At 56.6% G+C, this 45,856-nt stretch carries 49 protein-coding genes and 1 other annotated feature; of the genes, 32 read left to right on the top strand and 17 right to left on the bottom strand.

Annotated features, from left to right (window positions below; translation table 11 throughout):
- The first annotated feature begins 1,072 nt into the window (after positions 1 to 1,072).
- The 14 genes from ACESLM_RS18105 to ACESLM_RS18170 all read left to right on the top strand — a co-directional run bounded on the left by ACESLM_RS18105 (position 1,073) and on the right by ACESLM_RS18170 (position 11,398).
- A complete protein-coding gene (locus ACESLM_RS18105; RefSeq protein WP_372632974.1) occupies positions 1,073 to 1,636 on the top strand; it encodes a hypothetical protein in 564 nt (187 codons plus the stop codon).
- A 33-nt stretch (positions 1,637 to 1,669) separates the two neighbouring features.
- Complete coding sequence (locus tag ACESLM_RS18110) at positions 1,670 to 2,287, top strand: LysM peptidoglycan-binding domain-containing protein (protein WP_372632975.1); 618 nt, start codon at positions 1,670 to 1,672, stop codon at positions 2,285 to 2,287.
- Positions 2,284 to 3,249: an XkdQ/YqbQ family protein gene (locus ACESLM_RS18115; RefSeq protein WP_372632976.1), complete on the top strand. Its 966-nt coding sequence runs from the start codon at positions 2,284 to 2,286 to the stop codon at positions 3,247 to 3,249. Before ACESLM_RS18110 ends, ACESLM_RS18115 begins: the two co-directional genes overlap by 4 nt.
- The gene (locus tag ACESLM_RS18120) at positions 3,242 to 3,661 is read left to right on the top strand and encodes a hypothetical protein (protein WP_372632977.1); all 420 of its coding nucleotides are present in this window, start codon (positions 3,242 to 3,244) and stop codon (positions 3,659 to 3,661) included. Before ACESLM_RS18115 ends, ACESLM_RS18120 begins: the two co-directional genes overlap by 8 nt.
- The gene (locus ACESLM_RS18125) at positions 3,654 to 4,103 is read left to right on the top strand and encodes a DUF2634 domain-containing protein (protein WP_372632978.1); all 450 of its coding nucleotides are present in this window, start codon (positions 3,654 to 3,656) and stop codon (positions 4,101 to 4,103) included. Before ACESLM_RS18120 ends, ACESLM_RS18125 begins: the two co-directional genes overlap by 8 nt.
- Positions 4,103 to 5,215 carry a baseplate J/gp47 family protein gene (locus ACESLM_RS18130; protein ID WP_372632979.1) on the top strand — a complete coding sequence of 371 codons (1,113 nt, stop codon included), beginning with the start codon at positions 4,103 to 4,105 and terminating at the stop codon, positions 5,213 to 5,215. The genes ACESLM_RS18125 and ACESLM_RS18130 overlap by 1 nt, the downstream gene beginning before the upstream one ends.
- Positions 5,208 to 5,777 (top strand): YmfQ family protein, encoded by a 570-nt coding sequence (locus ACESLM_RS18135; protein ID WP_372632980.1) that lies wholly within the window; start codon positions 5,208 to 5,210, stop codon positions 5,775 to 5,777. The genes ACESLM_RS18130 and ACESLM_RS18135 overlap by 8 nt, the downstream gene beginning before the upstream one ends.
- Positions 5,777 to 8,395 (top strand): hypothetical protein, encoded by a 2,619-nt coding sequence (locus tag ACESLM_RS18140; RefSeq protein ID WP_372632981.1) that lies wholly within the window; start codon positions 5,777 to 5,779, stop codon positions 8,393 to 8,395. The genes ACESLM_RS18135 and ACESLM_RS18140 overlap by 1 nt, the downstream gene beginning before the upstream one ends.
- 13 nt (positions 8,396 to 8,408) lie before the next feature.
- Complete coding sequence (locus tag ACESLM_RS18145) at positions 8,409 to 8,828, top strand: hypothetical protein (protein WP_372632982.1); 420 nt, start codon at positions 8,409 to 8,411, stop codon at positions 8,826 to 8,828.
- Between the two features lie 60 nt (positions 8,829 to 8,888).
- Entirely contained in the window at positions 8,889 to 9,005 is a 117-nt protein-coding gene (locus tag ACESLM_RS18150; protein WP_372632983.1) for a CD1375 family protein, read from the top strand.
- A gap of 38 nt (positions 9,006 to 9,043) precedes the next feature.
- Entirely contained in the window at positions 9,044 to 9,304 is a 261-nt protein-coding gene (locus ACESLM_RS18155) for a hemolysin XhlA family protein (RefSeq protein WP_372632984.1), read from the top strand.
- A 7-nt stretch (positions 9,305 to 9,311) separates the two neighbouring features.
- Positions 9,312 to 9,617 (top strand): hypothetical protein, encoded by a 306-nt coding sequence (locus tag ACESLM_RS18160; protein WP_372632985.1) that lies wholly within the window; start codon positions 9,312 to 9,314, stop codon positions 9,615 to 9,617.
- Positions 9,556 to 10,338, top strand: a complete 783-nt coding sequence (locus tag ACESLM_RS18165) for a glucosaminidase domain-containing protein (RefSeq protein WP_372632986.1) — start codon at positions 9,556 to 9,558, stop codon at positions 10,336 to 10,338. The genes ACESLM_RS18160 and ACESLM_RS18165 overlap by 62 nt, the downstream gene beginning before the upstream one ends.
- 202 nt (positions 10,339 to 10,540) lie before the next feature.
- Positions 10,541 to 11,398: a hypothetical protein gene (locus ACESLM_RS18170; protein ID WP_372632987.1), complete on the top strand. Its 858-nt coding sequence runs from the start codon at positions 10,541 to 10,543 to the stop codon at positions 11,396 to 11,398.
- A gap of 35 nt (positions 11,399 to 11,433) precedes the next feature.
- Here ACESLM_RS18170 and ACESLM_RS18175 read toward each other — a convergent pair whose 3' ends face one another.
- Both ACESLM_RS18175 and mscL read right to left on the bottom strand, forming a co-directional pair.
- On the bottom strand, positions 11,434 to 12,078 hold the full coding sequence (locus ACESLM_RS18175) for an NUDIX hydrolase (protein WP_372632988.1): 645 nt from the start codon (positions 12,076 to 12,078) through the stop codon (positions 11,434 to 11,436).
- A 6-nt stretch (positions 12,079 to 12,084) separates the two neighbouring features.
- Positions 12,085 to 12,573 carry a large conductance mechanosensitive channel protein MscL gene (mscL, locus tag ACESLM_RS18180; RefSeq protein WP_372632989.1) on the bottom strand — a complete coding sequence of 163 codons (489 nt, stop codon included), beginning with the start codon at positions 12,571 to 12,573 and terminating at the stop codon, positions 12,085 to 12,087.
- Positions 12,574 to 12,678: 105 nt separating this feature from the next.
- Here mscL and ACESLM_RS18185 point away from each other — a divergent pair, with 105 nt between their 5' ends.
- Complete coding sequence (locus ACESLM_RS18185; RefSeq protein ID WP_372632990.1) at positions 12,679 to 14,442, top strand: ATP-binding protein; 1,764 nt, start codon at positions 12,679 to 12,681, stop codon at positions 14,440 to 14,442.
- Here ACESLM_RS18185 and ACESLM_RS18190 read toward each other — a convergent pair.
- Positions 14,409 to 15,362 carry a diacylglycerol/lipid kinase family protein gene (locus ACESLM_RS18190; RefSeq protein WP_372632991.1) on the bottom strand — a complete coding sequence of 318 codons (954 nt, stop codon included), beginning with the start codon at positions 15,360 to 15,362 and terminating at the stop codon, positions 14,409 to 14,411. The two genes, ACESLM_RS18185 and ACESLM_RS18190, sit on opposite strands and share 34 nt — an antisense overlap.
- Before the next feature lie 109 nt (positions 15,363 to 15,471).
- Between ACESLM_RS18190 and ACESLM_RS18195 the strand changes: the two genes are divergently transcribed.
- Together ACESLM_RS18195 and ACESLM_RS18200 are read left to right on the top strand one after the other, a co-directional pair.
- Entirely contained in the window at positions 15,472 to 16,587 is a 1,116-nt protein-coding gene (locus tag ACESLM_RS18195; protein WP_372632992.1) for a DNA alkylation repair protein, read from the top strand.
- Positions 16,584 to 17,663, top strand: a complete 1,080-nt coding sequence (locus ACESLM_RS18200) for an FUSC family protein (protein WP_372632993.1) — start codon at positions 16,584 to 16,586, stop codon at positions 17,661 to 17,663. Before ACESLM_RS18195 ends, ACESLM_RS18200 begins: the two co-directional genes overlap by 4 nt.
- Before the next feature lie 51 nt (positions 17,664 to 17,714).
- On the opposite strand, the gene ACESLM_RS18205 is transcribed toward ACESLM_RS18200, so the two are convergent.
- From ACESLM_RS18205 to ilvA, 6 genes are all read right to left on the bottom strand, one after another.
- On the bottom strand, positions 17,715 to 17,993 hold the full coding sequence (locus ACESLM_RS18205) for a calponin homology domain-containing protein (RefSeq protein ID WP_372632994.1): 279 nt from the start codon (positions 17,991 to 17,993) through the stop codon (positions 17,715 to 17,717).
- A 13-nt stretch (positions 17,994 to 18,006) separates the two neighbouring features.
- Positions 18,007 to 18,150 (bottom strand): hypothetical protein, encoded by a 144-nt coding sequence (locus ACESLM_RS18210; protein ID WP_372632995.1) that lies wholly within the window; start codon positions 18,148 to 18,150, stop codon positions 18,007 to 18,009.
- A gap of 74 nt (positions 18,151 to 18,224) precedes the next feature.
- Positions 18,225 to 18,800, bottom strand: coding sequence for a TVP38/TMEM64 family protein (locus ACESLM_RS18215; protein WP_372632996.1), 576 nt, complete (start codon positions 18,798 to 18,800; stop codon positions 18,225 to 18,227).
- 37 nt (positions 18,801 to 18,837) lie between these two features.
- Positions 18,838 to 20,043, bottom strand: a complete 1,206-nt coding sequence (locus tag ACESLM_RS18220) for an MFS transporter (protein ID WP_372632997.1) — start codon at positions 20,041 to 20,043, stop codon at positions 18,838 to 18,840.
- On the bottom strand, positions 20,024 to 21,238 hold the full coding sequence (locus tag ACESLM_RS18225; protein ID WP_372632998.1) for an MGDG synthase family glycosyltransferase: 1,215 nt from the start codon (positions 21,236 to 21,238) through the stop codon (positions 20,024 to 20,026). The genes ACESLM_RS18220 and ACESLM_RS18225 overlap by 20 nt, the downstream gene beginning before the upstream one ends.
- A 410-nt stretch (positions 21,239 to 21,648) precedes the next feature.
- Positions 21,649 to 22,917, bottom strand: coding sequence for a threonine ammonia-lyase IlvA (ilvA, locus tag ACESLM_RS18230; protein WP_372632999.1), 1,269 nt, complete (start codon positions 22,915 to 22,917; stop codon positions 21,649 to 21,651).
- Positions 22,918 to 23,024: 107 nt separating this feature from the next.
- Positions 23,025 to 23,286 (bottom strand) — a binding site (T-box leader).
- A gap of 51 nt (positions 23,287 to 23,337) precedes the next feature.
- On the opposite strand from ilvA, the gene ACESLM_RS18235 reads away from it, so the two are divergent.
- The 9 genes from ACESLM_RS18235 to map all read left to right on the top strand — a co-directional run bounded on the left by ACESLM_RS18235 (position 23,338) and on the right by map (position 35,506).
- Entirely contained in the window at positions 23,338 to 23,904 is a 567-nt protein-coding gene (locus tag ACESLM_RS18235) for a hypothetical protein (protein WP_372633000.1), read from the top strand.
- Positions 23,905 to 24,050: 146 nt separating this feature from the next.
- On the top strand, positions 24,051 to 25,241 hold the full coding sequence (locus ACESLM_RS18240; RefSeq protein ID WP_372633001.1) for a stalk domain-containing protein: 1,191 nt from the start codon (positions 24,051 to 24,053) through the stop codon (positions 25,239 to 25,241).
- 767 nt (positions 25,242 to 26,008) lie between these two features.
- Positions 26,009 to 28,342 (top strand): 3-hydroxyacyl-CoA dehydrogenase/enoyl-CoA hydratase family protein, encoded by a 2,334-nt coding sequence (locus ACESLM_RS18245; RefSeq protein WP_372633016.1) that lies wholly within the window; start codon positions 26,009 to 26,011, stop codon positions 28,340 to 28,342.
- Positions 28,343 to 28,428: 86 nt separating this feature from the next.
- Positions 28,429 to 29,616 (top strand): thiolase family protein, encoded by a 1,188-nt coding sequence (locus ACESLM_RS18250; protein WP_372633017.1) that lies wholly within the window; start codon positions 28,429 to 28,431, stop codon positions 29,614 to 29,616.
- 45 nt (positions 29,617 to 29,661) lie between these two features.
- The gene (locus ACESLM_RS18255) at positions 29,662 to 31,449 is read left to right on the top strand and encodes an acyl-CoA dehydrogenase family protein (protein WP_372633002.1); all 1,788 of its coding nucleotides are present in this window, start codon (positions 29,662 to 29,664) and stop codon (positions 31,447 to 31,449) included.
- Between the two features lie 21 nt (positions 31,450 to 31,470).
- Positions 31,471 to 33,180, top strand: coding sequence for a long-chain-fatty-acid--CoA ligase (locus ACESLM_RS18260; RefSeq protein WP_372633003.1), 1,710 nt, complete (start codon positions 31,471 to 31,473; stop codon positions 33,178 to 33,180).
- 200 nt (positions 33,181 to 33,380) lie between these two features.
- Positions 33,381 to 34,094 (top strand): FHA domain-containing protein, encoded by a 714-nt coding sequence (locus ACESLM_RS18265; RefSeq protein ID WP_372633004.1) that lies wholly within the window; start codon positions 33,381 to 33,383, stop codon positions 34,092 to 34,094.
- A 329-nt stretch (positions 34,095 to 34,423) separates the two neighbouring features.
- Complete coding sequence (locus ACESLM_RS18270) at positions 34,424 to 34,612, top strand: hypothetical protein (RefSeq protein WP_094050045.1); 189 nt, start codon at positions 34,424 to 34,426, stop codon at positions 34,610 to 34,612.
- A gap of 129 nt (positions 34,613 to 34,741) precedes the next feature.
- Positions 34,742 to 35,506, top strand: a complete 765-nt coding sequence (map, locus tag ACESLM_RS18275) for a type I methionyl aminopeptidase (protein ID WP_372633005.1) — start codon at positions 34,742 to 34,744, stop codon at positions 35,504 to 35,506.
- Positions 35,507 to 35,594: 88 nt separating this feature from the next.
- Here map and ACESLM_RS18280 read toward each other — a convergent pair whose 3' ends face one another.
- Positions 35,595 to 36,314, bottom strand: coding sequence for a YhcN/YlaJ family sporulation lipoprotein (locus ACESLM_RS18280; protein ID WP_372633006.1), 720 nt, complete (start codon positions 36,312 to 36,314; stop codon positions 35,595 to 35,597).
- Between the two features lie 461 nt (positions 36,315 to 36,775).
- Here ACESLM_RS18280 and coxB point away from each other — a divergent pair, with 461 nt between their 5' ends.
- The 6 genes from coxB (at position 36,776) to ACESLM_RS18310 (ending at position 42,216) form a co-directional block, all read left to right on the top strand.
- Positions 36,776 to 37,807 (top strand): cytochrome c oxidase subunit II, encoded by a 1,032-nt coding sequence (gene coxB, locus ACESLM_RS18285; RefSeq protein WP_372633007.1) that lies wholly within the window; start codon positions 36,776 to 36,778, stop codon positions 37,805 to 37,807.
- A gap of 80 nt (positions 37,808 to 37,887) precedes the next feature.
- Positions 37,888 to 39,693, top strand: coding sequence for a cytochrome c oxidase subunit I (gene ctaD / locus ACESLM_RS18290; protein WP_372633018.1), 1,806 nt, complete (start codon positions 37,888 to 37,890; stop codon positions 39,691 to 39,693).
- Positions 39,690 to 40,310: a cytochrome c oxidase subunit 3 gene (locus ACESLM_RS18295; protein ID WP_372633008.1), complete on the top strand. Its 621-nt coding sequence runs from the start codon at positions 39,690 to 39,692 to the stop codon at positions 40,308 to 40,310. The genes ctaD and ACESLM_RS18295 overlap by 4 nt, the downstream gene beginning before the upstream one ends.
- 1 nt (position 40,311) lies before the next feature.
- On the top strand, positions 40,312 to 40,635 hold the full coding sequence (locus ACESLM_RS18300; protein ID WP_372633009.1) for a cytochrome C oxidase subunit IV family protein: 324 nt from the start codon (positions 40,312 to 40,314) through the stop codon (positions 40,633 to 40,635).
- Between the two features lie 107 nt (positions 40,636 to 40,742).
- Positions 40,743 to 41,642: a cytochrome c oxidase assembly factor CtaG gene (gene ctaG / locus ACESLM_RS18305; protein ID WP_372633010.1), complete on the top strand. Its 900-nt coding sequence runs from the start codon at positions 40,743 to 40,745 to the stop codon at positions 41,640 to 41,642.
- 112 nt (positions 41,643 to 41,754) lie between these two features.
- Complete coding sequence (locus ACESLM_RS18310) at positions 41,755 to 42,216, top strand: DUF420 domain-containing protein (RefSeq protein ID WP_372633011.1); 462 nt, start codon at positions 41,755 to 41,757, stop codon at positions 42,214 to 42,216.
- 82 nt (positions 42,217 to 42,298) lie between these two features.
- Here the strand turns inward: ACESLM_RS18310 and ACESLM_RS18315 are convergent, their stop codons facing one another.
- From ACESLM_RS18315 to ACESLM_RS18345, 7 genes are all read right to left on the bottom strand, one after another.
- A complete protein-coding gene (locus ACESLM_RS18315) occupies positions 42,299 to 42,670 on the bottom strand; it encodes a LytTR family transcriptional regulator DNA-binding domain-containing protein (RefSeq protein WP_372633012.1) in 372 nt (123 codons plus the stop codon).
- Positions 42,671 to 42,679: 9 nt separating this feature from the next.
- The gene (locus tag ACESLM_RS18320) at positions 42,680 to 42,808 is read right to left on the bottom strand and encodes a cyclic lactone autoinducer peptide (protein ID WP_372633013.1); all 129 of its coding nucleotides are present in this window, start codon (positions 42,806 to 42,808) and stop codon (positions 42,680 to 42,682) included.
- The gene (locus tag ACESLM_RS18325; protein WP_372633014.1) at positions 42,795 to 43,340 is read right to left on the bottom strand and encodes an accessory gene regulator ArgB-like protein; all 546 of its coding nucleotides are present in this window, start codon (positions 43,338 to 43,340) and stop codon (positions 42,795 to 42,797) included. Before ACESLM_RS18325 ends, ACESLM_RS18320 begins: the two co-directional genes overlap by 14 nt.
- Complete coding sequence (locus ACESLM_RS18330; RefSeq protein WP_372633015.1) at positions 43,337 to 43,972, bottom strand: hypothetical protein; 636 nt, start codon at positions 43,970 to 43,972, stop codon at positions 43,337 to 43,339. Before ACESLM_RS18330 ends, ACESLM_RS18325 begins: the two co-directional genes overlap by 4 nt.
- A gap of 507 nt (positions 43,973 to 44,479) precedes the next feature.
- On the bottom strand, positions 44,480 to 44,566 hold the full coding sequence (locus tag ACESLM_RS18335; protein WP_372633019.1) for a putative holin-like toxin: 87 nt from the start codon (positions 44,564 to 44,566) through the stop codon (positions 44,480 to 44,482).
- Positions 44,567 to 44,825: 259 nt separating this feature from the next.
- Complete coding sequence (locus tag ACESLM_RS18340; RefSeq protein ID WP_372633019.1) at positions 44,826 to 44,912, bottom strand: putative holin-like toxin; 87 nt, start codon at positions 44,910 to 44,912, stop codon at positions 44,826 to 44,828.
- A 263-nt stretch (positions 44,913 to 45,175) separates the two neighbouring features.
- On the bottom strand, positions 45,176 to 45,259 hold the full coding sequence (locus tag ACESLM_RS18345; RefSeq protein ID WP_372633020.1) for a putative holin-like toxin: 84 nt from the start codon (positions 45,257 to 45,259) through the stop codon (positions 45,176 to 45,178).
- Between the last annotated feature and the right edge of the window lie 597 nt (positions 45,260 to 45,856).

The raw sequence follows: 45,856 nt of genomic DNA on the forward strand, positions 1-45,856 counted from the left end.
GCTCTGTGGGTACGTCACCACCTGCGCCCCGGACAGTTCTGGAACCTTCCCCGCGGCGAGCAGCTGTTCCTGATGGCCAGCATGGAGCTCGAGTGGGAAGCGGAGAGAGCGAGGTCGGCGAAGGAAGGAGGGTGATGGGATGGCAGGCGAACAGATTGAGATTATTATCAATGCCAATGGCGTCGCCAGAACGGAACAGGTATTCAAGTCTGTAGACAAGTACCTGGAGAGGATCCATAGACGAGTAGACAAGCTTGGCCGCATGCGGGTGCATCCGATGGCTCGCTTGAACGATCGTGTAACTCCCCAGATCGAGAAAATTAACCGGCTGCTGAACCGGCTAACCGGGCAAATTCGTCGGGTCACGATCGTTCCTGTTATGAAGCTGGAGGCAGCAGCGAAACTATCCGCCGAATTGGAGGCCGCCTTCAAACCGGTATTGGAGATCAAGGTCAAGGCGGATATCAGTGCGGCATTGAAGGCCGTCGCGACTCTGAAGGCCAAGCTGTCGGCAAGTCTCAGACTCATGGCTATTTTGCGGTTAAGGGCATCGCTTACGGTGTTCGTGAAACGCATCGTTAAAGGAAAAAGCGATACGGGCAAAAATTGCCCTCCTTGCAAGGACAAAGGCTCCGGAAAGGGAAAAAATAAATGCCCTCCCGGAAAGGACCAACGCTGTCATCCGAACTTGGGGAAAAGCAATTGCCCTCCAGGGAAAGACAAAGGAAAAGCATCAGGTCCTGGAAAGGGCAAGTGTCCGCCGGGCAAGGACAAGCCGCGCTCTTCAGGAGGAGGGCGAGGAGGAAAAGGAGGGAAACTCAATCTCCCTTGTCCTCCTTGTCCGGATAAAAGAGGGGGCCGTCAACGCCCGGTCAAAGATACGCGCAAAAATATGCCGCTTCCGGACCGGGATCGGCCAGGAGGCGGATCGCGGACAGGGAAGCCTGCCGGAGGCAAGCTCCCCACTGCGTCCAGCCCGTCTAAACCTAAAGGACTTCTCGGTAAAATGACCGAGGGAGCCCGTGGATTTTTCGGAGGGAAGGCCGGAGCCAGCCTCGGCAAGGCAACAAAGTTGGCAGGAAAGGCGATTAAGCCGCTCGGCTTCATTACCGATGCGGTGGACATCCTTAGCGCAAAGCCGGGCGAAGAACGGAATAAAGCGGTCCGAAGCGCGGCCGGAGGCTGGGCCGGCGCAGCTGCAGGCGCGGCTGCGGGCGCAGCCATCGGGTCCGTTATTCCCGGAGTCGGCACCGCAATCGGAGGGCTGGTCGGCGGAGCGATCGGAGGACTTGGCGGCAGCGCGCTCGCCGAAAACATCGGAAACGTCGGCAAGTCGGTTGGAGAGTTCGGCAAAAAAATATCCGGTTTGTTCTCATGGGGCAAAAAGAAGAAGAAGGAAGAAGATCCGGTGGCATTGCCTGCTCCGGAGCAGGCGGCCAAGCCGCATCTGATGCCTGTTCCTCCGTCTATCGGAGGCCCGTCTTCCGCTTCTCCTGGTCCTCTTAACGTGAACCTGCCGGTCGGAGCCGTTCAACTTACGGTTCAGGGCATGGATTTGAATTATGAAGAGCTGTCTGCCATTATCGGCAGCAAAGTCGCGGACGCCATAAGGCGCGCGATGGAGAACAGAACCTGAGCAGCAGAACGAAACGAGAGAAGGTGATCCCGGTTGGACTTTATCATTAGGGACCCCGCTACGAAGAAAAATTTTCATTTTCCGGTCAATCCCGAAGAAGTTCTTATCCGGCGGGAGAAGCAGTACGAGACTGCATCGATTTTGTCGCTTGGCGAAATCGATCTCATTCAAGGGGAGAGGGTCAAGGAGATCGCCTTCTCCTCTTTTTTTCCTAAAGTGTACGATCCGAGGTACTGCCGCGTCGCGGATATTCCCGAGCCCCAAACCGCGATGAACCAATTGACCGCTTTTCTGATGAAAAGGCAGCCGATCCGGTTGCTTATTACGGGGACGATTATCAATACGCTTGCCTATGTGTCTGCTCATGACTCGACCTTAAAGGGTGGGGAAAGCGACGACATCTATTTCGACATTACCTTCCGCACTTATCGGGGAATTAAAGTCGGCAAGGCGCATAAGGCAACGGATAGACCCGATACGAAGCCTGTACCCAAAGTCTACACGGTCAAGCCGGGCGATACGCTGACGGCGATCGCCAAGAGGGAACTGGGAAGCAGCTCGAAGTGGCCTGACATCTACAAGGCCAATTCGAAAGTGATCGGGCGCGACCCGAATCTGATCAGACCCGGACAAAAGCTGGTGATGCCATGAGCTACGAGGTTATATACGCCAATCAGTACGATCTGACCCAGTTGATCGAGGAGTTGTCCCTGGAGGAATCGCTCGATGAGATCGCCTACTGCGCCAATATGAAGTTGGTCGTGACTCCGGACATGCCTATTATTTCTCCAGGTCAAGAAATTCGCGTCTCCGGCATTCCCTTCGGAAGCACGAAAAAGGTAGTTTTGCTGAATCCAGGCGTCGTATGGGAGTGTCACAGCTCGAACCTGGGCCGCAAGCATCTCAGCGTCACGGCTTACGAGAAGACGATCTATCTCGCCAAGTCTGACGATGAACGGCTGATGCCAGCAGGGCAGACCGCGACTGAACGGATTAAGCAGTATGCCAAGGAATGGGGCATTCCGGTGGGCAACATTGCCGATACCCGCATCAAACTCGCCAAAAACATCAAGCGCACGCAGACGATTCTATCGATGATTGTGGAGGATTTGAAGGAGACGGTAGACAAAGGCGGCGCGATGTACCGGACGAGGATGACCGAGCGTGGGCTTGAACTGGTCGAAATCGGCAGCAATCCGATCGTCTGGGAGCTGACTGCGATCGAGGAGATGACCCAAAACCGGACGCTAGAAGGTGCGATTACGCAGGTTAAGGTGATCGGTCCGCAGGAAAGCGAGAATTGGGTGTCCAAGACCCTCGTTCTGGAGAAAAAGGATACCGAGAAGTATGGCACGCTGCAAAAGCTGATCATGGACAACAAGGTTGAAACGGTGGAACAGGCGAAGAAAGTGGCGGCCAAGACGCTGCTTGGTATGCAGGAAACCGTGTCGCTCACGGCGCTGGACATCAATACGATTCGGGCTGGGGACCGGGTGCGCCTGGACGAATGGGAGCTGCTTGTTACGAAGGTGCGTCATCAGCTCGGTTCTCCGGGACGTATGGAGCTTGAGTTGGCCGCGGAAGGCAAAGTCAGGAGGGATTTCGGTGGCTGATCCGTTCAAAAGCTTGGTCGCGACACTGGAGAGCCGATTTTCCGGCATTGCGGCCAAGTCGTTATCTGGAGTGCCTTCGGAGCTGGGTACGATTACGGGATCGGGCGTTAAGCTGGATTCCTTCAAATACGAGATTCCGGACTATTACGTTGCCGACTGGGTGGCGGAGCTGGAACTGCCCGCTTTCTCCCTGATCGGCACGATGACCGCTCCGGTAGATGAAGAAGGTAACGCGACGGGGGGCGGCGCTTCTTCTCAGCGGACGTGTTTTGATTTTGACGAGACGAAAATAGGCGAGGTGCGGCTGAATTGGTCTGCCGGGATCAAGCCTGGAGACCGCGTGCTGGCCGTTCCGGTGAACGGCGGCAAGGATGCCGTCATCGTCTGCAAGGTGGTGAACTCGAATGGCTAATTTGTTTCCGACGGAACTGCCGGCGGAGGAGCCGGAGGAATTGGCGGAACCCGGCGTGTTCTTCGGACGGAGCTGGCGCTTCGACTTCGAAGCGGGTGAATTTGTAACGACGCCGACCGGCAAGGTCGCCGTCAGCGAAGGCAAGGATGCATGGATCGAATGGTGCAAGAAAGCGCTCCTGACCGAGCGGTATCGGCATCTCGTCTACTCTCGTGACTACGGCCAGGAGTTCGAAGATTTGATTCGTTCCGGGCTGCCTCGTTCCGCGATCGAGATGGAGATCCAAAGAATCGCGACCGAGACGCTGATGAGCGATCCCCGTACCGCGAGCGTTGACGATTTTACTTACGAGTGGTCCGGAGAGAGCTGCCGTTTCAGCTGCGTGGTCTCCAACGTCCACGATGAAATGGCGGAAATTCAAGGAATGGCGGTGAATGTGTAATGGCGGCGATACCGGAATTTTTGCAGGATCAGACGGAAGAGACCATTATGTCGAGGATGCTCGAGCGTGTGCCGGCTGACCTCGATAAGTCGGAAGGTTCGTATATTTGGGACTCTCTGTCCCCTGCGGCTTATCAGTTGTACCGGGCCTCCGAATGGGCGCGCGAAGTGCTGGATCGGGGCTTTGCGAGGACGACGTTCGGTCCGTATTTGAGAATGCGGTGCGAGGAGCACGGCGTGTTGCCGAGACCGGCCGTTGAGGCCGCCGGGGCCGTTGTCATGACGGGGAACGCGGGAGCGGCCGTTCCGCTCGGGTCCAGGGTGGCGACTCCGGCCGATGAGATGACGGTGACTTCGTCGATCGAGTACGAAACGACGGAGGCGGCCGTTTTGGACAGCCAAGGCAAGGCGGTCATTCCGATCCGGGCGGTCGAACCGGGCAGTCGCGGCAACGTTCCGATTGGCGCGGTCAGCTTGCTCGTCCAGCCGATCGCGGGCGTAACGGGAATTACGAATACGGCTGCGATTACCGGGGGAGCGGACGAAGAGTCCGATGAATCTCTGCTCGCGCGGTATCTTTTGAAGGTACGTCAGCCGGGCACGAGCGGCAACCGGGCGGACTACCAGCAATGGGCATTGGAGACGCCGGGAGTAAGCCGGGTTCAGGTCGAACCACTATGGGAAGGGCCGGGAACGGTCAGAATCTATGTGCTGGACGATAATAAGAGAGCCCCCGGCCAGACGATCGTGGACGCAGTGCAGCAGCATATTTCCCCCGTTGCCGGCCAGGGAGAAGGCAAAGCTCCGATCGGAGCTGCAGTAACGGTCGAGGCGGCGGTCGAAGTGCCGCTTAACATTGAAGCCAAGTTGACGTTGGCCAGCGGATCGACTTTGGAGCAGGCTCGGGAAGATTTCGAAGCGGGCCTGGCCGACTATTTGGAGCAGCTCGCTTTTGTCGATTCGCTCGTTCGTTACAACCGAATTTCGGCGATCCTGCTGGATATTCCGCGAATCGTCGATTACGAAAATCTGAAAGTGAACGGCGGCGTGGACAATATCGATTTATCGCTTGGCGAGGTCGCGGTAATCGGGGCGGTGAGCTTGAATGAATAGCTATGCGATGACAAGCGTCCGGGGGAAGGAGATGATGTCCTTTCTCCCGGACTATTACGCGACTTCGAGAGTCATGAGCGCCAATATGGAGGCTCAGGGTAAAGAGTTGGACGCGCTATGGCAGGCGCTCGATGGCACGCTTGAACAATATTTTGTCTCGACGGCGACTTGGGGGTTGGAGCATTGGGAAAACGAGCTGGGCATTACAGTCGACACCACGAAGCCCATCGGGCAAAGACGGAGCGTCATTCTGTCCAAGATGCGTGGCATCGGTACGGTCACGGTCAACCTGATTAAGTCGGTGGCCGAGGCCTATGACGGCGGAACGGTCGATGTGACTCTTCAGCCGGAAGCCTATACGTTCACGGTGAAGTTTGTAGATACGCGGGGCATTCCTCCCAACCTGGACGACCTTAAAGCTGTCATCGAAGAAATCAAACCGGCGCACCTCGCTGTCGAATATTCTTTCACCTACACGCAATGGAGCGAACTGAAGCAGAAGACGTGGGGAGAACTTAATACCTTCACCTGGGGTGAAGTGATGACAAGGAGCTGGAGCTAATGGCGGAACTGACTTCCAATATCGGTTTGAAGAAACCGCTAGAGAGCGAATTTGTCAGTATTAACACTTTGAACGAAAATATGGACATCATTGATCAGGCGCTTGGACCTATGGGTGAATTGCCTACGGAGGAAAAGAATGCAGTTGGCGCAATCTCGGAACTATACGATCATTTGGCGGCCAAGCCTTCCAATCAGTTGACGCTAAAGCAGGGTGCCCAGATCGTCCAGGGTGGCGAAGTTCCGGCGATTCTACATCCGACAATGCAAGGACAGACGCTTGTTAATTTGTTGGGGAAACTCGGCAACATGGAGAGCCTTGGCGTACTTTACCAATCCGCAAATGCGACGTCTACACTGGATGTTGTGAACTATCTTGTCGGCAGTAATAGCGTTAAATACACGTCGAATGCAAATGGTGCTATGTCTGCGTATCTTTCCACCGAATCCGGTAAATTCGCGTTACCGAATCCGACCAAATACTACCTAGCCGTCGCATGTTTTAAGAACGGAACAGTGGCAAACGGAGCGTACCTAGTTGCGCAAGCGGTGGGAGCTTCTTTGAACAAGACGGGAAATAGAATTAAAAGCACAACGCAGTTCCTAGAATCCTATGCGACTATCTTACCTTCTGACTTGACAGGCATGACAGCTTTCCGTATGTACGCATACGCGGATAGCACCACTCTAGCAGGGCAGTACGCATATGTGGACGCGATGCGCCTTTACGAGATCACAGCCGCCGAAAAGACGTACATCGACGGACTGACGACCGCCGAGGCTCAAGTGTACATTGCAGCCAAATACCCCTACGTAGATGACATGAAGCACGTAAATGCCGTCTATATCGAGAATAAGGGGATGAATCTGCTTCCGCCGTTTTCGGAGTGGACGCTTCATGCGAATGCGGTTGTTACGGATGCGTATAGTTTTACATTATCAGGTGCGACAAGTTCTTCTGAACTAAATAGTTTATACGATATTCCGGCTGTAAGTGGTCAGTCTTACACATTTTCCGCTGGGTCAGGAAATGGTTATTATCGCATTGGTTATTTGGACGCGAATAAAACTGCCGTTCAGACAGCGACAGATGTAAATGCAGGAGGAACCGTTACTATTACAGCTCCCACAGGGGTTGTATATTTACGTTTTAATGCAAATAACACTTACCCGAACGGTACATTCAATGCAGGAACCTTCACCTTCACCAACCCAATGCTCAACATCGGCTCCGAAGCTCTCCCGTTCGAGCCGCAGAAACCATCCTTTCTCTATCTACCAGACTGCAACCTACGCTCCAATGTAGACGGCAGCGTAGGAGATCGGCTGTATACGGATGGACAAGGCAAACCGAGGGTGACGAGGCGGTTCAGGGAGATGGTGTTGGATGGAACGATGTCTTGGGGAGCTTGGACGGATTACACCGGTTATAAACGTGTTAGAGTCCCTGTAACGTCAGCGATTCCCAATACTGGCGTGTCAGTAAAGTATGACGGGAAGATAATTGCATATGTTGCCGATGGACAACCTGCACCTTCCGCTGATACACAAGCAATTTCTTCAGACGGCTATGCCTATATTTCCATCGCCGACACAGACAGCGGCTGGGGAGAAACCTACACACCTACTGTAGATGAGATTAAGGCTTATTTTAATGGGTGGAAGATGTATGCTTGGGATACAGGGAGCGCTTCTAATCCCTATACAGGTTCAGGTACTAAGGGTTGGATTCCAATAATGGGAGGCACTACCGTAAAGGACAATGTTCCGACTTACTATGCCCAAGGAAATGCAACGTTTTTGCCCTACCGCCTCATGTACCAACTCGCCCAAAGCGTGGACAAGCCAGTCTCCTACGAAGGCTCCTTGATGTTGCATGAGGGCGACAACCAGGTCGAGGTCGAGACGGGGATTGTAGTGCGGGAAGCAGCCAGAGCGTCGTACAATGCGGTTTCAAAAGTATACTGGATAAACGGAAGTTCGAATTTCCCGATTAAATTTAGACCGACTAGAATGCTTAGTGTCTACAGAAATCAAGTAATTGATCGCTGGAAATTCCTTACCCAATCAAGTGCTGTATTGGGACCGGCTTACGCTGAAACACCTGAGTCGTTATACGACCCATCCGCCACCTATTCCGTCACCTACCGGGCCCTCGACACTTATGCGCTCGGCATCGCCCCGCAGACGATCAGCGCCGAGTATGCTCCTAACATCCGGGAGTCGGTGGACAGTTTGGCGCGTGGATTGACGGAAACTAAAACGCAATTGTCGGTGATGCAGAATGTTAAGGCACAGAAACAGCAGCCGCAATGGATTGCGCCGACGTTAATGAGTGGTTGGGTGAATGCAGTTGATGAAGAACCTGCCGGATACTACAAAGACGATAGCGGCGTTGTTCGGATTAGGGGTACTATCGCCGGAGGGGTTACGAACGCATCAACTCAGCTTTTTGTTCTCCCCAATGGATATCGGCCAGCGTATTCACTCTACTATTCTTCTTCGTACAACGGCGTGTCGATATCGCTGAGGATCAGCGCGGTTTCCGGTACGGTGTTTTTTATGTCGGGTGTTACGGCTGTCATACCACTATCCTTTTCATTCCGCGCTGAACAATAAGGAGAGAATCCAAATGAAAGAAGCCATAAAAGTAGACCTGGAAGGCTACTATGTCGAACCGGTCATCGTCCCACTCTCGCAGATGGGCATAACGGAAATCCGCGAGCTGCTGCCCGCAGAAGTCGAAGAAGAACCAAAAGAAATCATAACCGGATATATCATCGCCGAGAAAGTCCCGGAAGGGTTGTTCATACCCCGATGGGACTTTTCTAACTCCGAATGGATCGAAGGCATGTCACAGGAAGAGATCGACGAGATCAGAAATGCCCCTGTGCCATTGTCGCCTGAGCAGAGAATTGCTCAGCTAGAGGTGGAGAGCGTAGAGGTGATGTTGGGATTGACGGAAATTTACGAGTCGCTGGTGGAGACGAACTCGGGGGCGATGCCTGGGTTGCAGAGATTGATGAGCGTGTTTTCGGGCGGAAAGCGATAGGATTGTCGATTTACGAGGTTTAGGGCGTAAGACCTGTCCCCCCAATAAGGAGATGAAACCATGGCACAAATCTACGCCAACCTGATTCGCAAAGGAATCAAAACGATAGAAGACGTACCGGAGTCCAAGCGTGCGGAAGTAGAGGTTATTCTGAATGAGGCTCTGGAGTTCGAATGAGCGGGTAGTAGAAGTTAAATCCCAGGAGGTGTCGCCACATGTCCAGCGAAGAAGCGCGCGTGCTCTCGGAGATTCGGGAGCGCGTCGTCAGGTTGGAAACGAAGATCGATGCGTTGACCGATGTCCGCGAGACGGCGGAGGCGGCGAGAGATACGGCGCATGAAGCGCTACAGTTGACGAAGTCGGCGCATCTGCGGATAGACGAGATTGCCGACAACCAGCGTTGGCTGTGGCGTACGCTGGTCGGGGCAATCGTCGCCACCGTGATTGCGGCCGTGACCAACCTGCAAGGAGGTTGAATACACTATGGACAAACTGATTTCGATGACCGATGAGGTGGCGCTTCTTGCTCCTATAGTCGCCGCATATGTAGGCGTCGCGAAGGAGTTTCGCGTGCCGAGCCGCTACTACCACCTCGTCAGCCTGCTCATCGCGACCGTCTTTATACTCGTACCGCAGCAAGTTCAGCAGACGCTCACGACGATCTCCGTAATCGGATTGACGGCGTCGGGCGTCTATCATTTTACGAAAAAGAGGGAGGAGAGATCCGATGGTCAAGCTCAGCAGGGCGGAGTTTATCGCCACATTGGCTCCGATAGCGATTCGGGTTAGAAGAGAGGGCTCCCCTCTGTTCCCTTCTGTCAGGTTGGCCCAAAATCTGTTGGAAACAGGGGGAGTGCTGCATCCTTGGAACAATCTCGGAGGGATTAAGGTCGGCAGCGGCCAAACGAACGCTTACTGGAAAGGCCAGTACGTGCGCAAGGGAACGTGGGAGGTCGAGAACGGGGCGAGGGTGGATACGACGGCGCTGTTCCGCGCGTACGACAGCATCTACGATTTCTATAAGGATCAGGATCTGCTGCTTCAGCTTCCCCGCTACGAACGCGTCAGGAAGGCGCCTACTCCCGAGATTCAGGCGGAAGCCCTGCGTCTGAGCGGTTACGCGACCGATCCGCAATACGGCTCGAAAATCATCGCTCTTATCCAGAGCAATCGTCTGACTCCGTACGACGAACAGGCAGCTCGTCCAGAACCGGCGAATCCTCCGCAACGGGAGCCGCTGACGATTCCCGTCCGGCTTAACGGTAAACCGCTTGCCGAGGGAAGCCTAATCTCCGGCCAGACTTGGGTACCCGCAAGAACGGTGGGCGAAGCACTCCAGCTCAAAATCGGCTTCACGAATAAAACTGTCACGGCAAACGGTAAGCCGCTCCCGACTCTATTAGTCGGCAACGTCGGATATGTGCCGGTGAGAGATTTGATCGCAGTCCACGATACGGCGAAAGTGACCTGGAGCGGCGCGGATAACTCGGTCGACATTAAGACGGGGTAAACGTGATATTCGCACGGATGTGGAGTCGCTGATAAATCCCGTCGAGTTCCGCATAGCTATGCGGTCGGAGGACAATCCGTCCCTGTCCCGCACATCGCCAATTAGGCACCAGTACCCACCCGAGCTCCCTCTGCATATGCTATAGGCAATTATACTGCCCGCAGACCGCGCAGGCGGCATATCTTTGGAGGGGGCTGACCCGATGTCGCGCATTCCGAATTTTCCGCAGAGCCTGCTCGACGAGCACAAGAATTGGCATCATGCCCGGCACAACGTCAACATCAACAACCCGCCGCCCGGCTACGGGCTGGAGTTTTTGCAGTTTCACCGCGATTTCATCGACCGCGCGCAGGCTTGGTATCGCCAGAACGGATTCGATCCGAATCTGATCGAGGCCTGGGTTTCCGTTCCCGAAGCGATCCGAAGGACACCCTGCTACAATCAGGCGGCCGAGGCGAGAATTCTATTCCGGCCGGAGTCGTTCGCGAGCGCCGACGAGTTTGGGCGATTCATCGAATCGTCGAACCTTCACGCCTGTATCCATCAGGAGTCGGCCAGGCTGCTCGGAGAGCCGGAGCTGAATGACTTCGATTACGCGCCGAGGCACACGGAATTTTATAACATCCACAATATGATCGACCGTTGGTACCGCAACTGGGAGGGGCTTGGCCGCTTCCGCCCGGACGGAGGGTATTGGTATGGCTCGTTCGAAGGAGACGGAGACGAGATTCTGCTGTACAATTCGTTGTTCGGAGATTGGTGGTTGGGCAAGCTGAGCGAACAAAGCGCCGTCGGAAACGATCCTTCCCACGAGATGAGGGTGGAATGGACAGCGATCGGGGACAGCCGCAAGTTCGGGCCGATGAACGACGGACGTCTGTTTCGCATCTGGGATGCGGACGGCGACGGCAAGCTCGAAGTGCTGTTCCGGCACCCGACTCAGGGAGATTGGATGGAAGGGAAAATAAAGAACGGGCGGATCGGCTGGCAGCCGATTCGGCTTAAGCCGTTCGGTCAGCCAGACGATTCCACCCGAGGCTCCAGACTGCATTTAGTTTAGTTCCGCTCCCGACGACAGTAACCTTCTCATCCGCTTCATCGCCCCACGAGCCCTTGCAGAAACTTAAATACGGAGACGTAGTAGCTCAAGTCCCGCTCTACGAAAGAGCTGCAGGCGACCTCGACTTCCGCGGCCTGCAGCTTGCCCTCGCGAAGGGCCGCACCCCTTGCGCGGACAAGCTCCCGCCGCCCTTCAATCAGCTCGATCAGCTCGTCCGCGTCCGCCTCGTAGAGGCCGGCGACTTCTTCCTCTTGCAGCCGGAAGTCCGTCACCTGCATCGACACTTCCAGGCCGTAGACCCGGCTGACTTCATTGTCGACGTAAGCCTCGCCTCCGACCACTCCTTCACCTTGCTCGCGAACGATCCCGTACTCGCGCAGCGCCTCGAAGCTCACCTCGACGCCAAGCTCCTCCCGCAACTCGCGAACGATCGCTTCCGGCGTTTCGCCGGCTGCCAGATGTCCGGCCGCCGTAATGTCGAAGCAGCCGGCTCCCGTATCTTTATTCGCGGAACGCTGCTGGAACAGCACTATGGCGACCGTACGGCCCTCCCGTTCTTCCCGGCGAACGAGCCAGCAATGGACCGTATGGTGCCAGAAGCCTAGCCGGTGCGCTTCTTTGCGCTCGGCCGTGCCGATCCAGACGTCGTTGTCATCGTAGATGTCGAAGAGCTCGGTCAACGGCGGTTACCCGTTGGCCGGGGAAGCTTGTCCGACCGGCGTTACTTCGGATGTGCAGTGGGAGCAGCGGGAAGCGGCCTTCGGAATGTCGGACAGGCAATACGGACACTCGCGCGTCGTCGGTTCGACCGGTACCGGGGCTTCCTCCTCTTTTTTACGGCTGAGTCTGTTGATTACCTTTACGAGCAGGAACACGCACAAGGCGACCAGCATGAAGTCGATCAGGATGTTGATGAATTGCCCGTAAGCGATGACGGGAACCCCGGCAGCCTGAGCTTCCTCCAGGGATTTCGCGGTCGTATCGGCCAACGGAACGTACAAATCCTTAAAGTTCACGTTGCCCAGAAGCTTGCCGATCGGGGGCATCACGACGTCGTTGACGAGCGAGGTGACGATTTTGCCGAAGGCCGCCCCGATTATGACTCCGATTGCGAGATCCACGACATTGCCCCGCATGGCGAAAGTCTTAAATTCGCTGAAAAATGACTTAAACATACCGAAACCTCCAATTTTAGACTTTATCAGAAAAGGAATTTGCTGGCACTTGTCGAATGCTATAAAACAAAAGCAACTGAAGTCAGATTATGCGAGGGATAAGAGATGAACGGTACCGTAGCCTCATGGCCCCCTTTTTTTCTGCTGCTGGCACTGTTAATTAGCATACTCGCATCTTATACCATGTTCAACTTCATTAGCAATCTCAAACGTTCAAACGGCACATTCCGCCAGTTCTGGCTGGCCGGAGGAGCATTCGTATTCGGATTGGGATTGTGGGCGAAACACTTCGTGGCTCTGCTGGGCAATCATGAGCCGATCATATTCACATGGGTGATGCCGGTTGCGCTGATGTTCATTATTTTCTTCTCGTTGATGGCTTTCGTGATGCTGACCTTCCAGGGTGTACTGAGGTATCGCTTGGTATACGGCAGCTCGATACTCGCCTTCGGCGTCGCCATCATGAACTACTTCAGCGTGTTCGGCCCGAAGATCGAGCGTCTGGAAGTCCAGCCGGGCAAGCTGTTCCTGTCTTTGCTGATGCTGTTTTTCGGTACGCTGCTGGCGTTCATGCTGGCGGAATCGACGTTCAAGTTCCGGAAGTTCATGGCGAGCGTATTGCTCGGGACGCTGGTCGTCTGGCTGCAACTGTTAGGCACGCAGGCGCTCAGAGTCGAATATTCGGCGGGCATCTACAGCACGTCGGACAAGCTTACTCAGGACATCAATCTGCTGGCGCTGATTCTCGGGTTGGGCGCGTTGCTCATTCTCGTCTCCACTCTCATTACCTGGTACATAGACAAGCGGTTGAACCAGATGGACGAGCGTTACAGGCTGCTGGTAGAGAACTCCCTCGATACGATCGCGATTCTGAAGGGCAGCCGCTGGGGCTTCGTCAACGCCGCCGGCTTGAGGATGTTCGAGGCGGAGAGCGAGAGCGACCTTCTGGGCAAGTCGATCTACTCTTTCCTGCCCGCCAAGGACCACAACACGATCAAGGAGAGACTTCACAACCTGGTATTCGTGGGCAGCAGCAAGCCGATCGAGCAGGAATGGTTTACGTTAAAAGGGAAAGTGCTGCATACCGAGATCGTGGAGACGATGACGACGCTGGACAACGAGCCGGCCATTCAGATTATCATTCGCGACATTTCCGAGCGGAAGAAGAACGAGGAACTGCTGATCAACTCGGAGAAGCTGTACGTGGCGGGCCAATTGGCGGCGGGCATCGCTCATGAAATCCGCAACCCGCTCACCTCGCTTAAGGGCTTCCTGCAGCTGATCGTCTCCGGAAGAAGAAACAATAACAGCTACTACGACATTATGAATGCCGAGCTCGACCGCATCGAAGACATCGTCAGCGAGCTGCTGATGCTCTCGAAGCCGCAGGTGTACGAGCTGACCTACCAGGACTTGCGCGTAATGATGCGCGATACGGTGACGCTGCTGGAGACGCAGGCGATCCTTCACAATATCGCGATCGAAGCGGAATACGGCACGGAGCCGCTCTGGATCTACGGGGTGGAAAATCAGGTCAAGCAGGTGTTCATCAACGTTATCAAGAACGCGATCGAAGCGATGAGCGACGGGGGGGCGATCGGAATCAAGCTGTCGCGCGAGCATGACGGGGTGTTCGTTCGCATTCGCGACGAGGGGCCGGGCATCGGGGAAGATCAACTGGCGAAAATGGGACAGCCTTTCTATACGACGAAGGAGAAGGGGACGGGACTCGGACTGATGGTCAGCTACAAGATCGTAGACAACCATCAGGGCAAGATCGACGTCAAGAGCGAGCTCGGCAAGGGCACGCTGTTCGAGATCATGCTGCCCTTTCGCTACCCGGAAGCCGAGATCAAGAAGTCCAGCTGACCGGGGCGAATCTCTGCCCGGAGCGGAGTGTGTCCGGCAGGCTCTCCGTCTCCGAAGGCGAGCATCGCGATCTCGGTTTCTATCTCCGCAGCGCTTCCCGATAGCAAAGTTACATAACGAGTCCAACGAACGTGCTTGCCGAAGAGAACGGTCGGGAAAATCGTGAGGAAACGAACAACGCTGCACCCGTGCACGACGCATACGTGAAGGAGCCCGTCGTCCGGTTGGGCGGACGGGCTTATTCGCAATCCGCCTCCGTAAGTAGGAACGTTGGTGACGGCGGACAGCCAGCATCTATCAAAACGGCGAGCCTTCCCGTCGATCGTGACCTTCACGGTTCGGGGCTTGAACTTGCCGAGGATGCGCAGCAGGCCGATTACATAAGCGATAGAGCCGACGCCGATTCGATTGCACCATTTCTTGTACGAAGAGCCGTTGACGTCCGCCGCTACCGCAGCGTCGAGACCGATGGCGACGGCGGTCAGCGTATGCTGGGGTTGCCCGTTCTCCTCGAAAGTCTCCAATAAATCTATCTTTCGCGTATGTCCCGCCACAATGAGCTCGAGGGCGCGAAGAGGGTTCCCGGGAATGCCGAGAGCGCGGGCCGTATCGTTGCCCGATCCGGACGGGATGAGGCCAAGCGGAAGGCCGGAACCTGCAAGCAAGGGGAGCAGACCGTGCAGGGTGCCGTCGCCGCCGACTACGGCAACCGCTTTCAAATCGCCGCGATCGATGCGTTCGCGAACGAGAATGCGGGCCTGCTCGGCAGATGAAGTCGAGATGCGGTCGTAGGCGGCACCGAGCCGGACAAGTTCGGCTTCTAACCGTCTCCATACGGAGAGACTGCGGCCGTTGCCGGAAGTTTCGTTGACGACGAACAGAATCAAGTTGCCCAATCCTCTCTGAAGTTGGCTGATCATTCCTCCATTATAAGGGGACGCCGGGGGATCGGGAAGCCTGTCCGTGAGGTGGAATTTATTCGCCGGGCGGACATGCTATAATGGATTTATTTAGCTGGAGGAGTTCATTATGCCGGAGCCGCTTAAGGCCATGTATAACGCCCAGTTCTTGAAGGCGTTCGGAGATACAGTGAAGCAAGCGTACGCAAAATTCGAAGTCGACCGCTTCCTCAATCTCGTACTCGGAGAGGGATGGGAGGAGCTGGAGCTTAAGCAGAGAATGCGCAGAATTACGGAGAGTCTGCGTCAGACGCTTCCCGCCGATTACGGCCAGGCGCTGGACATGCTGGAGGCGATCTCGGACGAGTGCCGCGGCTTTCCGTATTTGTTCTTCCCCGACTTCGTCGAGAAGTACGGGCTGGGCGATTGGGAGCGGTCGGTGCGGGCTTTGGAGAAATTCACCTCCGGCTCCAGCTCCGAGTTCGCCGTGCGTCCGTTCATCAAGCTCGATCAGGATCGAATGATGGCGCAGATGCTGGAGTGGAGCGGGAGTTCCGACGAGCACGTGCGCAGATTGGCCAGCGAAGGCTGCCGCCCCCGCCTGCCCTGGGGAGAGGCGCTCGGCGCGCTGAAGCGCGACCCTTCGCCGATTATGCCGATTCTGGAGCGGCTGAAGGCGGACCCGTCGGAATACGTCAGACGCAGCGTGGCGAACAACCTGAACGACATCTCCAAGGACCACCCGCAACTGGTGCTCGATATTGCGAAAGCTTGGCAGGGCGGCTCGGGGGAAGGAACGGATTGGATCGTTCGCCATGCCTGCCGCGGCCTGCTGAGAGCCGCCCATCCCGAGGCGATGGCGCTGTTCGGCCTTGCTCCGCAGGAAGGCATCGAGGTGCTGGAATGGGAAGTGCATCCGGCCAAGCTTTCGATCGGAGAATCGGTGGAGTTCCGCTACGGGCTGCGAACCTCCGCCGGGGAGGAAGCGAAGCTGAGGATCGAGCTGGCCGTCTATTTTCCGCGCTCGAACGGCAAGCTGTATCGCAAGCTGTTTAAGCTCAGCGAGAAGAGCGTTCCGGGAGAGACGCGGGTTCAGGGAGGAAGAGGCTTCTCGTTCGCGGACCTGTCCACCCGTCGGCACTATCCGGGCGCGCACCGGATGGCGCTCGTCGTGAACGGCCGCGAGGTCGCGGAAACCGACATCGAACTGCTCGCAGCCGCTGAGCAAGGAGGCGCGCAAGCATGACGATCGGAGCCCGCGTGCTGAAGACCGGCCTTGCGGTCGCCATCGCGCTGTGGATCGGCCAACTGATCGGTCTCGAATCCCCGCTTATCGCGGCTATCGCTTCGATCTTCACGATTCAGCCTTCGATTTACCGCTCGTGGACGCAGATGCTGGACCAGGTGCAGAGCAACGTGCTCGGCGCGATCATCGCGATCGGCGCCGTCTGGCTGATCGGCAATACGCCGATTCTCGTCGGACTCGTCTGCATCGGCGTTATCCTGATCTGCATTCGCTTGAAGGCCGAGGACACGATCGCGCTGACGCTCGTCACCGTCGTCGTCATTATGGAAGCGCACGGTCAAGGCTGGATGATCGCATGGGATCGGCTGGCGGCCATTCTGACCGGGATGGTCTCCGCCTTCGCGGTGAACGTTGCCGTCGCACCGCCCCGTCACCGGACGCGGTTGGTGAAGCAGGTCGAGGATGCGCAGGCTTTGCTGTCCCGACTGCTGCGCACGGTCATCTCCAACGAGCTGAAGGAGAGCGTGTACCGGAAGGAGCAGAGCGAGCTGCGGATGAAAATCCGCAAGCTGGAAGATTACTACGACATGTTCGCGGAAGAGCGGGTATGGAGGAAGCAGCCGCGGCTGAAGCGAGCCCGCCTGCTCGTCGTGTACAAAGGAATGCTCTTCGCCCTGGAGCGGGGCTATGCGCTGATTGAGGCGGTGGAGGAGCAGTACTGGACCGTGTCCACGCCGAAGTCGTGGAACCGGCTCATCGATCGGGAGATCGAAGCGCTGTGCGCCTATCACGAGCAGCTGCTGTGGAAGTGGGACGGGAAAATGAAACCCGGGGCTTCTTCGGCCGCGCCGCCGCCCGAAGCCTCGATTCTGCTGAGCGAGCTGATCGACGAGCAGATAGAGCAGGATCAGGCAGCCCGTTCCCGGATGCTCGTCATTATGGGGGCGGTGTACAACTACGAAGAACGGCTGCGGAGACTCGATAAGCTGATGGAGCAGTGGCTTCAGCGCGAGTCCGGAACCGATGTGGAAGCCGAGGAACGAGAGAGCTCGCTGTTCTCCCGTTTGAACGAATAGCTAGGCGAAACGCCAGACCGGATTGAGCCTCAAGCCGGTCTGGCGTTCGGTTTACTTCTTCCCCGAAGCCATCTGCCGGCGGGGGTGATCGATCTTGCCGAGCTTGTCGGTATCGTTCTCCTTGGGGACGAGACGAGGGTCCGTCCGGCCTTCGTGATGGTTATCGAAGGCGAATTCGGTCAGCGTCCATTCCGTCTCCCCGAGAATGACATCGGCGGGAAAGACGTCTCCCCGTTTCAGCTTCTGGGCTTGTCCGGCCTCGTTCTCGTACACGCCGTCCACTTCGACTTTTTCTCCGGACATCGGTTCCATTCTTTTGGATTCGCTCATCTCGCGCTCCCCCTCACAATCCGTGTTTCGGAACGGCGGCTCTGTCGGCTTCGGATTGCAGCCGCTCGGCCGCTTCCTTGCCCGTTCCGGTCCGATCCGCTACCGACTGGGCCTTGCTGGCCGCTTTCTGCTTGTCGGAAGGCTGTTTGCCGGACATGACCATTCCCTCCTTTGGCGTTCGAATGCCCGCTTAGGATTCCACGAGAGGGAGGGGCTTATGCTTCAGCGCTCCTACTGATATCGGCCCTCGAGCTTGCGCCCTCCGAGCCACATCAGCCCGATGATGGAGATAGCCAGCACGATGCGCCACGGATCGTCCGCCATCGCCTGCAAGTCGTGTCCGAGGAAGCTCAGGATGAAGATCATAACGGCTTTGCCCAAGCCGATGGCGGTCATGAACGTGTGGAACGGAATCCGCGACATGCCGGAAGCGATATTCACGAGGGCGGACGGCGAGAAAGGGAAGCAGGCCAGAATGAAAATCGGAGTAAAGCCCTTGCGCTCGATGTACGCGAAGAACTTCTCCGACTTCGGGAATCTCGCGCGAATCCGGGCTCCGTAGCGATTGCCGAATCGCCGCGCAAGAGAGAAGACGAGCAAGGCTCCGAGGGTCACCCCGATCCAGGAGTACAGAAAGCCGAGCCACATGCCGTAAGCGGCCGCGTTGGCGACGACGAAGACGACCAGCGGCAGGACGGGAAGAAGCGCTTCGAGAAAAGGCAGTAAAATGCCGGGCAGCGGACCGAATTGCGAATAACGGTGCAGCAGCTCCTTGATCTCTTCGAGATTGAAATCCCCACTAAACATTGAAATTGCTCCATTCGACCCGTCCGGCGGACTTCGATTATTTCTCTCCCTTCGCCAAGGCAGGCGAGGTTTCGCCCCTGAACAGCCTGAAGGGGAAGAAGACGTAGAACACGCTGATCGCGATAAACAGCAATCCGGCAATGCCGATGACCGAAGCTTCGGTATACCGGGTCGCGATCAGCCCGCCGATGACCGGTCCGATCATTCCCCCGATGCCTTCCACCGTGGAAAATACGCCCCATCCGAGTCCTTGCTGGCCTTGAGGAACGTAGGCGGCCAGCAGGGCGTTCCAGGCCGGCAGCACGGCGGCATAAGAAATGCCGAGCACGAACGCCCAGAACAGGGCCAGTCCGAGCGGAGGATGCAGAGTGAGGGCGAACAGCACCAGGCCGAACGCCAGGAACCCTACGATAAGAAACCATTTTTTGCCGAAGGCGTCGGACAGCTTGCCCATCGGAATAAGGCCGATGACCGTACAGCCTCCGCCGATCATCAGCAGAATGGAATAGTGAGTCGCGGTCATGTCGAGCGCGTTGACCGCGAAGCTCGGCAGAATAGGGAGAAGCATACCCGCGCCGAGCGTCTGCAGCACCATGCCGGGAAGCAGCAGCTTCATCTCGCGCAGCCGGCTGCCGAGTATGGAAAGCTGCTTGCGGAACGGCATGACGTCGATGTGCATGCTTTTCCCTCCTTTGATCATGAGGGAAAGAAGCCATGCCGCCAGCGAAACGCCGACCATAACCCAATAGCTGAGCTGGAGATCGTAATCCAGCAGCAGGTTGATGACGACCGGTCCGCTGCCGAGGCCGACCAGCCAGACCGTATACAGGAACCCCATCTGGGTGGCGCGTTGATCTTCCTTGATCTTGGTCAGGCAGACGATCCAGATCGGCGAGATGCCGATTCCGTACAGAGCCGCGGCCGCAATGAACACCCAGGGAATATCCGCGAACTGCAGCGCCGCGATGCCGAACAGGGAACACAAGGCGCCGACGCCGACGACCATGCGGACGGACAGGCGGTCCAGCAAATAACCGATCGCCAGCTTAAGTCCGGTATCCGTAAAATAATGAGCGGTAATGGCAGCCCCGATCACATCGAGATTGAGACCGAGAGCTTTATCTCCGTAGATCGGCAGGAAGCTGATCAGCGCCGCTCCCCTGACGAATTCGATCAAATACAGAATGGTCAGGTACAGGAGCATATCCGTACGGAGCAGGGATTTAAGGGATGACTTGCTCACATGCAGCTCTCCTTTGCAACTCCGGTGAACCCGAAACCCGGGACAGGTCGTCCCGATACCGGAGTTTTCCGCCGTCGATGTCGGGAACCACTTCCATTATATTCAATTGACGGGCAATATCCAAGGCGATCGTATCCGAGGCGTCAGGCTTGCGCAGCGAATAGATCGCCTGAAGCATCTGCTCGCGAAGCCGGGGCTTCTCGAGTCGTTCCGCTATAGCTTGCGCTAGCTGGCCGATCGTTCTGCATATGACGGCGGCCCCTCTGCTTTCCAGATATCGGGCGTTGTTATATTCCTGCCCCGGTACGGGGCGATAGAGGAAGATCGGCAATCCGGCGGCGATCGCTTCCGACAGAGTCAGTCCGCCGGGCTTCGTGACGATGCCGGAGGCGACGGCCATCCAATCCTGTATTCGCTCCACGTAGCCGAGAATCGTAACGTTGGGATTACTCTCGAGCTGGGTCTCGAGCGCTTGGCGAAGCGCCCGGTTGCGGCCGCATACGACGACGACGCGAGCGGCGCATCGCTCGGCCAGGCTGCGGCATAGGCTTGCCGCATGGACCGGCGCCATTCCCGCGCCGGCCATGACCAGAATGGTCGGTCTTCCGACGGGGGAAGCCGTTTCCGCGGACAGAGTCTGAAACTCGGGACGGATCGGGATGCCCGTCGCGGCAACCTGATGCGGCTCGATCCCCAGCTCGCAGAGCTGGCCGCGCATGTCGTCTGTCGCGACGTAGTACTTGTCGATCGCGGGATGAACCCAGCGCAGATGCAGATCGAAGTCGGTAATGACGTTATACATCGGGATTTTGCGGCGCATCTTGTGCATGACTTGTGGGCAGGCCAGCGTCGGGAACGTATGAACGATGGCGTCGGGCCGCTCCTTTTCCACCATTTTCAGCAAGGCCGGCACTCCGAACGAATGCAGCCAGGAGGCGAACATGGAATCCGGCTTCATCGTTTTCGTGCGCTGGTACACCCAGCCGTAGGCTTGGGGCAGCACGGAATAGCTTTTGCGGTAGACGAATCGGCTTACCCCGTTCAGCACGGGATGCGACTCCTCCAGCAGATCGACGAGCTTGACCTCCACGTTGCCGAGCTTGGCGAAGCTCTGCCGCAGCGCGGACGCGGCTTGCCAATGTCCATCTCCGAAACGGGCGTACAGGATGAAAACTTTCATCGGGTTATACATCATGCTCGCACCTCGCATAGTCTGGTTAGTCGCAACGATCATTCTCCATCCACTGTAACTCCCAATTGTAAATCCGGGATAAAGCTTAGGAGGCGGCACGTCAATTCCGTTGAAACCCGTACTTATTATTTTTGGCGAATCAGATGTCGGTTATGCGGCTGCACGTGAAAAACGCCTGTCGGAAAAGGTCTTGGCGAAAAGGGAGAACGGATGGCGACGGGGGATGAGGAGGAGTTGACAGCAGGCGCGGGGGACGAGCGGTTAACTGAATAATAAGAGGTTGTCCCATAAGTAGGTCGTACAAGCATCGGAAGGAGATAGATGCCCGTCACATTCATCCATCGATTATCGTTTGGTACGACTCTCTTTACTTATGGGACAGCCCCTGGAAGAAGTCCCGGCTTGGCGGAACCTCAGATCAGCAGATTAAACAGCAGAGGGTCTTTGTTCAGCTCGATGAATTGGAAGCCTTTGTTCCTCATCCGTTCCAGCAGACCCTCGCAGTCTTCCGGACTCTTAAGCTCGATGCCGACGAGCGCCGGTCCGTTCTCCTTGTTGTGTTTCTTCGTGTACTCGAACTGGACGATGTCGTCTCCAGGACCGAGCACGTCGTCCAGAAACTCGCGCAGCGCTCCTGCTCTCTGCGGGAAGTTGATCATGAAGTAATGCTTAAGCCCCTCGTAGATGAGGGATCGCTCCTTGATCTCCTGCATCCGGTCGATGTCGTTGTTGCCGCCGCTGATGACGCAGACGACGTTCTTGCCGCGTAGAGCCTCCGGGTCCATCGCCGACAGCGCGGCGACGGTAAGCGCCCCGGCGGGCTCGGCGACGATCGCATGCTCGTTGTACAGCTCCAGAATCGTCGTGCAGACCCGTCCTTCCGGCACGACGGCGATGTCGTCCAGCAGCTCCCGGCAGACGGCGTACGTCAGCTCGCCGACCCGCTTGACCGCGGCTCCGTCCACGAACTTGTCGATCTCCGTAAGCGTAACGACCTTCTGCTCCTCGAAAGCCTGCCGCATGGAGGGCGCTCCTTCCGGTTCGACCCCGATGATGCGGGTCGCCGGGCTGATCGCTTTGATGTACGTCGAGACGCCCGCCGCCAATCCGCCCCCGCCAATCGTCACCAGCAGCACATCGATGGAAGGCGCGCCGCCTTCGATGATTTCCTTGCCGATCGTGGCATTGCCCGCGATGATCCGGGAGTCGTCGAACGGATGGACGAACGGCAATCCTTCCTGCTCGCTGACGCGCACGGCTTCCGCATAGGCGTCGTCGAACGTGTCGCCGATCAAACGGATGTCGACCTTGTCTCCTCCGAACAGCTTCACTTGATTGATTTTCTGCCTCGGCGTCGTCGCGGGCATGAAGATCATGCCCGGAATATCCAGCCTGCGGCAAGAATAGGCGACGCCTTGGGCATGGTTGCCCGCGCTGGCGCAGACGACGCCCCGGCTTCTCTCTTCCGGGGACAAAGAGGCGATCAAGTAGTAGGCCCCCCGTATTTTGAAGGAGCGGACGACCTGCTGATCCTCCCGTTTCAAATACACGTTGCAGCCGAACTTGGCGGACAATGCGGGATTCAACTGCAGGGAAGTAGGGGCGATCACGTCCTGCAAAACACGGTGGGCGTTCAGAATATCGGCAAGCTGGACGGCATATTGTTCGGAGCGGGCGTTCATTTCGAAATCATCCTTTCTGCCGATGTCGGCCTATAAGCGTATAATTGTGAGTTCAAAAAGTCCGGTTTTCAGCAACCGCTATAAGAATACAAAAAAACCGCCCCCTGGAAAGGGACGGATCGTTATCCGTGGTACCACCCTCGTTCCCGATTTTGCAATAGTGAAGTTGCAACGTCGGGCGCTCGCTCGTCGTATAGAGTATATACGACTTCCCGTAACGGGGGAACCGTCGGCGCTTAATGAGAAATCGGATTCGGCGCCGCTTCTCGGGGAGGATATTGCACCGGCTTTCGATCGTCGGCTCTCAGCGTTCGCCGACTCTCTGGGGATCGAAGGGCCCGGACAACTTGTTCCCGTCGTTGAATTTATTTATTGTTATACGCCTCTCTTCCCCCGAAGTCAACCATAAAGGAGATTGCGATGAAAAAATTGTTGATTGGACTGTTCGTACTCGTCTTCCTCGCCGTCATCGCGGGGGTAGGCGCGCACTATTATGTGAAGCCGGACCGGTCTCTCGATCTATCTTATGAGGAGGTGCCGCTTAAGGAACGCGCGATCGACATGGCCAAAAGGATGTCTCTGGAGCTTATCTTGACGGACGACGACATCGGCAACCTGGCCAAGAAGTCGCTCGCGGGCAATCCTCTCGTAGAGAACGACATCGTCGTGACCGGAGCGGAATTCGCGCTGGAAGGCGACCGGTTGATCGCGGACTTGAACGTGCTGTGGAAGGACTGGGTTTCCGCCGAACTGCGGATTACGTATCGCTTGCGCTGGCAAGATCCGAACGTGATCGCCGACGTTCTGGAGGCCAGGATGAAGGGGGTGCCGCTGCCGAAATCGATGCTGTCCAGCCGGGTGATCCCGATCGCCGAGGAGCTGCCCAAGCCGCTGAAAATCGAAAGCATGAAGTGGGGACAGACGGAAGTCGGAGTGATTTTCCGCAAGCCGAGCCTCAAGGATTTGCAGGAACTGATCGGCGGATAGCGGTATCGGACCCGGAATTCGGCCGGATCTTCCGGGCGCGGGGCGAACAAAATTTCGGCTTTTATGCCAGCCCGTCCGAACTAGCTGTTATAATAGACTAGGTTTATAGACGGTTATTCATTACATACAGAAAGTTGGTGCGACAGTTGAAACGTTTGGCAATCGTGTTGTTCTCGGCAGTATTGGCGTTTACGATGGCGGGCACCGCCTCCGCTGCGACCGCAGGCCAGTCTTCGGCCGTCAAGATCAAAGTCAACGGCGAAACCGTCGACGTAGGAAGCGGGCTGCTGATCGAGAAAGGCAAAAGCTACATCGAGTATGGCGCTCTCTTCGATGCGCTCGGTTACGGCACGGAGCTGGACCCTTCTACGGAAATCCTGTACGCGGAATCGGAAGATTACGAGATTCAGGCTTCCGCGGAGGCGGACATCGCCATCGTGAACGGCCGTACGGTGCCGAGCACGGGCGAGATTATCGAACGCGACGGCCGCACGCTGATCGGGGTTCGCTTCGCGGGCGTGTTAACGAACCACAACGTGCTGTGGAACGGCAAGGATAAGACCATCTCGCTGGTGTTCCAAGGCCCGACTTCGGCGGACAAAGCATCCGTGAACGAGCTGTTCGGCAAGATGCTGCTCGTGGAAGCCGCAGGCGACGCGGAAGGAATCGTCGGGCTGATGTCGGACGATACCGTCATGGACTTGGACGAAGTTCGGGCGAACTTCGAACAGGCTCGAACGAAAACCCAAATCACCGAGTTGAAGATCCAATCTTTCAGCAAGAGAGAAGCTGTCGTTCTCGTTATCGAAGATACGAAGAAGATCAGCGGAGGCTTCTATCCGGACAACCTCGCGCAAGTTCGCTATACTCTTCACAAGGATTCGGAGAACGGTTGGAAAATCTACAACGTCGAAGTGCTCGGACTCGAGTACACGAACATTCCGGGATTGTTCGAGCAGCAGGCGACGCTGCCGGAAGCCGACAAAGCCGCGATCGGCCAAGTGTTCGCAGACCAAGTGAAGGCGGCCAACGAGAAAAACGCCGAGGCTTACGTTGCGACGCTAGCCGACTTCCCGGAGAAAGAGCTGCTGAAGGAACAGTTGACGCAATTGTTCGAGACGACGACGCTTAACGTGACGAGCGAGCAGTGGACGGTCGTCGATTACGATGCCAAGCTGGGAACCGCTTCTTTGCTGGTCAAGATGGTGTCGGAGACGGTGATGGGCGGACAAACGTTCAAGAGCCGTTCCGTCGTGCTCAACGACGCCGTTAAGACCGACGGCAAATGGCTTCTGCAGGCGGAGGCGATTATTCTCTCCAGCGAGAATTTGCAGTAATAGGCGCGACATCGCCGCTCTCCCGACTATGGGAGGGCGGTTTTTTTGACGTTCAGAAAGTATAAAATCCGCTATCCTTATCTGAATCGTCTCCGACATAAACGTTATCCCGCCGATCTGAAGGATGGCGTAAGCTGTTTTGCTTAGCCGGGAACGACGGAGCGCGCGAGGTTGCAGAGAGGAAGGCCGATGGTCCCCCGCGCGCAGCTCCCAGCGCGCGGTGTTTCGCTGCATGACGGCGGTCGGTCGACCACATGCGCTCCCATCGTTGAAAGGGACTAGGGGGACGGGATAGTTTTGGGCGGAAAATCCGCGCTAATTTTGTCGAAAGGGGAAGATAAGCAGAAATAGAGCGGGAAATCCGCTTTAATTTTTCCAAAACAGAATAAACGTGGAAATAGAGCGGGAAATCCGCTTTAAATCGCTCGACAAAGGTACAGCAGCGAATTTAAAGCGGATTTTCCGCTTAAAATCAACAAGGCGCGTACCATACCCGAACGGATCGAGATGGGCAGCGCTCTGCGGGTCGAGTTGGGCAGCGCTTAGAGGATATTGCTGGAAATGACGTTTCGGACGCATTCACCGACTTCAAGAACGGGCAGCTGGCCCGTTATTTCTTACGTGAGGCGGCTTGGTCGGCTATTTGGAGACGCGGATATGTCCTTTTTTGCCGATGTGGGCATATGCACAGCGGCTTGCGGAATAAATTTACCAATATCAAGTCGATTCAAGGTGCGGCGGGGAGGTGGAGAGACGGCTTGCGGAACGTGCGAAAAGCGGCGGTCATCGGAGCGGGGGTGATGGGTGCGGCCATTGCCGCGCAGTTGGCGAACGCGGGCATTCCCAGCCTGCTGTTCGATCTGGAGAGCAAGGCGGAAGAAGGGCGGGAGAGGTTGAAAAGGACGAAGCCGTCCCCGCTCTACGATCCGGCATTCATCGGAAGGATCGAAACCTGCGATTGGGAGAGGGAGTACGAACGGCTTGCCGAATGCGATTGGGTCATCGAAGCCGTAACGGAGAGGTTGAACGTTAAGATGGGCGTCTGGGCGCGCATCGATGCGGTATGGAGGCCGGGCATGGTTGTCAGCAGCGCCACGTCGGGGCTGTCCATCGACGAGATCGTCTCCTCGTGCGGCGAAGAGCTGCGGAAGCATGCGATGGTGACGCATTTCTTCTACCCTCCGAGATATAGGAAGCTTCTGGAGGTGGTGCCCGGTAAGGAGACGGATCGGCAGGCGTTCGAGGCGACGGCGTTGTTCTGCCGGGACCGGCTGGGCAGAGGGGTCGTAGAGGCGAAGGACACGCCGAATTTCATCGCCAACCGGATCGGAACATATGCCCTGCTGGCTGCCTTGCAAGCAAGGGAGAAATACAGCCTCACGATCGACGAGGCGGAGGCGTTAACCGGTCCGCTGATCGGGCGTCCCAAGAGCGCGACGTTCGGCATGCTGGACTCGGTCGGCCTCGATACGTTCTTGCAAGCGTGCCGCAATGTGCGGGAGAACGTGCCGGACCCGCTGGAGGCGGCGGCTTTCTCGAATCCGGCGTTGATCGAGCGGATGGCGGAACGGGGATGGCTGGGAGCAAAGAGCGGCGGCTTTTTCCGCGAGGACGATTCCGCGTCCGGGGAAGATCGCTTACGGGTGCTGGACCCGGAGGCGATGGCTTACGTTCCGCGGAGCAAACCCGTTTCCCGCACGCTCGAAGCGGCGAGGCGGGCGGGCGGAGAGACGGCCGGCAAATTGCGTGTACTGCTGGAGGCGGCGGATCGGGACCGGCTGGGCGCTTTCGTCCGGGACGTGATCGACGATACGTTGTGCTATGCCGCGGAGAAGCTCGGGGAGATTGCCGACACCCCGATCGAGATCGACCGGGCGATGCGGTGGGGCTTGGACTGGGAGGCGGGACCATTTGAATTGTGGGACGCGCTGGGCGTGGCGGAAACCGCGGCTCGTCTGGAGGAGAGAGGGAGAGCGGTGCCGGCTCCGGTAGCGGCCATGCTGGGGAAAGGAACGGCTTCGTTCTATGTGAAGAAGGCAGGAAGTCAGTTCTATTATTCGCAAGGGTATTACAAGTACGTCGAGGAGAAGCCGGGGGAAATCTCGTTAAGCGCGCAGCGAGATCGGGGACGGACGATCCTCTCGGAGGACGGAGCGGATCTGATCGATCTGGGTGACGACGTCGCTTGTCTCGAATTCCGTTCTTCGAATAACGAGCTTGGTCCCGGCGCACTGGCTGCCGTTCGCCGCGCCGCGGAGGAGGTGGAGCGCAACTGGCGCGGACTGGTATTGGCGAACGAGGGGCGCAACTTCTGCGTCGGAGCGGATTTGATGCTGCTGCTGATGGAAGCGGAGAACGGCGAGTGGGAAGAGATCGACCTGATGGTTCGGGAGCTTCAAGAGAGCGTGCGGACGCTGCGCAGGCTGCCGCGTCCGGTCGTTGCCGCTCCGCACGGGAAGACGCTCGGAGGCGGGGCGGAGATCTGTTTGTCGGCGGATCGGACTTTGTATGCGGCGGAGACGTATTTCGGCCTCGTCGAGACGGGAGCGGGGCTGATTCCGGCCGGGGGAGGCTGTCTGGCTTCGGCCGTCCTGGCGAAAGAGCGGGCCGATGAAGCGGGGCTGGACGATGCGACGCGGCCGTTGATGCAGCTGTTCGAGTCGATTGCGCTGGCCAAGGTGTCGGAGAGCGGTTGCGACGTGAAACGCCTCGGCTATTGGAGGGGAGGCGATACGGTTGTCCTGCGCGACGAGACGCGAATCTACGAGGCGAAGAGCGCGGTGCTGGAGCTGGAGCGCAGGGGTTGCGCCGTTCCGGAGCGAGATCGGCGCGTCGCGGTCGGAGGCCGGGAGACGGCGGCGGTTCTGAAGACGGCCGTCTCCACGATGCGGCGAGGCGGCTATATCTCCGAGCACGACGCGCGCATTGCCGGCAAGCTGGCCGACGTGCTGACCGGCGGCAGCGTGCCGGCGGGGCTGGAGGTGAGCGAGCAGCGGCTGCTCGACCTGGAGCGGGAGGCGTTCCTTAGCCTGTGCGGAGAGCCGCTGACGCAGGCTCGGATGCGGCATTGGCTGGCGACGGGCAAGCCGCTTCGCAACTGAGGCGGGTCGGACGAGGCGAGCGGGAGTCCGAAGGCATGGGGAGCGCCTTCGAGCGGAATAGGCGGAGCGGCGAGGAGGAGAGCGGGATGAAGGGCAAGGAAGCCGTCATCGTGTCGGCGGTTCGCACGGCGGTCGGGCGCGGGAAGAAGGGCGGCTTCGCGCAGACGCGTCCGGAGGATTTGGGGGCGAGGGTGCTGCAGGAGGCAGTAAGCCGAGTGCCGGGTCTGCGGCCGGAGGACGTCGAAGACGTGGTGCTGGGCTGCGCGATGCCGGAAGGCGAGCAGGGGATGAACGTCGCGCGGCTTATCACGCTGCTTGCCGGTTTCCCCGTCGAGGTGCCGGCGGTTACGGTTAATCGCTTCTGCGCGTCCGGCTTGCAGGCGATCGCGCAAGCGGCCGCGGCAATCCGGAGCGGGCTCGCGGATACGGTCGTCGCCGGCGGCGTGGAATGCATGAGCCGGGTGCCGATGATGGGGTTCAGGCTGTCTCCGCATCCCGGCCTATACGAAGCGATGCCCGCGGCGTACATGGCGATGGGCCATACGGCGGAGCTGGTCGCCAAGAGGTGCGGCGTGACGAGGGAGATGCAGGACCGCTTCGCCGCGGACAGCCATCGCAAAGCGGCGCAAGCCGCCGCATCCGGCAGATTCCGCGATGAGCTGCTGGCGGTCCCGACCACCGTCGTCGAGCCGCACCCGGTAACGGGCGAGCCGATCGAGCGGCCGATCACCGTCGCCCAGGACGAGTGCGTGCGTCCCGATACGACGGTGGAGAAGCTGGCGGCGCTGAAGCCGGCCTTCTCCGTGAACGGGACGGTAACCGCGGGCAACTCGTCGCCGTACAGCGACGGAGCGGCCGCGCTCGTTCTCATGAGCCGGGAGAAGGCAGACAGCCTCGGCGTTCGGCCTCTGGCCGCGTTCCGGGCATACGCTGTAGCGGGATTGCCGCCGGAGATCATGGGCCTCGGTCCGGTCGAAGCCGTGCCGCTGGCGCTGAGGCAGGCTAAGCTGACGTCGGAGCAAATCTCGCTCTGGGAGGTCAACGAGGCGTTCGCAGCTCAATGCGTTCCCGTTATCGACCGGCTGGAGATCGATCCAGAGCTCGTAAACGCGAACGGCGGAGCGATCGCGCTTGGTCATCCGCTCGGCTGCACCGGCGCCAAGCTGACCGTGACGCTGCTGCACGAGCTGCTTAGGCTGGGCGGCGGTTACGGCGTCGTGACGATGTGCGTGGGAGGCGGAATGGGAGCGGCCGGCGTTTTTGAGGCCATGTGAGCCTGCGGCTTGGGCCAACCGAAGAGAGGAAAGGAGGCGACGGCGGTGGCAGAGCCGGTCCGTGGAGGAGGAAGGTTCGTCGTCGAAGATGCGGAGCCGCGGCATATCGCGACTCCCGAAGATTTTACGGAAGAGCAGCGACGGCTCGCGGATGCGGCGACGGCGTTCGTGGAGCGGGACGTTCTGCCCTTCGACGCCGACATGGAGAAGGCGGATTACGGGCTGACGGTTCGGCTAATTCGCCAAGCGGGAGAGAATGGCCTGCTCGGAGCCGGCGTGCCCCAGGCCTACGGCGGCCTGGGGCGGGACTATACCGGCGCCGCGCTGCTCGCGGAGAAGCTGGCTCCCGCCCCGTCGTTCGCGTTGTCCTTCGCGGCGCATGCCGGCAATGGCACGCTGCCGATCGCGCTCTTCGGGACGCTGGCGCAGAAAGCGTGCTGGCTTCCGAGACTCGTCGCCGGAGAGTTGATCGCCGCCTCTTGCCTGACCGAGCCCGAGTCCGGTTCGGACGCGCTCGGAGTTCGAACGTCCGCGACACTGAGCCCGGACGGAACGCACTACGTGCTTAGCGGTTCCAAGCTGTACATTACGAACGCCGGCTTCGCCGATCTGTTCGTGGTCTACGCCAAGGTGGACGGCTTGCAGTTCAGCGCTTTCGTCGTCGAACGGGGGACTCCTGGTTTTACGATCGGCCCCGAGGCAGACAAGATGGGCATTAACGGAACTTCGACCTGTCCTCTCTTCTTCGAAGACGCGCGCGTTCCGGCGGGCCATCTGCTGGGAGAGGTCGGCAAAGGCCACCTGATCGCCTTCAACATTCTGAACCTCGGTCGCTTCAAGCTCGCGGCCGGTTGTCTCGGCGGAATGAAGGAAGCGATCGCGCTTGCTTCCGCCCACGCGAACCGGAGAAAGCAGTTCGGCAAGGCGCTCTCCTCGTTCCCGCTCATCGCAGCCAAGCTGGCGGAGATGAACACGCGCGCCTTCGTCGCGGAAAGCATGGTGTACCGAACGGCCGGGTTGCTCGACGAAGCGTTGGCCGGAGCCGATCTTGACCGTGCGGACGGCGGGAGAGTAGCGGCGACGGCGATCGGGGAATACGCGCTGGAATGTTCCATCAACAAAGTGTTCGCTTCCGAAGCGCTCGGCTTCGTCGCCGACGAGGCCTTCCAGATCTACGGCGGCCGCGGCTACGTCCGGGAATACAAGGTCGAGAGAATCTATCGGGACGCGCGCGTTAACCGCATTATCGAAGGGACGAACGAGATCAACCGGCTGCTCATTCCCGCCGCGCTGCTGAAGCGGGCGCTCAGAGGAGACCTGCCCTTGATCGAGACGGCCCAGTCGCTTCAGGAAGAGCTGCTGAACCCGTCTCCTCTTCCGTTAACCGCCTCGTCCGCGACCGATCCCTTGGCGAAGGCGACAGCCGTTCTATCGGCGCTCAAGAAAACGTTCCTCATGGTCGGTGGGCTCGCGGTGCAGAAGCACGGCTTGAGATTGGAGAGGGAGCAGACGATCGTAGCCTCGCTCGCGGACGCGATGATCGACATCTACGCGCTGGAGAGCGCCCTCCTTCGCACTCGCAAGCTGGAGCCGTCAAGGAGTTCCGAGGCCGCCAATCCGGCCGATATGACGGCTCTGTTCGCGGAACAAGCGGCCGAGCGGGCGGGAGCGCGTTCGCGCGAGGTGCTGGCGTCGCTGGAGCGGGGCGATCCGCTTCGTCTGCAGCTGTCGGTGCTCAAGCGGCTGCTTCGTCTCGTCCCCGGGGATACGGCGGTCTTGCGTAAACGAATAGCCGCGCGCGTCGTCGCGGCGGAAGCCTATGTCAGCCTATAAAAAAACGAGGAGGAGCGCAGCATGAGCGAAGAATCCGATGTAAGTTCGGGCGCAAGGCCCTGGCATCAGAAATATCCGCTTCAGGTAAAGCCCTCTTACGATTACCCGAAGCGCAATATCGCCAAGCTTCTGATCGACGCCGCGGGGGCTTATCCCGACAACGAGGCGCTCGATTTTCTCGGAAGGAGATATACGTATAAGGAGCTGCTGCGACAAAGCCGCAAAATGGCGAACGCTCTGAAGGCGCTTCCGCTGGCCAAAGGAGACCGAGTCGCCATCATGCTGCCGAACTGCCCGCAGGCCGTCATCGCTTATTACGGCGCATTGATGGCGGGGGCCACCATCGTCCAGACGAATCCGACCTATACGGAGAGGGAGCTTCATCACCAGCTGGTCGACAGCGGCGCGACCGTGCTTGTCGTCCTCGACTTGCTCATGCCCCGCGTCGCTAAGGCCCGGGAGAACACCGACTTGCGCCATGTCATCGTCACTTCCTTGTCGGACGGCCTACCTTTTCCGAAAAACCTGCTGTACCCGATCAAGAGGCGCAAGGAGTATCCCAACCTGAAAGTTGACTATAAGGGAGAAGGGGTGAAGCGCTGGTCGGCGTTCGTCGGTCAGGGCAAAGCTCTGTCGATATGCGAAGAGGTGAATGCCGACGAGGATTTGGCGATGCTCCAATATACGGGAGGGACGACGGGCAGGCCGAAAGGCGTCATGCTGACGCACGCCAATCTGCTGGCGAATACGCAGCAGGTCAACGCATGGTGCTATCGTCTCGAAGCCGGCAAGGAGAGGTACTTGGCCGCGCTTCCGATGTTTCATGTATTCGGTCTGACCGTGCTTCTCAACCAGGCCGTCGGCCAGGCGGGAACGCTGCTGCTCATTCCCCGGTTCGAGCCGAAGCTGGTGCTGGAGACGATTCGGCGCCGCAAGCCGACGGTATTCCCGGGAGCGCCGACGATGTACATTGCGCTGCTCAATCATCCGATGACGAAGGAAGGAGAGTTCGCTTCCGTCCGGCTCTGCGTCAGCGGCGCGGCTCCGTTGCCGCGTGAAGTGCAGGAGAAATTCGAACGTTCGACGGTAGGCAAGCTGATCGAAGGCTACGGCTTGACGGAAGCTTCGCCGGTGACGCACTGCAATCCGGTCTGGGGTTTCCGCAAAAACGGAACGATCGGCCTCCCTCTTCCCGATACGGACGCGCGGATCGTCGGAGAGAACGATCTGGAGCCGCTGGCGCCCGGGGAGATCGGGGAGGTAGCCGTTCGCGGCCCGCAGGTGATGAAAGGATATTGGAACCGGCCGGACGAGACGGCGGAAGTGCTGCAGGACGGCTGGCTGCGCACGGGGGATATCGGAACGATGGATGAGGAAGGCTATTTTACGATCATCGATCGGAAAAAGGACATCATTCTGGCGGGCGGGTACAACGTCTATCCGAGGGAGGTCGAAGAGGTGCTGTTCGAGCATCCGGCGGTCAAGGAAGCTTCGGTGCTCGGAGTGCCGGACGCTTATCGCGGAGAGACCGTCAAAGCGTTCGTCGTCGTGAAGGACGGCTGGCAGGTGTCGGAGATGCAGCTCGACCGGTGGTGCAGAGAACGGCTCGCGGCCTACAAGGTGCCCAGAAGCTACGAGTTCAGGGACAGCCTGCCGCTGTCGCTGATCGGCAAAGTCATTCGCCGCAAGCTCCGGGAGGAGGGGGAGGAAAAGAATTTAAATTTGACCTAAAATTTGGTTGACTGCAATTGAAGGCACGTTCTTTTTTCGATATAATATTTGCATATGCGTCCTGTATCATTTTCCTTTCTGATCATTGAGGAAAGCGTTTACAATACGGAGGGCGGCCGGAGGTGAGCAGGTTGGCGGAACACAACAGATCGTATAAAGAGAGGGGGCTTATGAAGTTCCGCGAAGGACGGCGGTCCTGCATGCCTTTATTCGCCGCAATCGCGGGTGCAGGGGCGCTCTTGCTGCCCGGCAGGGCGTTCGCGTCCGAGATGCGGGCCGTCAACACGGCCGCACAGATAGGCACTCTGCCGCTGCTCGCGGCGCTCGGAATCGGAATTGCCGTCGCGGTATTCGCGGTCGTTGCCTTTTTGCAACTGACGGTGAAGGGCAGGGAAACGATCGAAGCGGCTGAGGCTGCCATGAAGGAGTCCGAGCTGGCGGACAATCAAAAACTGCCGGACTGGAACGACGAGGAAGCGACCGCGAACGAAGAAGACGCCGAGGAGCATGCGTTGACCGACTACACGATTCCGATGACTCAACTGCTTACGCTTTCCGGCGCGGCGGAAGCCGCCGCAATCGGGGAGCCGATGCTGTGCGGCATCGAAGGCGAGCATGAGGGAAGCTGCTACCGCGTTCTAAACCGCAGGCTGACGTTCGGAAGGGATTCGGCCCGCTGCGGGATCTTGTTCCCTTACGAGGCGACGGACATCAGCAGGGTTCACTGCACGCTCAGATATGTGGAGGACTCGCGCGTGTTCGTCCTCGAAGACAACGGCTCTTCGAACGGCACGTTCCTGCAAGGCGGAGAGCGGCTGAAGCCGGGGCTTAAATACGAGCTTCGTTCCGGAGATCGCTTCTCCCTATCGGGCGAACGGCACCGGTTTGAAGTGAGAGATGGGGAGCGGAACTAGCCGCGGGCGAAATTCCCGTATCTTGGGCAACTGTCAAGGGCTGTGCGTTTTGTGCTTTATCCCCCAACTGATAAATGGTATAATCAGAAAATGCAGGAACGTTTTCTTATACGGCAACTAGCGGTGGAACATCGAGTTTGAAGGAAGAACCCTTGCAAGAGATTCAGGGAAGCGCCTAATCTCCATTCTTCTCCGAATCGTCTCGAACGTAAGCCCAAGTCGCCGGATGTGGCGACTGCCGTTTATGCTTTGGGTTCTCCGGGTGGCGTAATACCGCCTCCGTTCCGGGTAATGCGGGAACGGAATCCATTCCACTGGGAGGGAATTGCATGGCCAAACGCAGCCACAACGAGGTTCAAGAAAGTTTGCGAGAACTGACGAGAATTTTCCGGCCCAAAGATCCACGCAAGTTTGTTAAAGATTACATCCGCAAATACCGGATCACCGGTGGATACGAAGACGAATTGACGGTGCTCGTGGAACGCGAGTTGACTAAATTGAACACTCCCGCCTCGTAAGCGGCGAGCGGACAATCGGCCTGGAGGGCGCAAGACGCGTCTCTCCGGGCCGTTTTTTGCATCGGCGGAATCCCGCGTCGCCTCGCTCTTGAATATAAATAAGGAAACGCGATCAGGGGAGGCGGACGGGTGAGCGGGAACGGAAAAAGGCCGAAGGGAATCGCGATCCGCAGCCGCGAGGAGCTGGCCGGAATCGCCAAGGCCGGTCGTCTGGCGGGCAGGCTCAGGCGCAGATTGGGAAATCTCGCGAAGCCGGGCATATCGACGCTGGATCTGAACAGGTTCGCAGAGAAGTACATGCGGGAGCACGGCGCGCTCCCGGCGCAGAAGGGGTATCACGGTTATCCGTATGCGATCTGCACAGCGGTCAACGATTGCGTCTGTCACGGGATGCCGGACGGAAGAAGGCTGAAGGAAGGGGATCTGGTCACGCTCGATTTCGTCGTCGAGCTGGACGGCTGGATGGCGGATACGGCATGGACGTATTCGGTCGGTTCGGTGTCTGAAGCGGCTGACCGATTGAGGCGGGCCGCCTATCGGGCGACGATGAACGGAATCGCCGCCGCCGCTCCCGGCAAGCGGATAGGCGACATTGCCGCGGCGGTGCGGGATGCGGCGGGAGCATACGGCGTCGTGTCGCAGTTCGGAGGACACGGCATCGGCAGGGCGATGCACGAGCCTCCCGAAGTGCCGCACGTCGGCGAAGCCGGCACGGGGACGCTTCTGCGGGAAGGTATGGTCATCACGATCGAGCCGATGCTGACGGAGAAGGAATCCGATGTCTATATTGCGGAGGACGGCTGGTCGGTCATGACGATGGACGGCGGATGGGCCGCCCAGTTCGAGCACACGGTGGCGATCGCGCCCGAAGGGCCGCTCATTCTGACGCTGTAATCACCTCGCCCCCGGGACGCCGACTTAGAAAGGCGGCGATTCTCGAGGGCGAGGTTTGCGACGCGTAATGAAGAAACCGTGCCAGGCGTCAAGGATTTGGCTTCATTTTTAAATAGAGAGGAAGCGGAATTTCGTTGCCGGACCCGAACGTATACTGGACAAGCGTATTGAAGTCCTTCGTCAGCGGAGCGAGCGGCTTTTTCAGCCAAGCTTGTTTGGCGAATTCAAGCGACTGGTTGACGAATTCGCGGTTCGCGGAGATATGCACTTCCTGAGCCCGAGGGAATTGCCCGCGGACGGTCGTTCCGATCACTTGGCGCAGCTCGATGGACAGATCGCTCGCATCCTTGTGCGTAAAGTACGAATTATAAGGAGTGGCGACCTGGCGGTTGTCCCATTTGGGACGGCCGTTGCTGACGTTGTAGACGCCCTCGGTCGTTCCCGTGTTGTCCTGTTCATGGGAGCGCGCGCCTCCGGTCGCATCGGTTCCGGTCGCCGACCAGTCGGTCATGATGGCGACGTACGCGTTTTTATCCGTCAAGAACACGAGAGCGGTGTTGATGCCCGGCAATGAGGCCACTTTGTTGGAAAGCGTCGAGCTGTATTCGAAGTAACGGTTCTCATGTTGCTTCGGGTTTGTCGTAAGGGCGCCGAAGGATCGCGCTTGCGACATTTTCGGATCGTTCGCGTTACGGCTTGAGTAATCCTGAAGGCTTTTCTGGAAATGCGAAATGTAATTGCAGGCGGGCAGCAGCGCGAGCAGCAGTACGATTCCGGCAAGAAAACATAAACGTCGTGCGAATGTCATTGACAACCCTCCTTGACAAATCGTTATCGAATAGGCTTCGATCGAAGCGGGCAAAGTATGCGCGCGAAACCGCACATAAAAATCGGGGGAAATGGCAAAAAGAAGGGAGAGGTCGAAAAGCGGCCTCGTCCCGGCTAAGGCGATCCGACGCCAAGGGCGAATGCGGTTCCGAAGATCCCGCGAAAGTACGAAATCCTTAGAACGGCGGCCTTTTTGACAGTTTTGAGAACAATTTGTGAACTGTTCTGTGAACATTGACAAGAAGGCGGATCAATCTTTATATTTATTAGAGTGCCTGTAGGTAGGAGTTTGGAAAATCGCCGAATTACGGACTTTTTCGGAGTTTTTTCGGACTCGAGGCTTGAAATGCGTTTGTTGCTTGGTCCAACAGCGTGTACATAGGGGGAGCGTCTGCCGGACAGGCAAACGGTTTTCTATGAAAATGTCAAAATGGGGTTGATATGATGAAACGGTGGCCTGTAATGAAGCGGTTGCTGCCGCTGCTGACGGGGCTCGTGCTGTTGCTGACGGCATGTGGAAGAGAAGACCTCTCAACTCTGAATCCGCAAGGACCTGTAGCTGAGAAACAATTCGAATTGATGAAACTGTCCATTGGCATCATGGCATTGGTCGTTGTCGTCGTGTTCGCTATTTGTATTTACGTTCTGATCCGGTTTCGCCGCAAGCAGGGCGATAAAGCGATTCCAGAACAAGTGGAAGGAAACCACAAGCTGGAAGTCATCTGGACCGTCATCCCGATCGTCCTGCTTCTAATTTTGGGCGTTCCGACCATTCAGCAAGTTTTCGGCTTGGCCAAAGATTACAGCAAAGACAAGGACGCCGTTCAGGTCAAGGTTACGGCTCACCAGTACTGGTGGGAGTTCGAGTACACCGACTACGGCATTACGACCGCCCAGGACTTGATCGTTCCGACGGGCAAGAAGATCTCGTTCGAACTGGTCGCGGCCGACGTTAAGCACTCGTTCTGGATTCCTTCGATCGGCGGTAAAATGGACACCAACCCCGGCTCCACGAACAGAATGTTCCTGGAATTTCCTAAGGAAGGCGTATTCCGCGGCAAGTGCGCGGAGCTGTGCGGACCTTCCCACGCTCTGATGGACTTCAAGGCGAAAGCAGTCAGCCAGGAATCCTTCGACCGCTGGGTGGCGGCGATGAAGGCTCCTGCGGTTATGCCTGCCGACGCGGAACTCGCGGAGAAATTCACATCGCAATGCCTCAGCTGCCACGCTGTAGGAGAGAACGGCGGCAACAGCGCTCCGAACCTGACCGGCATCGGCGGTCGCGAGACGGTTGGCGGCTTCCTGTTCAACGATGAAGGCGGCGGCGTCGAGCAGCATCTGAATGACTGGATTACGGACCCTCAAGGCATCAAGAAAGGCGCGATGATGCCGGGAGCGGAAGACACCGGTCTGACCGAAGAAGAGATTGCCGGTATTGCCAAGTATTTGGCTGAATATAAGCTTGACTATTAATTAGCGGGAACTGAAGGAGGTACGTGGCCTTGGCAGCAGCACATGCACATGGACACAAGGTCAAGCGCTATAGCGGCTTGATGGATTGGCTAACGACCGTCGACCATAAGAAGATCGGCATCCTGTATTTTATCGCGGGATTCTTCTTCTTCCTGATCGGCGGATTGGAGGCGATCATCATTCGGATTCAGCTGCTTAAGCCGATGAATGATGTTGTCGCCGGAGATACTTTTAACGAATTGATTACGATGCACGGAACAACGATGATCTTCCTTGCAGCAATGCCGCTGTTGTTCGCGCTGATGAACGCGGTTATCCCGCTGCAGATCGGCGCGCGCGACGTTGCGTTCCCGTTCTTGAACTCGCTTGGCTTCTGGACATTCTTCTTCGGAGGAGTGCTGCTCAACCTGAGCTGGTTCGCAGGAGCGGTTCCCGATGCGGGATGGACGTCCTACGTTCCGCTCGCCGGTCCGATCTACAACTCGGGACACGGAGTCGATTACTACGTTCTAGGCTTGCAGATCGCCGGGATCGGTACGCTGCTCGGCGGTATCAACTTCATGGCGACGATCATCAACATGCGGGCTCCGGGCCTGACGTTCATGAGACTGCCGATGTTCACTTGGGCGATCTTCATCACGTCCGCGCTGATCGTATTCGCTTTCCCTGCCTTGACAGTAGGTCTGGTCGCGCTCATGTTCGACCGGTTGTTCAACGCGAATTTCTTCGATGTCGCCAACGGCGGTAACGGCGTACTCTGGGAGCATATTTTCTGGGTGTTCGGTCACCCGGAGGTTTACATCCTTATTCTTCCGGCGTTCGGAATCATTTCCGAAGTCGTCAGCACGTTCTCCCGCAAGCGTCTGTTCGGTTACAGCTCGATGGTGTTCGCGACCGTCTTGATCGCGTTCCTCGGATTCATGGTGTGGGCTCACCATATGTTCACTACGGGGCTCGGTCCGGTAGCTAACGGTCTGTTCTCGATCGCGACGATGTTGATCGCGGTTCCGACCGGGGTTAAAATTTTCAACTGGCTGTTCACGCTCTGGGGCGGTTCGATTCGGTTCACTACGGCGAACCTGTTCGCGATCGGATTTATTCCGACCTTCGTTATGGGCGGCGTAACGGGCGTCATGCTCGCTTCCGCGCCGGCTGACTACCAGTACCATGATACGTACTTCGTCGTCGCTCACTTCCACTACGTTATCGTCGGCGGTCTGATCCTCGGTATTTTCGCGGGTCTGCACTACTGGTGGCCGAAAATGTTCGGACGCATTCTGAACGAGACGCTCGGCAAGATTACGTTCTGGACGTTCTTCATCGGCTTCCACTTGACGTTCTTCGTTCAGCACTTCCTTGGATTGCTGGGCATGCCTCGCCGCGTATACACGTACCTGGGCGGGCAAGGCTACGACGATATGAACTTCATCAGTACGATCGGCGCTATCTTGATGGGAATCGGAACGATCGTGTTCCTGATCAACATCTTCGTCACTTGGGCGAAGCCGCGCAACGCGTCCAACGATCCGTGGGAAGACGGACGTTCGCTCGAGTGGACGATTCCTTCGCCTCCGCCGGAATATAACTTTAAGCAAACTCCGCTCGTTCGCGGATACGATGCATGGTGGAAGGAAAAGATGGAAGGGAAGACTGCAATGACGCCGGCCGAACCGGTCGGATCGATCCATATGCCGTCTCCGTCAATCTTGCCGTTCATTATGAGTGTCGGATTGTTTATCGCGGGATTCGGATTTATGTATGACCAACTGATTGTTGCAGGCGTCGGCTTGGCGATTACGCTTGGCTGCATGGTTGTCCGTTCCTTGGTCGACGATCACGGCTTCCACATCGAACCGGAAGAGCAAGATAAGGGGGTGCAAGCATGAGCGCACATGACCACGTAGAAGGGCACTTGCCTCATGAGCCGGAGAAGGCGACTCTGGAAGCCCGCAATAAAATCTTGGGCTTCTGGTTGTTCCTAGGCGCGGAAGTCGTCTTGTTCGGTACGCTGTTCGCGGCATTCCTGGCTTTGCGTCACAGCGTCGGCGACGGCCCTACGGCCGGGGAGCTGTTCCAGCTTCCGATGGTATTCGCGGCGACAATGATCCTGCTTACGTCCAGCTTGACGAGCGTATTCGCGGTTCAAGCGATGCATCACCACAACAAGAAGTCGATGGTCACTTGGCTGATCGTTACCATTCTTCTTGGTCTCGCCTTCCTTGGCCTTGAAATTTACGAGTTCGTCGAGTACGTGCATGAAGGCCACAAGTTTTCGACGAGCGCATTCAGCTCCTCGTTCTACACGCTTGTCGGTTTCCACGGCGCTCACGTAGCGTTCGGGGTTGTCTGGATCGCGCTTGTTATCGGGCAAGTGTTCAAAAAAGGGCTTACGGTCGTTACCGCGCCCAAAGTGTACATCTCCGCGATGTATTGGCACTTTATCGACGTTGTCTGGGTCTTCATCTTCACCGTTGTTTATTTGATGGGAAAGGTGGCTGGTTAACTTGTCGAGCAATCACAACGAGACGGCATCCGGTGAGCTTCCCAAGCGCCATAAGGTAGAAGGGCCGCAGAAGCACGTCGTCGGCTTTATTCTCTCCCTTGCCCTGACGATTATCGCGTTCGCTGCGGTAGCCGCGGGTGAAATCAACGAAACGTTCACGTACATCATTCTGGTGGCGATGGCGGTCGTTCAAGTCATCATTCAGATGGCTTACTGGATGCACATGAAGGATCGCGGACATTTGTTCCCGATTATCGGAATCATTTCAGGCGTCGTCGTCGTGTTCACGATGGTGATTATGGCTCTGTACTGGGTTTGGTGGTAATTCCCCGGACGGAACCGAATTTCAGAGAGGCGGGCCGAAATCCGTCCTCTCTTTTTTCATGGATCTGACAGTCGCATTCACTCGTATTCGAAAGGAGGTCGGCGGCAATGATGGGATTGGAATATTTCTCGTTCGGTGATTTGTGGAGTCCGGCGTTTATGATCTTCATGATGGTGATTGTTGTCCTGTACACATTCGTGGTGGGGCCTTGGAGGCATCATTTCGCAGGCAGCGCGCCCGTATCGGCTTCTCGCCAGCTCACGTTCGCCTTGGCGATCGCGCTGCTGTATTTGACGCAAGGCGGACCGCTGAGCCTATTGGGACACCTGATGTTTACCTTCCATATGACGAATATGGCGCTCGCTTACATGCTGGTTCCGCCTATGCTGATCTACGGCATACCGGATTGGCTGTGGCGCGCCGCGTTCGGAGGGGATTTCTGGAAGAAGAAAATATTCCGCGTTTTGATGAATCCGATCATCGGCCTGCTGGCCTTCGTCATGCTGTTCTCTCTGTATCACATGCCGAGCAATCACGATTGGATCATGACTCACTTTACGATTCACCGCATCTATTACGCTTTGCTGTTCCTAAGCGCGATGGCTATGTGGTGGCATGTGTATTGTCCGATTCCGGAATGGCGGCGCATGTCGCACATGCTGACTCTCGGCTACATTTTCATGAGCGGTCTGCTGCTTACTCCGGCCTGCGTCATGATCATCTTCGCCGGCAAGCCGCTATTCGGGGTCTACAATGATCCGGAAGTATGGGCTAAGGCGATGGGTTATTGCGTGTCGGGAGATCCTGCTCAGTTGTTAAGCCAGTTCGAAGGGCCGAAGTTCTTCAACATGATGAGCGCGACGGACGATCAGCAGCTCGGCGGCATCGTGATGAAGCTGCTGCAGGAAGGCATCAACGTCGCGGCGCTGTATACGGTGTTCATGCAATGGTATCGGCGGGATCGTTCCCGCGACAAGGACAGCGTACTGGAGCCGGCGGCGGAATGAGCAGTTATTAACAATGTGTGACGATCCGGCCAAACGTTTGAACTGGAACGCTCGGACAGGTACAATAAGGGAGAAAGCTTGGAAGATCCGACGATAGAACAGGTGGATGCGTATGTCGTGGTATGAGATTTTTCCGCTCGTCAGCACGAGCTTTATTCTAATCAGCGGGATCTTGGTCGCTATCGGCTGGCGGTTGATCGTCCTGAAGAAACGCGAAGCGCACGAGAAGGTGATGATCGCGGCGGCGGTCGCGGCGACTTTGTTTTTCATCATCTACGTGTCTCGCACAATCTTCATCGGCAATACGATGTTTAACGGACCCGACAACTTAAAGACGGTCTACTTGATCTTTCTGTTGTTTCATATCGTGCTTGCGACCGTGGCCGCGGTATTCGGCATCACGACGTTAACTCTGGCGTTCCGCAAGAAGTTCGCCAAGCACCGCAAGATCGGACGGACGACCTCGGTCATCTGGTTCGCCACCGTGATTACCGGCGTTACCGTCTATGTCCTGCTGTACCTGATGTATCCGGGCGGCCACACGAAACCGGTCATTCAGGCGATATTCGGATAAACGGACAATCGAGAGGCTGCTTTTCGAGTCGTTTCCTTGGGGAGCGTTCGGAGGGCAGCCTCTTTCATGCTAAAGGATCGCTCTATTCAGAGCGATCCTTTAGCATTTTTAGAGCCCTTTTGAAATTGCTCTCCGAGAAAATGACATACTTGTCGGTCCCCTCGAAGTAACCCTTGTACTGAAAAAACTCGGTTTTCTCGATGCGGCTTATGCGTCGATAATCCGCGACCTGAGCGCGGTCGGTCTTCTCGAACTGATATCCTGAGTTGTTCAGGTTATCGACAAGCACGCTCAGATTGCTCCCTAGCGTAAAGTAAAACATTTCAGTTGCGGTGTGGACTTGAATCGTTGCTTCGTAGAAGTGGATGTATAGAATGGAGTCCATTGGCAACGACACGATGCCAGTTGCACCTTTAGGGTCTCTACTTACAGGGAGCTCCTTGATCCACTCCATAAGCTCCTCCTACTGCAGTTCTTCCGGCATTTCGGGGTCGTACAGTCCAAACGCACAAGCAAAGGAAGACTGAGCAAAGGCGACGATCCCCAAAACCGTGGAAAGCGTGAACAAGGACATAAGTCTAATTTTTTTCATATGCGTTATTCCCTCCTTTCCTGAAATGGATGAGTGTCGCGGCTTGCAGGAAAAATGCTATTGCTAGAACAGGCGACATCACCAGAATATTCATGGCGATAATCGCCCCTCCTGCAAGCTTGATGGTCTGATGCTGCTTCACGATGGAACGTTTTCCTTGCGGAGCAAATACTATGCAAAGCAGCAGACTTGCTATAGTAAACGCTAAGGTGACTGTCGTGGAATCGATATATTGAGCAAGTAGCGGAATAGCGTTAAAGGCGACAACGGATGATACGAAACAAGCCGTAGGAGAACTGAAGTGACGCCCGCCAGTAATTAGTCTCAGCAGGGAGAAACCGATCATGACAATGAGCACGTCAAGGGCTTGTCCTAGAAAAGCTCCGATTCCCAAGGAAACGATATAGATGATCGTATAGGATATAAGCGTCTCGATGGCATATCTCTGAACCGCTAGACTGACAGGATGCTGAGGATTGGCCGAGTGAATTTTCATGGCCAAGTGGTTAGAAAGTTTGTAACTCCAATTCATTCTGATGTTTCCTCCCTTTCCATTTTTCTACTCAGAAGGATGAGAGCCGTAAGACTTGCCACTACAGCTATCATCATGGAGAGGTTGTTCAAAAAAACAAATTGAAGAATTAAGGCGATCAGAATAAGCTCTAGAGCAACCAACCATAGATGCTTCCACTTCCACGAAGGGAAGTCGTAGGTAAATCCTGCGCCTCGATAGTAATAGAGAAAGGAAAAAGCAAGCACAATAATCGCGGTAATAACTTGGACGAGCACCAGGTAGGATAGATTGCCTTGCACATCTGCCATTTCGATTCCAAAGGCATCGAAGAGCAACAGCACTAGCATTTGAACGGTGCCTACAAGAGCGTATCCTGTCGTCATCATAATGGATGCCCAGACAACCCGGATTTTGCTAACGAATGTTATAAACAAAGTAGCGGACAACAGATAGACCAACGGAACGATCACGGTAGCTACATTGACGACAGTTAAATCTCTTATTGAATAAGAGAACACAGCGAAAAGAAAGCTGAGAATTAACTTTTTCCAAATAAATTCTTTGAAAGGGAAGCGGAACAACATGTAGCCAGTCGAAAGCATACAAAAGGCTTCGAGAGTATATACAGATATGTATATAAGAGTCTCCAACCAACTACGCTCCTCTCAGCAGCTTGTGACTAAATTATACAGAATTTTCTTGTTTATTGGAATATCTGAAAGCAATAATTCTTATTTACCAGAAGATCGTTTAGATGTAGTGCGTTGGTAGGGGCCCGGAATCCAATATATGTTGAAAAAGAAGTGATGCATCCGGGTGATTATTTATGGTGAATTTTATCGCTTGATGCTGGAAGTGAATAAGAGTGCGTTCCAAGATGATGAAGAGATCGTGATTCATTCGTCCTTCGAGAGGACGGATCCAACGATTTTAAAAAGTCGATGGGGAAGGGAGAGATCGTACATGTTGAGTACATCCTCAATTTCATTTAGTATCAGATAATTTGATTTCGCATTGCATAACATCGTATCTCGATATAGAATATAGATAAGAAAAGGAGCCGTGCTACTAACACGACTCCCCACAACAGCCGCTTTTAAGGGCGGTAGGCTTGGGAAAATAGTCAGGAAATAGACCGATTCCTTGGCAGGGGCGGTCTATTTCCGTTTAAAGGACAGTATCGCAACGATCAGCGAACCGAACGTTATCATAAGTATAAGTCCCTCGAATACTGTCATGGGCATCACCTCCCTTCCGGGAGATTAGCCGACCGCCCTTGCAAGCCTATACTGTTGTAGGTGGATTATACCATAATTTGTATAGTGCGCATCCAGGGAAATGGATTAAAAGACATTTTTTGATTGCGCGACAATAGGAATACGGTATAGAATATAGATAAGAAAAGGAGCCGTGCGGGTAACACGACTCCTTACAACAGCCGCTTTTAAGGGCGGTAGGCTTCAGAAAAGGTTGGAAATAGACCGATTCCTTGGCAGGGGCGGTCTATTTCCGTTTAAAGGACAGTATCGCAACGATCAGCGAACCGAACGTTATCATAAGTATAAGTCCCTCGAATACTGTCATGGGCATCACCTCCCTTCCGGGAGATTAGCCGACCGCCCTTGCAAGCCTATACTGTTGTAGTTGGATTATACCATAATTTGTATGGAGAGCATGAGTGGAATTGATTGGGTCATGCATTTATTAATTGCGTGACATCATGTGACGTTATACAATATAGATAAAGAAAGGAGCCGTGCTGCTAACACGACTCCTTACAACAGCCGCTTTAAGGGCGGTAGGCTTTGGAATTACGGTATGGAAATAGACCGAATCCTTGGTTGAGGGGCGGTCTATTTCTTTTTGTGGAACGAAAGTATAAGTACGACAAGAGTCGCGAATGAAATCATTAGCGTCAACGCGTCCTTAACCTCCACGGCATCACCTCCCTTGGGGGAGATTAGCCGACCGCCCTCGTAAGCCTATACTGTTGTACGTTGGATTATACCATATATTGTCGATTGAGTAGCTGAGTTTCAGACAGCGGGCAGCAGCCCTGACTGGGAAGATCGCATTACCTTGCCATCCTGGCCAGGTAACCGGCGGTCTTTTTTGCTTCACCTAGAGTCTTGGCACAACTCATGCCGCAGAGCTAAGTCCCAAAAAGTGCCTTGGCGCTACGCAAACTGCGAGGCCTAGGCCAAGAAGGTGCCTCCGCGCTACCCAAGCTGTGGGGCTAAGGCCAAAAAAGTGCCTTGGCGCTACTCAAAGCTGTGGGGCTAAGGCCAAAAAAGTGCCTTGGCGCTACCCAAGCTGTGGGGCTAAGGCCAAAAAAGTGCCTTCGCGCTACCCAAGCTGTGGGGCTAAGGCCAAAAAAGTGCCTTGGCGCTACTCAAAGCTGTGGGGCTAAGGCCAAAAAAGTCACTATCCATGCATCAAACCTCACATGACAACACAGGGATCAACCATAATCCAATATTGTGATTGGATCTCATATTTTTCCATACCACTCTCTTCGCAGTAAGCCAAAAAAT

This window comes from Cohnella sp. (assembly GCF_041641335.1).
Lineage (GTDB): Bacteria > Bacillota > Bacilli > Paenibacillales > Paenibacillaceae > Cohnella.

What these genes read in the sequence shown, in the direction of transcription:
- ACESLM_RS18295 (WP_372633008.1), top strand. Translation starts at nt 39,690, where the DNA reads ATGAGCGCACATGACCACGTAGAAGGGCACTTGCCTCATGAGCCGGAG.
- ACESLM_RS18310 (WP_372633011.1), top strand. Translation starts at nt 41,755, where the DNA reads ATGTCGTGGTATGAGATTTTTCCGCTCGTCAGCACGAGCTTTATTCTA.
- ACESLM_RS18185 (WP_372632990.1), top strand. Translation starts at nt 12,679, where the DNA reads ATGAACGGTACCGTAGCCTCATGGCCCCCTTTTTTTCTGCTGCTGGCA.
- ACESLM_RS18325 (WP_372633014.1), bottom strand. Translation starts at nt 43,340, where the DNA reads ATGAATTGGAGTTACAAACTTTCTAACCACTTGGCCATGAAAATTCAC.
- ACESLM_RS18225 (WP_372632998.1), bottom strand. Translation starts at nt 21,238, where the DNA reads ATGATGTATAACCCGATGAAAGTTTTCATCCTGTACGCCCGTTTCGGA.
- ACESLM_RS18140 (WP_372632981.1), top strand. Translation starts at nt 5,777, where the DNA reads ATGGCGGAACTGACTTCCAATATCGGTTTGAAGAAACCGCTAGAGAGC.
- ACESLM_RS18200 (WP_372632993.1), top strand. Translation starts at nt 16,584, where the DNA reads ATGACGATCGGAGCCCGCGTGCTGAAGACCGGCCTTGCGGTCGCCATC.
- ctaD (WP_372633018.1), top strand. Translation starts at nt 37,888, where the DNA reads ATGGATTGGCTAACGACCGTCGACCATAAGAAGATCGGCATCCTGTAT.
- ACESLM_RS18265 (WP_372633004.1), top strand. Translation starts at nt 33,381, where the DNA reads ATGCCTTTATTCGCCGCAATCGCGGGTGCAGGGGCGCTCTTGCTGCCC.
- ACESLM_RS18170 (WP_372632987.1), top strand. Translation starts at nt 10,541, where the DNA reads ATGTCGCGCATTCCGAATTTTCCGCAGAGCCTGCTCGACGAGCACAAG.
- ACESLM_RS18125 (WP_372632978.1), top strand. Translation starts at nt 3,654, where the DNA reads ATGGCTAATTTGTTTCCGACGGAACTGCCGGCGGAGGAGCCGGAGGAA.
- ACESLM_RS18235 (WP_372633000.1), top strand. Translation starts at nt 23,338, where the DNA reads ATGAAAAAATTGTTGATTGGACTGTTCGTACTCGTCTTCCTCGCCGTC.
- ACESLM_RS18270 (WP_094050045.1), top strand. Translation starts at nt 34,424, where the DNA reads ATGGCCAAACGCAGCCACAACGAGGTTCAAGAAAGTTTGCGAGAACTG.
- ACESLM_RS18315 (WP_372633012.1), bottom strand. Translation starts at nt 42,670, where the DNA reads ATGGAGTGGATCAAGGAGCTCCCTGTAAGTAGAGACCCTAAAGGTGCA.
- ACESLM_RS18335 (WP_372633019.1), bottom strand. Translation starts at nt 44,566, where the DNA reads ATGCCCATGACAGTATTCGAGGGACTTATACTTATGATAACGTTCGGT.
- ACESLM_RS18210 (WP_372632995.1), bottom strand. Translation starts at nt 18,150, where the DNA reads ATGTCCGGCAAACAGCCTTCCGACAAGCAGAAAGCGGCCAGCAAGGCC.
- ACESLM_RS18135 (WP_372632980.1), top strand. Translation starts at nt 5,208, where the DNA reads ATGAATAGCTATGCGATGACAAGCGTCCGGGGGAAGGAGATGATGTCC.
- ACESLM_RS18250 (WP_372633017.1), top strand. Translation starts at nt 28,429, where the DNA reads ATGAAGGGCAAGGAAGCCGTCATCGTGTCGGCGGTTCGCACGGCGGTC.
- ACESLM_RS18215 (WP_372632996.1), bottom strand. Translation starts at nt 18,800, where the DNA reads ATGTTTAGTGGGGATTTCAATCTCGAAGAGATCAAGGAGCTGCTGCAC.
- coxB (WP_372633007.1), top strand. Translation starts at nt 36,776, where the DNA reads ATGATGAAACGGTGGCCTGTAATGAAGCGGTTGCTGCCGCTGCTGACG.
- ACESLM_RS18340 (WP_372633019.1), bottom strand. Translation starts at nt 44,912, where the DNA reads ATGCCCATGACAGTATTCGAGGGACTTATACTTATGATAACGTTCGGT.
- ACESLM_RS18150 (WP_372632983.1), top strand. Translation starts at nt 8,889, where the DNA reads ATGGCACAAATCTACGCCAACCTGATTCGCAAAGGAATCAAAACGATA.
- ACESLM_RS18320 (WP_372633013.1), bottom strand. Translation starts at nt 42,808, where the DNA reads ATGAAAAAAATTAGACTTATGTCCTTGTTCACGCTTTCCACGGTTTTG.
- ctaG (WP_372633010.1), top strand. Translation starts at nt 40,743, where the DNA reads ATGATGGGATTGGAATATTTCTCGTTCGGTGATTTGTGGAGTCCGGCG.
- ACESLM_RS18130 (WP_372632979.1), top strand. Translation starts at nt 4,103, where the DNA reads ATGGCGGCGATACCGGAATTTTTGCAGGATCAGACGGAAGAGACCATT.
- ACESLM_RS18205 (WP_372632994.1), bottom strand. Translation starts at nt 17,993, where the DNA reads ATGAGCGAATCCAAAAGAATGGAACCGATGTCCGGAGAAAAAGTCGAA.
- ACESLM_RS18115 (WP_372632976.1), top strand. Translation starts at nt 2,284, where the DNA reads ATGAGCTACGAGGTTATATACGCCAATCAGTACGATCTGACCCAGTTG.
- ACESLM_RS18160 (WP_372632985.1), top strand. Translation starts at nt 9,312, where the DNA reads ATGGACAAACTGATTTCGATGACCGATGAGGTGGCGCTTCTTGCTCCT.
- ACESLM_RS18145 (WP_372632982.1), top strand. Translation starts at nt 8,409, where the DNA reads ATGAAAGAAGCCATAAAAGTAGACCTGGAAGGCTACTATGTCGAACCG.
- ACESLM_RS18280 (WP_372633006.1), bottom strand. Translation starts at nt 36,314, where the DNA reads ATGACATTCGCACGACGTTTATGTTTTCTTGCCGGAATCGTACTGCTG.
- ACESLM_RS18195 (WP_372632992.1), top strand. Translation starts at nt 15,472, where the DNA reads ATGCCGGAGCCGCTTAAGGCCATGTATAACGCCCAGTTCTTGAAGGCG.
- ACESLM_RS18260 (WP_372633003.1), top strand. Translation starts at nt 31,471, where the DNA reads ATGAGCGAAGAATCCGATGTAAGTTCGGGCGCAAGGCCCTGGCATCAG.
- ACESLM_RS18190 (WP_372632991.1), bottom strand. Translation starts at nt 15,362, where the DNA reads ATGATCAGCCAACTTCAGAGAGGATTGGGCAACTTGATTCTGTTCGTC.
- ilvA (WP_372632999.1), bottom strand. Translation starts at nt 22,917, where the DNA reads ATGAACGCCCGCTCCGAACAATATGCCGTCCAGCTTGCCGATATTCTG.
- ACESLM_RS18165 (WP_372632986.1), top strand. Translation starts at nt 9,556, where the DNA reads ATGGTCAAGCTCAGCAGGGCGGAGTTTATCGCCACATTGGCTCCGATA.
- mscL (WP_372632989.1), bottom strand. Translation starts at nt 12,573, where the DNA reads ATGTTTAAGTCATTTTTCAGCGAATTTAAGACTTTCGCCATGCGGGGC.
- ACESLM_RS18155 (WP_372632984.1), top strand. Translation starts at nt 9,044, where the DNA reads ATGTCCAGCGAAGAAGCGCGCGTGCTCTCGGAGATTCGGGAGCGCGTC.